The 57,671-nt window shown below is 42.5% G+C and carries 52 protein-coding genes, 1 tRNA gene and 1 riboswitch; of the genes, 44 read left to right on the forward strand and 9 right to left on the reverse strand.

What is annotated here, in order from left to right; translation table 11 throughout:
* The first annotated feature begins 210 nt into the window (after positions 1–210).
* The 13 genes from WKT17_RS12490 (at position 211) to WKT17_RS12550 (ending at position 16,136) form a co-directional block, all read left to right on the forward strand.
* On the forward strand, positions 211–450 hold the full coding sequence (locus WKT17_RS12490) for an excisionase (protein ID WP_156354583.1): 240 nt from the start codon (positions 211–213) through the stop codon (positions 448–450).
* A 179-nt stretch (positions 451–629) separates the two neighbouring features.
* Entirely contained in the window at positions 630–2,243 is a 1,614-nt protein-coding gene (locus WKT17_RS12495; protein ID WP_340273057.1) for a DNA primase family protein, read from the forward strand.
* A 766-nt stretch (positions 2,244–3,009) separates the two neighbouring features.
* Entirely contained in the window at positions 3,010–3,615 is a 606-nt protein-coding gene (locus WKT17_RS12500) for a ParA family protein (protein WP_317317095.1), read from the forward strand.
* 66 nt (positions 3,616–3,681) lie between these two features.
* Complete coding sequence (locus tag WKT17_RS12505; RefSeq protein WP_156354586.1) at positions 3,682–3,921, forward strand: plasmid mobilization protein; 240 nt, start codon at positions 3,682–3,684, stop codon at positions 3,919–3,921.
* 17 nt (positions 3,922–3,938) lie between these two features.
* Positions 3,939–6,851, forward strand: coding sequence for a type I restriction endonuclease subunit R (locus WKT17_RS12510; protein ID WP_340273063.1), 2,913 nt, complete (start codon positions 3,939–3,941; stop codon positions 6,849–6,851).
* A 2-nt stretch (positions 6,852–6,853) separates the two neighbouring features.
* The gene (locus WKT17_RS12515) at positions 6,854–8,428 is read left to right on the forward strand and encodes a type I restriction-modification system subunit M (RefSeq protein ID WP_340273066.1); all 1,575 of its coding nucleotides are present in this window, start codon (positions 6,854–6,856) and stop codon (positions 8,426–8,428) included.
* A gap of 11 nt (positions 8,429–8,439) precedes the next feature.
* Positions 8,440–9,096 carry an SEC-C metal-binding domain-containing protein gene (locus WKT17_RS12520; RefSeq protein ID WP_340273068.1) on the forward strand — a complete coding sequence of 219 codons (657 nt, stop codon included), beginning with the start codon at positions 8,440–8,442 and terminating at the stop codon, positions 9,094–9,096.
* Between the two features lie 2 nt (positions 9,097–9,098).
* Positions 9,099–10,337, forward strand: a complete 1,239-nt coding sequence (locus WKT17_RS12525; RefSeq protein WP_340273070.1) for a restriction endonuclease subunit S — start codon at positions 9,099–9,101, stop codon at positions 10,335–10,337.
* A gap of 290 nt (positions 10,338–10,627) precedes the next feature.
* Positions 10,628–11,110 (forward strand): hypothetical protein, encoded by a 483-nt coding sequence (locus tag WKT17_RS12530; RefSeq protein WP_340273072.1) that lies wholly within the window; start codon positions 10,628–10,630, stop codon positions 11,108–11,110.
* Positions 11,111–11,390: 280 nt separating this feature from the next.
* A complete protein-coding gene (mobC, locus tag WKT17_RS12535; RefSeq protein ID WP_340273074.1) occupies positions 11,391–11,930 on the forward strand; it encodes a plasmid mobilization relaxosome protein MobC in 540 nt (179 codons plus the stop codon).
* Entirely contained in the window at positions 11,912–13,192 is a 1,281-nt protein-coding gene (locus WKT17_RS12540) for a relaxase/mobilization nuclease domain-containing protein (protein ID WP_340273076.1), read from the forward strand. The genes mobC and WKT17_RS12540 overlap by 19 nt, the downstream gene beginning before the upstream one ends.
* A 261-nt stretch (positions 13,193–13,453) precedes the next feature.
* On the forward strand, positions 13,454–15,220 hold the full coding sequence (locus WKT17_RS12545) for a recombinase family protein (RefSeq protein ID WP_340273078.1): 1,767 nt from the start codon (positions 13,454–13,456) through the stop codon (positions 15,218–15,220).
* Positions 15,221–15,395: 175 nt separating this feature from the next.
* Positions 15,396–16,136, forward strand: coding sequence for a hypothetical protein (locus WKT17_RS12550; RefSeq protein ID WP_340273080.1), 741 nt, complete (start codon positions 15,396–15,398; stop codon positions 16,134–16,136).
* Positions 16,137–16,395: 259 nt separating this feature from the next.
* Here WKT17_RS12550 and pepT read toward each other — a convergent pair whose 3' ends face one another.
* The gene (gene pepT, locus WKT17_RS12555) at positions 16,396–17,616 is read right to left on the reverse strand and encodes a peptidase T (protein WP_173750059.1); all 1,221 of its coding nucleotides are present in this window, start codon (positions 17,614–17,616) and stop codon (positions 16,396–16,398) included.
* Positions 17,617–17,786: 170 nt separating this feature from the next.
* Between pepT and WKT17_RS12560 the strand changes: the two genes are divergently transcribed.
* Genes WKT17_RS12560 through WKT17_RS12580 form a run of 5 tightly spaced genes read left to right on the forward strand, consistent with a single transcriptional unit; the run spans position 17,787 to position 21,108 of the window.
* Positions 17,787–18,137 (forward strand): CidA/LrgA family protein, encoded by a 351-nt coding sequence (locus tag WKT17_RS12560; RefSeq protein WP_173750058.1) that lies wholly within the window; start codon positions 17,787–17,789, stop codon positions 18,135–18,137.
* Between the two features lies 1 nt (position 18,138).
* Complete coding sequence (locus WKT17_RS12565) at positions 18,139–18,831, forward strand: LrgB family protein (protein WP_291682669.1); 693 nt, start codon at positions 18,139–18,141, stop codon at positions 18,829–18,831.
* A 12-nt stretch (positions 18,832–18,843) separates the two neighbouring features.
* A complete protein-coding gene (locus tag WKT17_RS12570; RefSeq protein ID WP_173750056.1) occupies positions 18,844–19,434 on the forward strand; it encodes a cytidylate kinase-like family protein in 591 nt (196 codons plus the stop codon).
* The gene (locus tag WKT17_RS12575; protein ID WP_291682676.1) at positions 19,424–20,152 is read left to right on the forward strand and encodes a FadR/GntR family transcriptional regulator; all 729 of its coding nucleotides are present in this window, start codon (positions 19,424–19,426) and stop codon (positions 20,150–20,152) included. The genes WKT17_RS12570 and WKT17_RS12575 overlap by 11 nt, the downstream gene beginning before the upstream one ends.
* A complete protein-coding gene (locus WKT17_RS12580; protein ID WP_340273087.1) occupies positions 20,149–21,108 on the forward strand; it encodes a DMT family transporter in 960 nt (319 codons plus the stop codon). Before WKT17_RS12575 ends, WKT17_RS12580 begins: the two co-directional genes overlap by 4 nt.
* On the opposite strand, the gene feoB is transcribed toward WKT17_RS12580, so the two are convergent.
* From feoB to WKT17_RS12595, 3 genes are all read right to left on the reverse strand, one after another.
* Positions 21,072–22,955, reverse strand: a complete 1,884-nt coding sequence (gene feoB / locus WKT17_RS12585; protein WP_340273089.1) for a ferrous iron transporter B — start codon at positions 22,953–22,955, stop codon at positions 21,072–21,074. The genes WKT17_RS12580 and feoB overlap by 37 nt on opposite strands.
* A 15-nt stretch (positions 22,956–22,970) precedes the next feature.
* Positions 22,971–23,243: a FeoA family protein gene (locus WKT17_RS12590; RefSeq protein ID WP_173750052.1), complete on the reverse strand. Its 273-nt coding sequence runs from the start codon at positions 23,241–23,243 to the stop codon at positions 22,971–22,973.
* A gap of 126 nt (positions 23,244–23,369) precedes the next feature.
* A tRNA-Met gene (locus WKT17_RS12595) sits at positions 23,370–23,443 on the reverse strand.
* Positions 23,444–23,577: 134 nt separating this feature from the next.
* On the opposite strand from WKT17_RS12595, the gene WKT17_RS12600 reads away from it, so the two are divergent.
* The 15 genes from WKT17_RS12600 to dnaB all read left to right on the forward strand — a co-directional run bounded on the left by WKT17_RS12600 (position 23,578) and on the right by dnaB (position 38,669).
* The gene (locus tag WKT17_RS12600; protein WP_173750051.1) at positions 23,578–24,252 is read left to right on the forward strand and encodes a YoaK family protein; all 675 of its coding nucleotides are present in this window, start codon (positions 23,578–23,580) and stop codon (positions 24,250–24,252) included.
* Positions 24,249–25,169, forward strand: a complete 921-nt coding sequence (locus WKT17_RS12605; RefSeq protein WP_340273092.1) for an AraC family transcriptional regulator — start codon at positions 24,249–24,251, stop codon at positions 25,167–25,169. Before WKT17_RS12600 ends, WKT17_RS12605 begins: the two co-directional genes overlap by 4 nt.
* A 98-nt stretch (positions 25,170–25,267) precedes the next feature.
* Positions 25,268–26,944, forward strand: a complete 1,677-nt coding sequence (locus WKT17_RS12610; protein WP_298060455.1) for an alpha-glucosidase — start codon at positions 25,268–25,270, stop codon at positions 26,942–26,944.
* Positions 26,945–27,036: 92 nt separating this feature from the next.
* Positions 27,037–28,203, forward strand: a complete 1,167-nt coding sequence (locus WKT17_RS12615) for a helix-turn-helix transcriptional regulator (protein WP_291682716.1) — start codon at positions 27,037–27,039, stop codon at positions 28,201–28,203.
* Positions 28,204–28,309: 106 nt separating this feature from the next.
* Positions 28,310–30,376, forward strand: a complete 2,067-nt coding sequence (locus WKT17_RS12620) for a right-handed parallel beta-helix repeat-containing protein (RefSeq protein WP_298060456.1) — start codon at positions 28,310–28,312, stop codon at positions 30,374–30,376.
* 155 nt (positions 30,377–30,531) lie between these two features.
* Positions 30,532–31,704 (forward strand): hypothetical protein, encoded by a 1,173-nt coding sequence (locus WKT17_RS12625; protein WP_298060457.1) that lies wholly within the window; start codon positions 30,532–30,534, stop codon positions 31,702–31,704.
* A gap of 2 nt (positions 31,705–31,706) precedes the next feature.
* On the forward strand, positions 31,707–32,510 hold the full coding sequence (gene srtB, locus WKT17_RS12630; RefSeq protein ID WP_173750045.1) for a class B sortase: 804 nt from the start codon (positions 31,707–31,709) through the stop codon (positions 32,508–32,510).
* A 25-nt stretch (positions 32,511–32,535) separates the two neighbouring features.
* Positions 32,536–33,270, forward strand: a complete 735-nt coding sequence (locus WKT17_RS12635; protein WP_173750044.1) for an NAD-dependent protein deacylase — start codon at positions 32,536–32,538, stop codon at positions 33,268–33,270.
* 28 nt (positions 33,271–33,298) lie between these two features.
* A complete protein-coding gene (locus tag WKT17_RS12640) occupies positions 33,299–33,496 on the forward strand; it encodes a DUF951 domain-containing protein (RefSeq protein ID WP_173750043.1) in 198 nt (65 codons plus the stop codon).
* Between the two features lie 101 nt (positions 33,497–33,597).
* Complete coding sequence (gene rpsF, locus WKT17_RS12645; protein ID WP_173750042.1) at positions 33,598–33,885, forward strand: 30S ribosomal protein S6; 288 nt, start codon at positions 33,598–33,600, stop codon at positions 33,883–33,885.
* A gap of 68 nt (positions 33,886–33,953) precedes the next feature.
* Positions 33,954–34,406 (forward strand): single-stranded DNA-binding protein, encoded by a 453-nt coding sequence (locus tag WKT17_RS12650; RefSeq protein WP_291682746.1) that lies wholly within the window; start codon positions 33,954–33,956, stop codon positions 34,404–34,406.
* Between the two features lie 34 nt (positions 34,407–34,440).
* Entirely contained in the window at positions 34,441–34,704 is a 264-nt protein-coding gene (rpsR, locus tag WKT17_RS12655; RefSeq protein ID WP_022268174.1) for a 30S ribosomal protein S18, read from the forward strand.
* 128 nt (positions 34,705–34,832) lie between these two features.
* A complete protein-coding gene (locus tag WKT17_RS12660) occupies positions 34,833–36,878 on the forward strand; it encodes a DHH family phosphoesterase (RefSeq protein ID WP_173750040.1) in 2,046 nt (681 codons plus the stop codon).
* Positions 36,875–37,321, forward strand: coding sequence for a 50S ribosomal protein L9 (rplI, locus tag WKT17_RS12665; protein WP_173750039.1), 447 nt, complete (start codon positions 36,875–36,877; stop codon positions 37,319–37,321). Before WKT17_RS12660 ends, rplI begins: the two co-directional genes overlap by 4 nt.
* Before the next feature lie 19 nt (positions 37,322–37,340).
* On the forward strand, positions 37,341–38,669 hold the full coding sequence (dnaB, locus tag WKT17_RS12670) for a replicative DNA helicase (protein WP_173750038.1): 1,329 nt from the start codon (positions 37,341–37,343) through the stop codon (positions 38,667–38,669).
* Positions 38,670–38,712: 43 nt separating this feature from the next.
* On the opposite strand, the gene thiC is transcribed toward dnaB, so the two are convergent.
* Positions 38,713–40,020, reverse strand: a complete 1,308-nt coding sequence (gene thiC, locus WKT17_RS12675; RefSeq protein WP_173750037.1) for a phosphomethylpyrimidine synthase ThiC — start codon at positions 40,018–40,020, stop codon at positions 38,713–38,715.
* Between the two features lie 109 nt (positions 40,021–40,129).
* Positions 40,130–40,231: riboswitch (TPP riboswitch) on the reverse strand.
* A 114-nt stretch (positions 40,232–40,345) separates the two neighbouring features.
* Between thiC and WKT17_RS12680 the strand changes: the two genes are divergently transcribed.
* Entirely contained in the window at positions 40,346–40,810 is a 465-nt protein-coding gene (locus WKT17_RS12680) for a MerR family transcriptional regulator (protein WP_173750036.1), read from the forward strand.
* Positions 40,811–40,900: 90 nt separating this feature from the next.
* Here the strand turns inward: WKT17_RS12680 and WKT17_RS12685 are convergent, their stop codons facing one another.
* On the reverse strand, positions 40,901–41,071 hold the full coding sequence (locus tag WKT17_RS12685; protein ID WP_009247091.1) for a DUF362 domain-containing protein: 171 nt from the start codon (positions 41,069–41,071) through the stop codon (positions 40,901–40,903).
* A gap of 219 nt (positions 41,072–41,290) precedes the next feature.
* Here WKT17_RS12685 and WKT17_RS12690 point away from each other — a divergent pair, with 219 nt between their 5' ends.
* Positions 41,291–41,491, forward strand: coding sequence for a DUF1858 domain-containing protein (locus tag WKT17_RS12690; protein ID WP_173750035.1), 201 nt, complete (start codon positions 41,291–41,293; stop codon positions 41,489–41,491).
* A gap of 55 nt (positions 41,492–41,546) precedes the next feature.
* On the opposite strand, the gene WKT17_RS12695 is transcribed toward WKT17_RS12690, so the two are convergent.
* On the reverse strand, positions 41,547–42,323 hold the full coding sequence (locus tag WKT17_RS12695) for an adaptor protein MecA (RefSeq protein WP_291682801.1): 777 nt from the start codon (positions 42,321–42,323) through the stop codon (positions 41,547–41,549).
* Between the two features lie 397 nt (positions 42,324–42,720).
* On the opposite strand from WKT17_RS12695, the gene WKT17_RS12700 reads away from it, so the two are divergent.
* From WKT17_RS12700 to WKT17_RS12710, 3 genes are all read left to right on the forward strand, one after another.
* Positions 42,721–42,930: a hypothetical protein gene (locus tag WKT17_RS12700; RefSeq protein WP_173750033.1), complete on the forward strand. Its 210-nt coding sequence runs from the start codon at positions 42,721–42,723 to the stop codon at positions 42,928–42,930.
* 127 nt (positions 42,931–43,057) lie between these two features.
* The gene (locus WKT17_RS12705; RefSeq protein WP_340273107.1) at positions 43,058–44,770 is read left to right on the forward strand and encodes a glycosyl hydrolase family 18 protein; all 1,713 of its coding nucleotides are present in this window, start codon (positions 43,058–43,060) and stop codon (positions 44,768–44,770) included.
* A gap of 26 nt (positions 44,771–44,796) precedes the next feature.
* Positions 44,797–45,606 carry a DUF3135 domain-containing protein gene (locus WKT17_RS12710; RefSeq protein WP_173750031.1) on the forward strand — a complete coding sequence of 270 codons (810 nt, stop codon included), beginning with the start codon at positions 44,797–44,799 and terminating at the stop codon, positions 45,604–45,606.
* Positions 45,607–45,693: 87 nt separating this feature from the next.
* On the opposite strand, the gene WKT17_RS12715 is transcribed toward WKT17_RS12710, so the two are convergent.
* Positions 45,694–45,960: a hypothetical protein gene (locus WKT17_RS12715; protein ID WP_173750030.1), complete on the reverse strand. Its 267-nt coding sequence runs from the start codon at positions 45,958–45,960 to the stop codon at positions 45,694–45,696.
* 297 nt (positions 45,961–46,257) lie between these two features.
* On the opposite strand from WKT17_RS12715, the gene WKT17_RS12720 reads away from it, so the two are divergent.
* Positions 46,258–47,370, forward strand: a complete 1,113-nt coding sequence (locus WKT17_RS12720) for an ABC transporter ATP-binding protein (RefSeq protein ID WP_173750029.1) — start codon at positions 46,258–46,260, stop codon at positions 47,368–47,370.
* 71 nt (positions 47,371–47,441) lie between these two features.
* Here WKT17_RS12720 and WKT17_RS12725 read toward each other — a convergent pair whose 3' ends face one another.
* A complete protein-coding gene (locus WKT17_RS12725) occupies positions 47,442–48,326 on the reverse strand; it encodes a helix-turn-helix transcriptional regulator (protein WP_173750028.1) in 885 nt (294 codons plus the stop codon).
* Between the two features lie 176 nt (positions 48,327–48,502).
* On the opposite strand from WKT17_RS12725, the gene araA reads away from it, so the two are divergent.
* The 5 genes from araA (at position 48,503) to WKT17_RS12750 (ending at position 57,639) form a co-directional block, all read left to right on the forward strand.
* Positions 48,503–50,008: an L-arabinose isomerase gene (gene araA / locus WKT17_RS12730; protein ID WP_340273111.1), complete on the forward strand. Its 1,506-nt coding sequence runs from the start codon at positions 48,503–48,505 to the stop codon at positions 50,006–50,008.
* A gap of 161 nt (positions 50,009–50,169) precedes the next feature.
* Positions 50,170–51,255: a PucR family transcriptional regulator gene (locus tag WKT17_RS12735; protein ID WP_173750026.1), complete on the forward strand. Its 1,086-nt coding sequence runs from the start codon at positions 50,170–50,172 to the stop codon at positions 51,253–51,255.
* A 221-nt stretch (positions 51,256–51,476) separates the two neighbouring features.
* Positions 51,477–53,768 carry a hydratase gene (locus WKT17_RS12740; protein ID WP_173750068.1) on the forward strand — a complete coding sequence of 764 codons (2,292 nt, stop codon included), beginning with the start codon at positions 51,477–51,479 and terminating at the stop codon, positions 53,766–53,768.
* A 184-nt stretch (positions 53,769–53,952) separates the two neighbouring features.
* Positions 53,953–56,076 carry a glycoside hydrolase family 3 C-terminal domain-containing protein gene (locus WKT17_RS12745; protein WP_340273114.1) on the forward strand — a complete coding sequence of 708 codons (2,124 nt, stop codon included), beginning with the start codon at positions 53,953–53,955 and terminating at the stop codon, positions 56,074–56,076.
* 219 nt (positions 56,077–56,295) lie between these two features.
* Positions 56,296–57,639, forward strand: a complete 1,344-nt coding sequence (locus WKT17_RS12750) for an extracellular solute-binding protein (RefSeq protein WP_294461015.1) — start codon at positions 56,296–56,298, stop codon at positions 57,637–57,639.
* Positions 57,640–57,671: the final 32 nt, after the last annotated feature.

A 57,671-nucleotide genomic window follows, 5' to 3' on the forward strand; every position in this document is an offset into this window, starting at 1 on the left:
TGCTTGAAATAGATACAGAGTAGATATTTTTAGCTATAAAATTAGTGATTGGATTTACTATAAAATCAGAAATCCCGCACTGGCACTGGATAAACGCACGATTGAAAAATAATTAAAAAGTGGGTAGGAAAATATAACGAAATGTGATATAATATAGAAAAATAGAAAAAATATCAGAATAAATAGAAAACAAACAGGAGGTATAAAACTATGGCTGCCAATAAAACGATTGGAAATATTCCATTGGGTGAAAAAATGAATCTGTCTATAGCAGAAGCATCTGTTTATACAGGAATTGGACAGGTCACATTGAGAAAATGGTTAAGAGAGCCGGATTGTCCATTTTTGATTTGGGTGGGTCCGAAGAAAATGCTGGTTCGCCGACAGGAATTAGAGGATTATATTCATTCTAAGACTATGTTCTTTGACAAAGAAGAAAAGAAAAAGTAAAATACAAAGAAAAAACAGCTACGAATGGGCGTTCGTAACTGTTGGTTGGTTTATGGCAGAATGCATTTACAGCAAAATGCCTGCTTATCTTTAAACTTTAAGTTAATTATAGCAAAAAAATGTCCATAAATCAACCGATTTTCAAAATTTAATATAATTATGAAAAGGAGTTGAAAGCTATGGGAAATGATAGAATCTCAATTATGCATAGAGTAACAATGGAAACATTGGAAGATATTAAATCAAATATGCAAAGTGTGACACCGGAAGAAGTAAGAAATCAGATTATGGAAAATGTCCGTGGTGCTGTGAAATTGGAAAATGTGAATCGTGAAAAAGGAGAAAAAATAAGGCTTGCAGAAACCTTATTACCACAACAAGTCGCATGGGTATTAAACACATTACATCCAATTTGCTTAATCGAAACAATTGATGGTCGTAATGACGATACAGGTAACATTCTGGGATTGTATCAGGAAGATGGACTGGATGAAGGTATTTATATTACTTCCGAGGATGTATTTATTAAAATAGCGAGAGAATATCATCCATTTATTTCAACAGGTGACTTGAATGAAATGTTTGCTTGTTTGAAGGATTGTGCTCCACGAAAGCAAAAATGCAAAGCAAAAAACTTGATTGCCGTAAACAATGGAATCTTTGATTTTGACACGAAGCAATTACGTCCATTTACACCGGACTTGGTGTTTCTGTCAAAATCCAGAGTAAGTTATAAAGTAAATGTACAGAATCCAGTGATTCATAACAATGATGATGGAACAGACTGGGATGTAGAAAGTTGGATGGCAGATTTATCGGATGACCCAGAAGTTGTGCATCTGTTATGGCAAATCTTAGGGGCAATTATCCGACCGAATGTGGCATGGGATAAGACGGCTTGGCTGTATTCTGAATCTGGAAATAACGGAAAAGGAACCCTTTGTGAATTGATGAGAGAGTTATGTGGAAAAAAATCCTATGCAGCAATTCCACTTGCGGATTTCGGTAAAGATTTTTATCTTACACAACTCTTAAATGCCAGTGCTATTATCGTCGATGAAAATGACGTTGGAACGTATATTGATAAAGCTGCAAATTTAAAAGCAGTTGTTACGGGAGATGCTATTATGATTAACCGTAAATTCAAAGACCCGATTACTTATCAGTTCCGAGGATTTATGGTACAGTGCTTAAATGAAATGCCGAGAGTAAGAGATAAATCGGATTCTTTTTACAGAAGACAGATTTTCATTCCATTTACAAAATGTTTTACTGGAGTAGAACGAAAGTATATCAAACAGGATTACTTACATAGACAAGATGTATTGGAGTATGTGTTACATAAAGTATTACACATGGATTATTATGAATTGGATGTTCCAGCAAGTTGTCAACAGGCATTAAATGAATACAAGGAATTTAATGACCCGGTACGACAATTTGTTTCAGATATTTTTCCAGAATTACAATGGGATTTGGTTCCGTTTACATTCTTATATGATTTATACAAAGCATGGTACGTAAAGAATGTCGGAAGAAGTGACGTTGTTGGGAAACAGGTATTCATTAAAAATCTGATAGCTGTATTAGATGAAAATTCTGAATTTATCTGTGAGGATAAGTCAAAAAAATACAAACCGAGTACAAGAATGGACAAAGCAGAACCGCTGATTGCGGAATATAATTTACAGGATTGGATGAATCCCATGATGTCTGGTAGTCACGACATCGAGAAACGATGTCATCCTGTGTTACAAGCCAATTATAGAGGAATTATTAGAAACGATAATTAAAAGATGGAGACGGCACGATGTGCCGTCTCTAGTTAGGTGTCCAGCTACGCTGGACTTATAGGCTTTGCTTCGCAAAGCCGGACATAATACAGAAAAAGCTTAGAGGTAATGCTGTAAGAGCATTACTTTTTTGTGGAAACGAAGGGCGGTACCATTTTTGAAAACAAAAATGGTACCCGCAATCCCTGATGTACACTAGGATTTCTTAAAAAGTACCATTTTTCCATATATATTCTCTATAATATTACGCGGGTGTACTATTATCAATACTTTGTGTAATGTATTGATTTAGGTAACAAATATATATATTATAGGAGAGAAATGCTGGAAAAACGGTACCGAAGCACTTTTCCTAGTGTTGGTGCGGTTTTTCCGGTACCGTTTTTGTTTTCAAAAATGGTACCGAGAAATTTTACAGGCACTCCTCATTTCGAGATTTACTTTGTATTACTGCTTATTACCTGATGCTCTGCCCTCTGGGCAGAGCATCGTCTATCTTCCCCTTCCTTACAACTTTCCCTTTTAGAACATTAAGATTAAGCGAAGCAGAACAACGCTATGTTCTGCTTGATTACCCTTATTCACAGGCAAATACAATGTCAATGGGTCCGAGGACGGCGTAGCCCTTGCCATTTACATTGTATGTGGTCTGTGATATTGGATTTTTCTTTCTTGATAGGTTGACAAATAGTTATTCAGTATCTATTATATATCTATAAATAGATACTAAGTATATACAAAATAGATACTAAGAAAGGAGAATCTTATGAAAACAGTTGTCTTTGTATCAGAGAAAGGTGGAGTGGGAAAGACCCGTCTTTCGGATGAGCTGTATTTTTATTATACTCGTCAAGGTGTTCCGGCTTCTCTGTATTCCTTTGATGGACAGTATAAGAACCGTAATACAGATAAAAAAGTAGAACATCCAGATGTTGCGATTGTAGACACGCCGGGACGTATCATGGATACGAAAACGACACAGACCATTGAAGGTGCTGATATGGTGGTAGTTCCAGTACGTCCAACAGGTGGAAATATCGAAGCCTTTACTAGAACAATTGCTCTTGTAAAAGACCATGCGAATTGTCCTGTGATGATTGTAGTAAATGGAGCGAATCGGTTCAGTGCAACCACATCGTTTATGGAGTGGTTGGAAAAGTTTCGTACAAAAGAGAAGCTGGATGCCATTATGGTGATTCCTCAATCAGAAGTGTTGGTTCAGGCAGAAAATTATAGATGCTCTGTCAATGAAATCAACCGTACATCTCCAGCAACACAGGCAGTCAATGCATTGTGCGATAAAATCAGTGTTCTTACAGGTCTTCCAGTGGAAAAACGACAGACAAAGAGTAAGAAACTGGTTGCAAAATAGATATTTAATATCTATAATGTAGCTATATATAGATATTGAGTATTTACAATGAATGGAGAGGTACACATGGCAAAAAAAGATATGGCAAGTATGTTAGACAGCTTTGAAAGTGATACAACAAAGGAACATGATGATGCTGTGGCAGTAGCCACAGGACAAGCCGATAGTTCAAGGGCAACTGCTTTGGTTTCTATGACGAAAGCAGAGAAGGAAAGACTGACAAGTAAGGCAAAAGCACACGGTTTGAGCCTGTCAGCTTTTTTCCGTCTGGCTGCGGATGAATATATGGCAAATCATAATTGGTAAGAAAGTAGGATGAAAATATGGGACATACGTCTGAATATGCGGTTGAGAATATGTTTATTGACCGATTAGAGAGTCTTGGTTATAAATTCGTAAAAATGAACTCTTATGATGATGTACTGGCAAATTTCCGTACACAGCTTGCAAAATTCAATGAAAAAAAGTTGGCGGAAAAAGGTCATGCTGCATCATTTTCGGATGCTGAGTTCAATCGCATTATGATTCATGTGGATAATCATTCCGTATATGAATCAGCCAAAATATTACGAGATAAATTTGTACTAGAGTTGGACAATGGAGAAAGCGTATATATTGAGTTTTTCTCAGCAGATACAGACCGAAATCTTTATCAAGTGACACATCAGGTTACGATGGATAAAGCTCATAAAGATGATGTGGTGTATAAAAACAGATATGATGTAACGGTCTTGATAAATGGTTTACCTGTGGTACAGATTGAACTGAAACGTCCCGGTGTGGAAATCAACGAAGCAATCAATCAGATTAACCGTTATCGAAAATTCTCATTTAAGGGATTATTCCGATATTTACAGCTTTTTGTTGTGTCAAACTCTGTACAGACAAAATATTTCTGTAATGAGAATGAAATGGTAGATGGACAATACAATCCGATTTTGAAATCATTGGTTTTCTTCTGGACAGATGAAAAGAATGTACGTATCAATGATTTGAATACATTCACAGGAGAATTTTTCCGTAAGACAGCTTTGACCGAAATGCTGGATAAATATATGGTGATTAAGAGTACAGAGCCGATTCTTATGGTGATGAGACCTTATCAGATTTATGCAGTTAAGGCAGCAAAGAAGCGTGTATTAGAAGTCAATCAGAATGGCTATGTATTCGCTTGTACGGGTTCTGGAAAAACACTGACTTCTTTTAAACTGGCACAGCTTCTTCGAGATGAAGCAAGGATTGATTTGGTGGTATTCCTGATTGACCGAAAAGACTTGGATGACCAGACAGTAGATGAATACAATTCTTTTGAGAAGGATTGTGTTGATAATACGGACAGCACTTCGACGCTTATCCAAAGGTTAAAATCATCGAGCGAAAAGATGATTGTCACAACCATTCAGAAGATGGCAAATGCAGTCAAAAATCCGAAATATGCACCTGTGATGGATGCGTATAGAGATAAAAAGGTGGTATTTATTATTGATGAGTGTCATCGTTCTCAATTTGGAAAAATGCATGGACAGATTCAGAAACATTTTACAAAAGCAAATTATATTGGATTTACAGGAACACCAATTTTTGAAAAGAATAAAGGGGCAGATGGTCGTACAACAGCCGATATTTTTCATGCAGGAGATAAATTGGATTCCTGTTTGCATGAATACATGATTAAAGATGCGATTGCAGATGGAAACGTGCTTCGTTTCTCAGTGGAATATCAGCGTACTATTTTTGCGAGAAATCTTGCTGCAAAAGGGATTGACCCAGAACAGTTGGATGACCCAGAGTATTGCAAACGGCATAAGATTGACATGAGTCAACTGTATCATGATGATAAACGTATGGAAACCATTGCAAAGCACATCTTTGAGCATCATGAACAGCACGTACATCCACAGGGAAAGGATGTTTATACAGCTTTGTTTGCAGTAGATTCCATTCAGACCTTGGGGAAATATTATGATGAATTTAAGAAATTGAATGAGCAGGTTCCAGCAGATAAGAAGTTAAAAGTGGCTGCAATTTTCTCTTATCAGGCAAATGAGGATATGGATGATGGTTCTGACGAACATTCACAAGAACTTTTGGAACGCTGCATGGATGAGTACAATGGATTGTATGGAACAGCGTTTAAACTCGATACCTTCGATGCTTATAGGAAGGATATTGCAAAGCGATTAAAACAGAAAGACCTTCCACAAGTGGATATTTTGCTTGTGGTGAATATGTTTTTAACTGGATTTGATGCAAAACCATTGAATACGTTGTATCTGGATAAAAACTTGATTTGGCATTCTTTGGTACAGGCGTATAGCCGTACAAATCGTGTAGATAAGATGACAAAGCAGTTTGGGCAGATTGTGACCTATCGGAATATCAAACAGTGGCAGGATGATGCGTTGACCTTATTTTCTGGTGACGGAGACCCGAATGAATATCTGCTGGAAAATTATGATTATTATTTGAATCAGTGGATGAATCAGGAACCTGTATTGAGGAAAACTACGCCAGATGTGGACACAGCGGGGCAGTTAAAATCCGAAGATGAAATTCGTGATTTTATCATTGCGTTTCGTTCGATGGCAAAGACTTTGGCAACGTTAAAGACATTTTCAAAGTTTAACTGGGATGACCTTGCGGTTGTAATGGATGAGAATGAATACGAAGGATTCAAGAGTTGGTATTTGTATTACAAAGACCAAACGCAAAAACAGAATCCAGCAGTTCCAGTGCCAGTGGATGTGGATTTTGACATTGAGCTTGTCCGTACAGACCGTATCAATGTCGTGTATATTTTGAATCTGCTGAAAAATGCAAAATCTCATGCGAAAACAGAGGAAGAAAAACAGCAGGATGTAGATTTGATTTTACGTGAGATTGAACGTTCTGACAATGAATCTTTGCGACTGAAAAAAGATGTGATGCGAGAGTTTATTTTATCTCGATTCTATGAGTTGCCGGATGATGTAGATGTAATGGAAGCATTTGAACAGTTTGAGAAAGAGCAGATGCAGGCGGATATGGAAGCCTTTGCATTTGAAAATCAGATTGATTATAGCATTGTTTCGGAACTGTTTTCGGGTTATGTATTCAGTGGTACTGTTTCAGAAGATGAGATTCGTAAACGACTGACTGCATATAAATTGGGACTGCTGAAGATGACAAAGCTGACAAAGGCAGTAAAAGCTTTTGTGGAGGATACTTATAAGAAATACAGAGCTGAAGGAGAATAAACATGGGAGACAAAAATACATATCAGGCTCAGGCAAATGAGCTTTCTCAAACACTCTGGGCGATTGCAAATGAGCTGCGAGGACAGATGGATTCCAGTGAATTTAAGAATTATATTTTAGGTGTGATTTTCTATCGCTATCTGTCAGAGCGTACAGAGTTATATATGGCTGAGATTTTGGAAAATGATGGCATCACATACGGAGATGCCTTTGCAGATGAGGATTACAGACCTGTAGTAGAGGAATGGTCTTTATCGAAATTAGGCTATGTGATTAAGCCTGAAAACTTGTTCCGCAATCTGGTTCGCAAGATTACAAAGTTTCAGGATGATGCAGATAAATTTAGTGTAGAGGATTTTGAAAAGGCAATCAATGACCTTGTAGGTTCTACAATGGGGCATGAATCCAACAAAGCATTTGATGGATTATTCAGTGATATGCGTTTACAGGATACCCGTCTCGGTGAAACGGTTTCTGAAAGAACAGATATGATTAGCCGAGTCATGGTTCGGGTATCCGATATTGATTTTGATTTGCAGGATTCTCAGTTTGATGTGCTTGGTACGGCATATATGATTTTGATTGGATTATTTGCCAGCGATGCCGGAAAAAAGGGTGGAGAGTTCTTCACCCCTGCCGGACCATCAAAACTTTGTGCTACCCTTGCATCCTTGGGCTTGGATGAAGCGAAAACGGTTGGTGACTGTACCTGTGGTTCTGCATCCATGTTGTTAGAGGTACAGAAGCATTTGACGACACATAAGGTTGGTCACTTTTACGGTCAGGAGAAGAATGCAACCACATACAACTTATCACGTATGAATATGATTATGCATGGTGTGGACTGGCAGAATTTTGACATTTACAAAGGGGATACACTGGTAGATGACAAATATGGGGATGTAAAAATGACCGTACAGGTTTGCAATCCACCGTATTCTTTGAAATGGTCTTCGGATAAGAAATTTGAGGATGACCCTCGTTATTCTGGCGTTGGGAAACTGGCTCCGAAGTCAGCAGCAGATTTGGCATTTGTGGAACACATGATTTATCACATGGATGATGAAGATGGGCGTGTAGCAGTATTATTGCCACATGGTGTTCTGTTCCGTGGCGGAGCAGAAGAAGCCATTCGTAAATATATCATCAAAGACCTGAATCGTTTGGATGCCGTGATTGGTCTTCCAGCAAATTTATTCCACGGAACAGGGATTCCAGTTTGTGTATTGGTGTTAAAAAGCAAACGGAACGGCAATTCTGATAATGTGATGTTTATTGATGCGTCCAAAGAATTTAAGCCGGGAAAGAATCAGAATACATTAGAGCAGGAACATATTGATAAAATCGTAGATGCTTATGTGAAGCGTGAGGATATTGAAAAATTTGCTCATAAAGCAAAGATGAGTGAAATCATTGAAAATGATTACAACTTGAATATTCCGAGATATGTGGATACCTTTGAGGAAGAAGAACCTGTGGATTTGGTAGCTGTGAAAGCTGAAATTCAGAAATTGGATACAGAAACAAAGGATGCGATTGATAAAGCGGAAAGCATGATGCGGTTGCTGGGATTGTAAAGGAGATTGATATGAAAGTTGGACGTAATGACCTTTGTCCTTGCGGAAGCGGAAAGAAATACAAACACTGCTGTTTAAATAAGCAAGGTACATATATGAAAGATGGTGCGAGTGAAAAAGTAGCTATTCGTAACATTGTGAAGGAAAAAGGATATTCAGACAATATTGCAGATGTATTATGTAATTTAATGAGTTATATGAAAGCACAACAATGGATTGGTGCTTGCCATGCAACAACAGCAGTTATGTTTGTTGTGTTATCTGAGCTTGGATATAATCCAGTTTCATGTATTGGTGAAGTAAAAGATGATTATATGGGATATTTTGACCATTCGTGGATTGAATTAGATGGACAAATTATTGACTTAGCTTGTTCTATGACGTTATTAGATGGGCGTCCGGCTAATGCTCCTGTAATTTTGGGAATAGATAGCTATACGGGGGGAGCCTGTGATATGGAATACGGGATTTATTTTAGAGGATTGGATGCCAATGCAACATATATTACAAGTGTTTCATTTGGTGAATATATGGATGCATATCCTAATTTGAAAAATGGTCTTTGGGATATTGTGGGTATTATTCTTGATAAAAAGATTGATATCTCGGCTTTACGTTTGAAATATGGAAATACACAATGGAAATATGTATGCTCAAAGGAGGTGTAAATATGATTGCACCAAAATTGAGATTTAAGGCGGATGACGGAAGTGCCTTTCCAGATTGGGAAGAAAAGAAAATCAATGATATTGCAACATGTTTTGCGGGTGCAACACCGAGTACAAAAATTCCTGAATATTGGGAAGACGGTACAATTCAGTGGATGAGTTCAGGTGAAGTAAATAATGGACAAATTTTTGAAACTGAAAAAAGGATTTCAAAATTAGGGTTTGATAAGTGTAGTACAAAAATGGTGAAGCCGAATACAGTTGTGATAGCGTTGGCTGGACAAGGAAAAACAAGGGGAATGGTTGCAATTACAAGGACTTCGCTTTGTACTAATCAGTCGCTTTGTGCTATTGAAACAAATACTGATATTTGTGATGATTATTTATATCAATATTTGCAGTTACAGTATAATAATTTACGATTGATTTCCTCTGGTGATGGTACAAGGGGTGGATTAAATTTAAAATTGATTGGCAATTACAGTGTTTCAATTCCTTCTCTTTCTGAACAACAAAAAATCGCCGATTTCTTATCCACGATTGACACGATTATTGAAAAGCAACGGGCAACGGTATCGGCATGGGAAGAACGCAAAAAAGGCGTGATGCAGAAGTTGTTCAGTCAAGAAGTGCGATTCAAAGCGGATGACGGAAGTGACTTTCCGGATTGGGAAGAAAAGAAATTAGAAGAAGTTTCAAATAAAATTAAAGTTGGATTTGTAGGAACGTGTGATTGTTTTTACGTGGAGAAACACGGTGTTAAATTATATAGAACAGGAAATCTTATTGATGGAAAATTGGTTGACACTGATATGAAATATGTGACACGACAATTTCATGAAAAGAATAAAAAATCTCAATTAAAAAAATGGGACATTCTTATTGCACGACATGGAAATAGTGGACATGCTGTGCTGTATGATTCTGATGAGGATGCAAATTGTTTAAATATTGTTATTATTCAACCAAATTTAGATTTAGTAAATCCTCGATTTTTAACTAATAATATTAATTCGTCTGTTGTTGAGAAACAAGTATATCGTTTAAAAGGTGGAAGTACACAAGTGGTTTTGAATACAACAGCTATCGAAAAAATAAAAGTTTCAATTCCTTCTCTTCCTGAACAACAAAAAATTGCGGATTGTTTATCTGCATTAGATGCTGTTATTGAGAAACAGAAAGAGACACTGGAAAAGTGGCAGGAACTGAAAAAGGGATTGTTGCAGCAGATGTTTGTGTAACAAAACAAAATGTGGTAGAATGATATTCAGAACAACAACTACATAAAAAAGTTCATGAGCGAAAACTCAAAAGAAGGCACTTTGCATTGAGACTGGGTAAGACCTTCTGAGACAATCACAGGCGTGACAAACTGTGATTGAATGAGTACAGCTTGTCAAACATCAATACAATCTTGTGTTGTATTGGTGATGAAGAAAGCGGTGAACAGATGATGGAACATAAAGTTTCCTGACTCTGTTTGCCGCTTTTTATTTTTTGAAAAAAATTTAACTGATTGGAGGAATTTAATATGTCTACATTAAGAGATGTATCATTAGAACTGGCACGTATGGAACGTGAAATGAAGAAGAAAGAAGAAGAATATAACAAACAAAAAGCAAAACCTTTGGTTCAGAGTTTTTCAAATGTAATGGAGAACAATCCAGAATTTTGTGAGAAAATCATGCAATTCACGAAAGAAGATGTGCGTGCGATTGCAGGTTGGGTAATAAAGAACTTTGATACGATTGTACAAGGTGCAAAGCCTGAATTAGATGATGTTCGTGTTAAAAGAGAGAAGCGAACAGCGAAAAGAAAAGAAGCTCAAAGATTAAAAGAACAGAAAGAAGAAGCTGCAAGACAGGCTCAATTCAATGCGATTTTTAACGATACGTATGAAGACGATGATGAAGATGATTGGAGACGTGAACCGAGTTATGATACAGAAGAATATCCAGAAGAATTGAGACAGATGCATAATCAACAATACGGCTCTGGAAACTATCAGGGATAGCGTAACAGCGAAGCGTGCGTTAGCAAGGAAGGGGTCAAGGGGAAACTTTGTTTCCCTTGCAAGTAAGCAAGGCGAGTTCCGAAGGAACGAAGACTTGCGTTAGGGTTTGGGAGGCATCCGCCGACAAACCCTATACTTGCATATCTTACAAAGATACCGTTGGTGCCCAAAGTGCCCTACTTGAACTTAGGTATAACATTCACATGAACATGAAAATAGCATCCTTTAGGGATGCTGGCAGAATTATAACAGGAGATACGTGTGGAAGGAGCAAGGATATATGAGTGAAACAGCAACGAACAATAGCGTGCAGGGTGAAGAAACAGAGAAGGTAAATCTTGTGAAAATATCCGCACGCATCAATCAGAAGATTGACGATGTTATGCGTGAGATGGCGAAGGAATATGGCGTATCTTTTTCCGAAGTGGTACGACTTGCCATTGATGGACATTTGGAACAATATTTCGGAAATGTGCAATACATGGATGCAGAACAGGGAAAAGAAATCAGAATGAGATGTGCATTACTTGGAACAGAGATGCAACATATCCGAAATGAATTGAATAAGATTGGGGTAAACGTAAATCAGATTGCAAAGTGGAATAATATCGAAGCAGAAATTGTGCAATTAAAACAGAGTATGGCAGGTAAGACAGCAAAAGAGAGATACGAAATTGTAGAACGAGTTCAGTTCTTACAGAAGTGTCAAAATGAAATCTTATTGCGTGTGGTTCAGCCATCTGATATGGAAGAATATGTGCAACGATATGAGAGAGCCACCGAGGGGGTATCGAAAGCATTATGGCATATACAAGGGTAACCAGAACTGCAAATGGTAGAGGAGCACTTATGTATGCTGCTGGACATACAAAGGGACATAATGGACATGAACAACGAAATGCAATGGTTAGTTATGTGAACCTGTTACCCGGTGTTGACCCAGCAGACCAGATGCAGACGAGATGGAACAAAGCGAGAAAAAATCATACAACACAAGTGTTACGTATCGTACAATCGTTCAGTAGGAACGAGTTGAATCCAAATAACCCAGAAGATATTCTGACCGCTAACATGATTGGACAGGAGTTTGTTCAGAAGCATTATCCAAACAGACAGGCAATGGTATTTACACAGATAGATGGAAAGTCTGGGTTGGTACATAATCATGTAATTATCAGTGATACAGATTTGATTGCATCAAAGGGATGTACGAAAGACCAGTATTACTTTCCGAAGATTATGGAATGGACAAATGAGATTGCTGGACAATATATGGAATTGGATTTTGGAGACAAGACCGAAGATAAAACGACACAGACAGAACGTCATAAGCGTGAAGTTGGTGAGTATGTATGGAAGGATGATTTGAAATCCCGTATTACAGAATCCATGCAAGTATCCGAGACGGAAGAAGATTGGATTTCAAATCTTACAAAGTATGGTGTGAACGTGGAAGTCCATGATTCAAAGAAACGTGGAAAATATTATACGTATGAATTGATGGATACATCAAAGTTCCCAGAAGGGAAAAAGATTCCAGCAAATTTGAAATCAAGGTCTTATAAACTTGGTACAAGGTACGATGCAGAAGAAATTGAATCCTATTTTCTGAAAAAGGAACAGGAGTTACAGAAACAAAAAGAGGCACAAAGAGAAGTTCCAGAAGAAAAAGTGAGGAGACAGGAACCGAGAACGAAGTTACAAGAACAGGAACCTGTATCACCAGCACCAAAACCAGTACATCGGGTGAAACAGAAACCAGCTCAAAAGCCAGTAGCAAGACCAGCAATGCCGAAATCACAAACACAAACAAATAATATTGTTCGGCTCATGGGTGAAGACGATATTGATGATATGACGGATGTGGTAGATGAACCTGTATCTAGGGATAATAATGATTGGATGGCATTGGCTTTAGAACGGAAAATGCGTCAGGATGCAAAGAAGAATCGGGAAAAAACGCAAGAACGTTTAAATACAGTACGTCAAGATGCAAGTTATATGACACGTTTGCGGTCTTCGGATGTAGTTGCCCGGATTCGGAATGCTCAAAGAGAAGATGATAATTCACCAGATTTATAAGAAAACAAAACACAAGCATAATAATCCCTCTGAAGGCGTAAAAGGCTCTCAGAGGGATTTTCTTTGCTTTTGACGATAAAAATATCGTAAAAAAGGAAAAGTGGCTTAAAACGCATTTTAGAGCGTTTTACAGATATATGCGAAAAAGCTTGATTTCTATGGATTTTTCTTGATTATAAGGTGTGATAAAACTTGATATATTAGAAAATAACAAGTATAATAAAAGCACGATTGTAATGAGAAAAGAAAGTGGGTAGGAAAATGGCGAAAAAGTTAAGATGTTACCTGTACACAAGGGTATCCACAGGGATACAGGTGGACGGCTATTCTCTGGAAGCTCAAAAGGAGCGATTAGAGAAAGAAGCTATACACAGGGGCATGAAAGTGGTCGGAACATACAGTGATGAAGGTAAATCAGGAAAAAACGTGACAGGAAGACCAGAGTTTCAGCGGATGCTTGCAGATATTCAATCTGGAAAAGATGAAGTGGATTATGTGCTGGTCTTTAAACTTTCACGATTCGGGCGAAATGCAGCAGATACGTTAAATAGTTTGCAATTCATGGAAGATTATGGAGTGAATCTGTATTGTGTGGAAGATAACATTGATAGTGCCGGAGCTGCTGGAAAGTTGATGATTTCCGTAGTGGCTGCGGTAGCAGAGATTGAACGTGAAAATATCCATGAGCAGACGATGGCTGGTCGTAGGCAAAAAGCCCGTGATGGTAGATGGAACGGTGGTTTTGCTCCGTATGGCTATACATTAGTACCTCGTGAGGGGGAACGTGGGAAAGTGCTTGAGATAAACGAAAAAGAAGCGGAGCTGGTTCGGATTATCTTTGATAAATTTGCCAATACGGATATGGGATGTAATGCTGTGGCAAAATGGCTAAATGACCATGGCTATACAAAAGAAGTACGCCAGAATGGAACGCTATCCAATATTAGCTCTAATTTTGTGAAGCTGGTAATAGATAATCCTGTGTACATGGGAAAAATCGCATACGGAAGAAGAAAGACCGAAAAAATCGAAGGAAAACGCAATGAATATCATGTGGTAAAACAGGCAGAAGATGCCTATGAGCTGTATCAAGGGATACATGAAGCTATTGTATCTGAGGAATTATGGCAGAAAGCTCATGCAAAACGTCTGGTAACAGGCGTAAAGTATGATAAAGTCCATGATACAGGGCATTGCCATATCCTATCGGGCTTGTTGCGATGTCCAGAGTGCGGAGCGAAGATGTATGGTGTAGTCAATCGCAAAAAGAAGGCTGGTTCCGATGATTTTTACAAGGATATGTGGTATTATAAGTGTAAAAATCGCATCAAGGTGGAAGGACATTTTTGTACCTACAAAACACATATCCGACAGGATATTGTCAATGCAGAGGTTATCAGCATTGTAAAATATGCTTTGAATGACGAAGAATTTAAACGTAGGATTGCACAAAAAGCTGGTGGAAAGGAAGACGGTTCTCTGGATGAATTAGTAGCAGAGAAAATACGTCTGGAAGATACGAAGAAGAAACTGGAAATCCGAAAAAAGAAAATGTTAGATAAAATCGGAAACATGGATGTGGATGATGAATTATATGATACTCTTTTTGAGGATTATATGGGTGTTGTACGGGAATTGACGGAAAAGCTGGCAAAATTGGATGCAGATTTACTGCGAAATAACATTGCCATTGAGAATGTGCAAAAGCAGACCTTTACTGCTGAACAGTATTATGAATTGCTGGATGCAATCGTGCGGTATATGGAAGAAATTCCAGAGAATCGAATAAAACAGTTGATGGGACTTGTACTGGATAAAGTAGAGCTATTCCCAAAACGACAGGCAAACGGTCGATGGGTGCGAAATGTGAGATTTAAAGTGCCGTTAGACGTGGATGGAACCTTTTATGATAGTATTGGTTTCCGTGGAGATGGAGAAGAAAAGAATGAGGAAGACGATTCTGTCTATTTCCTACCCAATGAAATGCACGACGAAATAGTCGCTCTGCTTATGAGAAAAGCCCAATAAATCAAAGGTTTCTACAATTTTGGAGATAAAATAGATGTGTGTTTCTATTTACACAGAGTGGATATGAGGGAATTGATATACTCAGGGGGCAGGCAGTTAGCAGTGAAGAAGTATCTTTTTGCGTAAGTCTATTATTTGGCGAAAGAGCAACAAAATTTAGGAGACAGGAAATTGTATGGAAGATAAAACAAAAATCTTAATAAGAGTATATGACTTGATGAGTGCATATAATCAAGGATTGCTTGGGGGTGAGAAAATGCCTGAACATGAAAATCCGGCATTAGATAGAGGTTCTAAAGAAAATTATTTGTACTTTACGCTCCCTATGGCTCTGAATTATCAGCGAAATTCTTATATTTTGTGGGAATGTGCGAATAAAATGTATAAGGATGCTCCTGAGGTATATGATTGCCAAAAAGTTATGGAAATGTCGGATGTTACACTGAAAGAATTGCTTACTGCATATAAAGTTGCATCGCAGCCAAATAAACAGCCTGTCATATGGAGAACACTTTGCAAAACATTTTATGAAGAGTTTGAGGGGGATATCAGAAATTTTTTCAAGAGGATGGATGACAGCGTAGCTGAAATTAAAGCATATATTCAGCAGCATAAGAAAATGTTTCCATACCTTGGTGGAAATAAAATTAATAATTATTGGCTTTATGTTATGGAACAGTATACGGACACAAAATTCCATGACCGGGAAAATATTACCGTAGCTCCGGATACTCATGTAATACAGGCGAGTACAAAATTGGGTATCATTACATTGGAAGAGGCGGCACTGCCAAATGTACAGATGCTTGTTGCAGATAGATGGAAGGCAATACTTAAAGATACGGAATATGTACCAATCGATATACATACGCCTATGTGGTTGTGGAGCAGAGGAAAATTTAAGATTGAACTATAATTTAGAATAGAGTGTATTGGGGATTTCGTGAGCAAATTAATTGCAAAAGAATATAAGCGATTTGAAGATATTAAGAATATGCGTGAAAATGGATTGGAATTTTGGAGTGCAAGAGAATTAACACTGGCGCTTGATTAGACACGATGGAGACCCCGGTACCCCAGACAGGTTTGAAACTATGAATTTAGATGGAATCAGAGTAATTCAGGGCGATGCCATGAATTACTCTGGTGTAGGAAATTCACAAATCCGATACCTTTTACACACACATCTTCGCCAATTCCACAATCACATCCACGCACTTCTCCATGGCCTGCACACACACAAACTCAAAGTGCCCATGGCAGTTATGGTCGCCGGTGCCCAGGTTCGGGCAGGGAAGTCCCTTAAAGGAAAGCTGTGCGCCGTCTGTACCGCCCCGGATAGGAAGTACCTGGGGCCGGATATCCAGCTTCTCATAAACAGTCAGCACATTCTCAATGAGATTCATATGCGGCTCAATCTGCTGCTTCATATTAAAGTAAGAATCCTCAAGCTTCAGTTCCACAGTACCTTTTCCGTACTTCTCATTCATATAAGCTGCCGTCCGTTCCATAAATTGCTTTTTCTCCCGGAACAATTCCATATCGTGGTCACGGATAATGTATTCGGAAACAGTTTTTTCCACAGAACCTTCAATGCCGTCCAGGTGAATGAAACCTTCTCTGTCCTGGGTATACTCAGGCTTCTGGTTTTCAGGCATCATACTCTGAAATTCCATGGCCAGAAGAACGGCATTTATCATTTTGTTCTTGGCAGAGCCGGGATGAATACTGACGCCATGAAATGTAACAAAAGCGCTGGCTGCGTTGAAGTTTTCGTATTCCAGTTCGCCGCATTCGCCGCCGTCCATCGTATACGCAAAATCCGCACCGAATCTTTCTACATCAAAGTGGTCTGTTCCCTGGCCTATTTCCTCGTCCGGCGTGAAACCGATACGAATGGGACCGTGGGGAATTTCCGGGTGAGCCAGCAGGTATTCAGCGGCTGTGAGAATTTCGGCGATTCCCGCTTTATCGTCCCCGCCTAAGAGGGTCAGACCGTCCGTCACAATTAAATCCTGTCCCTGATACTGACTGAGATTGGAAAAATCCTTTGTACGCATAATAATATTTTTCTCAGTGTGAAGCACAATGTCCTTTCCGTCATAATTTTCAATAAGACGCGGAGAAATATTGGCGCCGGAGGCTGCGCTGGAGGTATCCATGTGGGCGATAAAGCCCAGAATTTTTCCCTGATAGTCGGGAATGGTGGAGGGAATGGTGCCGAAAACATAACCGTACTGGTCCAGGGACACCTCTGCAAGTCCCATTTCTTTCATTTCTGCTTCTAAATCTGCTGCAAAGGCCAGCTGGCTTTTGGTGCTTGGAAAAGTTTCTGAGGATGGGTCAGAAGTCGTGTCCACAGAAATGTATTTCAGAAAACGTTCTTTTACATTCATAGTGAAATCTCCTTAAAAAAATTCTTTCTGTAAATTATGCTAACACAAGGAAGGAAGGTTGTCCAGACGGAGAAATTCCGAAATAACAGTCTTTCTTATGCTATCTCTTGACTTTAGCAAAGGGCATGCCTATAATAGACTGGTACTACCAGTGAAAAGAGGAAAGAAAGATGAAGTTTTTGAAACAATTCAGTGTTATTTTGCTGCTCTCCTTTTTAGGAGAGCTTTTGCGCAGGCTGATTCCCCTGCCGATACCTGCCAGCGTATACGGACTTGTGCTTATGCTGACAGCCCTGGGAACCGGAATTTTGAAGATTCACCAGGTGAAGGAAGCAGCGGGTTTTCTTATAGAAATTATGCCTGTCATGTTTATTCCGGCTGGCGTAGGTCTGTTGGAGGCCCAAGACGCTCTTTTGCCGGTGTGGATTCCGGTAGTGGTGATTACGGTTGTGACTACCGTGTTTGTTATGGCGGTTACAGGACAGGTGACTCAGGTTATGATTCGGAAAGGGAAGAAGTAAGATGAAAGAATTTTTGAGTAATTCCGTTTTTTTCGGTGCTGTGTTAAGTCTGGTGGCCTACGAAGCAGGGCTGCTCTTAAGAAGAAAATTTAAACTGGCTATTTTAAATCCTCTGCTGATTGCAACCATCTGTGTCATGGCAGTTCTGGTACTTTTTAAAGTAGATTATGACCAGTATAATGAGAGCGCCAAATATATCAGTTATCTTCTGACTCCGGCTACGGTGTGTTTGGCCGTTCCCCTTTACGAACAGATGTCACTTTTAAAGAAAAATTTTAAAGCGGTGGCAGCAGGCATTGTTTCCGGTGTTCTTGCCAGTCTGGTAAGTGTGCTGGTGCTGGCGAAGCTTTTCGGACTGAGCCATGAGCAGTATGTAACCCTGCTTCCCAAATCCATTACAACAGCCATTGGGATGGGAATTTCAGAGGAACTGGGAGGCATTGTAACCATTACCGTGGCAGTTATTATTATCACCGGCATTCTGGGAAATGTGATAGCTGAACTTGTGTGTAAAGTGTTTCACATTCAGGAACCCATAGCCAAGGGACTGGCTCTTGGAACTGCATCCCATGCCATAGGCACTGCGAAAGCTATGGAAATGGGTCCTGTGGAGGGAGCTATGAGCAGTCTTGCTATTGCAGTAGCGGGACTTTTGACAGTAATTGGTGCATCTGTATTTGCAGGATTTATGTAAGGAGGCAGTTTCATGGAAAAATTAGTGATTACCATTGCCAGACAGTATGGCAGTGGAGGCAAGAAAATCGGACAGGAACTGGCAAAGCGGCTGGGCATTCCTTTTTATGGTAAGGATGAATTAATGGAAATTGCCAAAGGAAAAGAAGATTACGAGGAAGTGCGTTCTTTCTATGAGGAACAGCCGGTCAACAGCCTGCTGTATGCCATTGCCATGAACCAGGGAGAAAGCCGGGCGGGAAGAATCCCTTTTCGCAGGATTCGGGAACTTTGCGGTCAGGAATCCTGTGTGTTGATTGGAAGATGTGGAAATTATATTTTTCAGGAAGAAGAAAATTGTGTCAGGCTGTTTATTTATGCGGATATGGAAGCAAAGCTGGAATGGGTCACCAGCCATGAAGGGATTTCCGTTCACAAGGCAAAAGCTAAAATACAAAAGGCAGAAGAGGAAAGAGCAGAGTTTCACAAATATTATACAGGTCAGGTCTGGGGCTGCATGAATCATTATGATTTGTGCATCAATGCAGGCGTACTGGGAACAGAGAGAACGGTGGAGCTGATATACAGTTATTTGAAAAGCAGAGGTTTGACAGATGAAAAATAAAGGAGATGAGAAAAAAACAGAAAAGACACAGGACACAGAAAAGGTATACCATCTGGTTATTGAACATATTAAAAACCTGGCAGAAAGCGGAGAGGTAGAGTTTGGAAGCAAAATTCCGTCAGAAAGGGAACTGATGTCCACTCTCGGACTAAGCAGAAATTCCGTCAGAGAAGCGTTGCGTTGTCTGGAAAATATGGGAATTATCGAAAGCAGGCACGGACAGGGAAACTTCCTGGTAAATCATGTGGGAAACAGCCTTGGCAGTGTGTTCTCCATTCTGTTGGTAACGCAGCAGAGCAATTATATAGAAATCAGCCAGCTTCGCCGTTTCGTTGAAATTGGAGCATATCTGCTGGCGTCCAGGCAGGCGAAAGAGGAGGAATTGGAACGTTTGGCCTATTTTTTGGAGGAACTGGAGTGTTGTTCCCCTGAGGAACGGCCCAAAAAGGATAAGAATTTTCACGATGAACTGATAAAAATTTCCGGAAATAATCTGTTGGGCATTTTAAATGACGCGCTGTCCGATATGTTTGAGCGGGTTATCAGTGAAGCTTCTGCCCGGGCTGGACAGGCAGAGTGGGAAAAGCTGAGAGATTGCCACAGACGGGTTTATGAAAACCTGCGGAAAAAAGACGTGCAGGAAGGCATTAAGGCTATTCGGGAGCATTATAATGTGCTGGATGAGGAAATCAAAAAGATGGAAGAAAAGCTGCTATGAAAAAACAATCACAACCCCCACATCTTTTGCAGAAGCCTTTTATTGTGTGTTTTCTTGCCATTCTCTGCAACGCCCTCTGGGGCAGCGCTTTTCCGGCGGTAAAGTCAGGATACCGTCTTTTTGCCATTACGGGAGATGACCCGGCTTCACAGATTCTGTTTGCAGGAATCCGGTTTTTCCTGGCGGGATTTCTGGCCCTGCTTTTCGGCAGTTTATTACAGAAGAAAGTGCTGCTTCCAAAGAAGACCTCTGTTCCGCTGGTGTTAAAACTGTCTGTTTTCCAGACGGTTTTGCAGTATATCTTTTTCTATCTGGGCCTGGCTCATACTTCCGGAGTAAAAGGTTCGATTATCATTGCGTCAAACACCTTTGTCGCTATTTTAGTTGCCAGCCTGTTGTTTCATCAGGAGAAGCTGACCGGGAGAAAAATTACGGCCTGTATCATAGGATTTGCAGGTGTAGTGTTGGTGAATTTAAACGGAGAAGACATTGGCATGAGTTTCCGGCTGGACGGAGAAGGATTTCTGCTGATTTCTGTGGTGGCCTACGCTTTTTCCTCCAGCTTGCTGAAAATTTATTCCAAAGAGGAAGACCCTGTGACTTTAAGCGGCTGGCAGTTCATGGCAGGAGGTCTGGTGATGGTGACAGGCGGTTTTTTTCTGGGCGGCCAAATTGCAAACGTGACGTTGCCGGGAATTGCCGTGCTGGTTTATCTGGCTTTGGTTTCTTCGGTTGCGTTTTCCCTCTGGGGAATTCTTCTGAAGTATCATCCAGTGTCTAAAATTGCTATTTTTGGTTTCACCAATCCGGTGTTTGGCGTGCTTTTATCCACTCTGATTCTTCGGGAAGAAAGCCAGACCAAAGGGTGGCAGATTCTCACTGCCCTGGTACTGGTCTGTGCGGGAATCTATCTGGTGAATCAGCCACCGAAAGAGTACACGCAGGAGAATCCGTAGAACATACAAGTGACAAGAAAACACAACAGAAATCCCATGCAGGTGGGCAGCAAAAAGGCCAGCGCTGTCCATTTCCAGCTGTGGGTTTCTTTTTTTATGGTAAGAAGTGTGGTTGCACAGGGCCAGTGAAGAACCGAAAAAATCAGCATGGATACGGCTGTAGAAAGCGTCCATCCCTGTTCCAGAAGCAGAGTGTGCAAAGCGGAAAGATTTTTAAAATCCACCAGGGAGGACTGGGAGGTGTAGGCCATAATGATAATGGGAATCACGATTTCATTTGCAGGTATTCCCAGAATAAAAGCCAGTAAAATGGTGCCGTCCAGACCCAAAAGCCGGGCAAAAGGGTCTAAACATGCAGATATTCGGGTCAGAAGCGTTTGGCCTCCTGCCATGGTATTTGCCATAAGCCAGATAAGTAGTCCGGCAGGAATGGCAGCGGTAACTGCTCTTGTGAGTACCAGCAGTGTCCGATGGACAACGGAGTGCAGCAGCACGGAACAAATCTGCGGTTTGCGGTAGGGCGGCAGTTCCAAAACGAAAGAAGAAGGAACTCCCTTTAAAACGGTTTTGGAAAGAAGCCAGGAAGAGAAAAAAGTCATCAGTACACCAAAGAGAATGACACAGGTCAGCAGCAGGGCAAGCCAGAGGGTATGAAGCAGCGGACATGTCGCTTTTTTGGTGGTAAAGAAAAGAACCAGAACCACCAAAATGGTGGGAAAGCGTCCATTGCAGGGAACAAAGCTGTTTGTCAAAATGGCAATGAGACGTTCTCTGGGAGAATCCACGATTCTGCAGCCGGTTACGCCTACAGCGTTGCAGCCAAAGCCCATAAGCATGGTAAGAGCCTGTTTGCCGCAGGCCTTGCAGCGGGAAAAGCAGCAGTCCATATTAAAAGCAGCCCGGGGCAGGTAGCCGAAATCTTCCAAAAGCGTAAACAGAGGAAAAAACAAAGCCATTGGGGGCAGCATGACACTGACAACCCAGGCAGTTACCCGGTAACAGCCCTGAATGAGCAGTTGACATAATTTTTCCGGGAGAAGGAGAGAAAACTGCTCATACAGCCAAGGCTCCAGACGGAACAGCAGATTGTGAAGCCGGGAAGAAATGTAATTGGCGCCCAGAAGCGTTATCCAGAAAATACACAGAAGAAGCATCAGCATACAGAAAATGCCGGTGTATTTTCCCGTAAAGAGGTAATCTAAAGTACCATCAAAAGAGCGGGTATCCGGTTTTTCCAGTCGGACGGCTTTCTGGTACAGTTCTGAGGCCATCTCGGCCCGGGGTATGGGATCCTCGGAAAGCTTCTTAAGCACGGGAGGAACGATTGCTTTTTGAAACATACAGGCATCCAGAAATTGTTTTAAACGCCGAATCTCCCGTTTTCGGCGGGCCGTAATACCGATGACAGGAATGTGCAGTTCTTTTTCCAGTGTGCTGCAGGAAATATGTATGCCTTTTTTGGCTGCCTGATCCATGAGATTAATACATAAAATAACATTGGCAGTCACAGAAAGAATTTGCAGCACAAGGTTTAGATTGCGTTCCAGACATACGGCATCACAAATAACAAGCACCCCATCCGGTGTAGTTTCTCTGAGACAGGCACCAGCCAGGCGCTCTTCCTCAGAGCAGGCATGAAGAGAATAACAGCCGGGAAGGTCTGTGAAAGTATAGAGATGTTTTCCCACAGCACAGTGTCCGGTTGCCAGAGAAACGGTTTTTCCGGACCAGTTTCCAGTATGCTGGTGCATACCGGTAAGGCCATTGAAAATCGTACTTTTTCCCACATTGGGATTTCCTGCCAGAGCAATGGTACAAGAAGAGACTGGTTCTGAATGAAGATACAAAATAACCACCTCCATTTACATAGTTTGGGAAGGGTCAGCAGCATGAACCAAAATCATCTGGGCATCTTCGTTGCGTATGGCAATCACACTTCCCCGTATCTGATAAGCATGAGGATTTTTGAAAATACCTGTGTTGATACACTTTACAGGTGTACCCTGGCAGAAACCCAAATCCAGAAAGCGCCGGATGATTTCTGACTTTTCCATCTGATGTTCCGAAGGACAGGAAATTCCTTCTACTATGGCACACTGGTCTTTTTTTAGTTTACATAAAGGTATGGACAGCATGGAAAAACTCCTTTTCCGCAGAAGAATATAGTGTATTATATGAGAGAAAAAAGACAGCGTGACAAAAAATACGGAAACAAAAAAGAAAAAGCCCTTGACTTTCCTGGTCAATGGCTTTCTCTTCAATAGCGGGAACAGGATTTGAACCTGTGACCTTCGGGTTATGAGCCCGACGAGCTTCCAGACTGCTCCATCCCGCGTTAGTTGCTTTTGTATGAATCTAGTATAGACCCTATATTTCTCTTTGTCAAGCATTTGCCTTGTCCCTTTTTGTTTTCTGTGCTATCCTTTTAAAGACAAAACAGCAATTACAGAAACAAAGGAGGCTTTTTCCATGAAACAAACGAAACAAATGTCCGAAACGCACCTGCTGGGAATCTTGCTGGCTGTAGTAGGTGGATTTCTGGATGCCTATACCTATATCTGCCGCGGTCACGTCTTTGCCAATGCCCAGACGGGAAATATTGTGCTTCTGGGTGTTCATCTGACCAATCAGAACTGGGGCAAAGCTTTTTATTATGTGCTTCCCATACTGGCCTTTGTCCTGGGAATTTTCGTCTGTGAAATGATTCAATCCCTGTTTAAATGGAAAGAAAGCATACACTGGAGACAGCTGGTAGTCCTGGTAGAATTGTTCTGCCTGATTCTTGCAGGTTTTCTGCCGCTGGGGAAAACGGATACCCTGGTTAATGTTATGGTTTCCTTTGTCTGTGCTCTGCAGGTGGAAGCATTCCGCAAAATGAACGGCAATTCTTATGCCACCACCATGTGTACCGGAAATTTGCGAAGCGCTACGGAAAATCTCTACCGCTATTTAAAAAACAGAGACGCTCAATGTCTGAAAAACAGTCTGCAGTATTATAATGTAATTGTTTTCTTTATTATAGGCGCTGCCGTGGGAAGCTATCTCACACTGCATATGGGGGCAAATGCTGTATGGGTAAGCTGTATCGGACTTTTGGCAGTTTTTCTTGCCATGTTCCATCACAAGCAGGAGAAAACCATATGATGGCAGATACTTCCAGGTTGAAAGAGCAGAAAGACCATGGAACAGCCGTCTTTCCCTGCGGGCTTTACGAGGTGGAGGAAACCTGTTCCTGGAAGGGGGTAAAACACCATTGGCATGATGAAATCGAAATTCTTTATTTTGGAAAGGGAGAGTTTCTGCTTCGTATTAATATGGAGACTTTTCGGATTCAGGAAGAATGCTTTTACTTTATCAATCCCGGCGAACTGCATTCCATTGAGCCTTTGACACAGGGGCTGGAGTCTGCGGTCCTTTTTCATCCCAGGATTCTCAGCTTCGAACATTATGATATGGCACAGACCCGGCTGCTGCAGCCTTTGTCCAAAGGAGGTATCCGCCTTCCAAGATATCTGGCTGGGGCGTCGCCTGCTTTTGCCAGAGTGCGGCAGGAGTACATGGAGATTCTGCGCATTTTTCATGAGACTGGTTCTTTCCTTTCGGAAGAGGGACAGACCGTTACGGAGAATTTGTCCTCTCAGCTTTTTATTCGTGCCGGACTGCTGAATATGCTGGCTGTGTTTTCGTCGTATTCCCTGTTGACGGAACCGGAAAAGGAGGACGATTACCGGGTGGAAATTATTAAGTCTGCTTTGGATTTTATCCGTTCCCATTATCAGGAGAAAATCTATATCCGGGATTTGGCGCAGCAGGCCAACATGAACGAACAGTATTTTTGCCGCTTTTTCAAAAAAGCGCTGGGAAAGTCCCCGATATCTTATCTGAATGCATATCGGATTAAGCAGGCCATTATTCTTTTGCAGACCACGGACATGGCAGTTATGGAGATTTGTCTGGACTGCGGCTTTTACAATCTGGGGAATTTTCTTCGGGAATTCAAGAAGGACACCGGACTTACACCCCTTCAGTATCGAAAGCATTATGTGGATGGAAAGTCATAATATCGTAGTTTTAAATCAAATATTCGTAAGATTTTTGTGTCTCTGCACATTATAATAGAACTCATAAAGAACATACGCAAACGACGGAGGTATTGATTATGACAAAGAAATGGTGGCATGATAAAGTAGCGTATCAGATTTATCCAAAGAGCTTTTATGATTCCAATGGAGACGGAGTCGGAGACATTCCCGGAATCATCAGCAAGCTGGATTACTTAAAAGATTTAGGAGTGGATATTATATGGATTTCTCCCATGTATCCTTCTCCATTCGCAGACCAGGGCTATGATATTTCGGATTATTATAATATTGACCCGGCTTTTGGCACACTGGAAGATATGGAATGCCTGATTGCAGAAGCAAAAAAAAGAGATATGTATATTTTAATGGACCTTGTGGTAAATCACTGTTCCGATGAGCACGAGTGGTTTGAAAAAGCCTGCGAAGACCCGGAAGGCAAGTACGGAAACTTTTTCTACATAGAAGACCGCAAAGAGGGAGAACGTCCCTGCAACTGGAGAAGCTACTTCGGCGGTTCCGTGTGGGAACCCCTGCCGGGACATGAGGATAAGCAGTATCTGCATGCATTCCACAAAAAACAGCCGGATTTGAATTGGGAGAATCCGGAGGTTCGGGAAGAAGTCTACAAAAATATTAACTGGTGGCTGGATAAGGGACTGGGGGGATTCCGCATTGATGCCATTATCAATATTAAGAAAAAACTGCCCTATCAGGACTATCCTTCTGACCGTGCTGATGGTTTAAGCGATATGTCCCTCATGTTGGCAGATGCAAAAGGGGTGGGGGAATTTCTGGGAGAAATGAACAGACGTACCTTTCAACCCCACGATTCTTTTGCCGTAGGAGAGGTATTTAACGAAAAGGAAGAAGAACTTCCTGATTTTATCGGAGACAATGGATATTTTTCCTCTATTTTTGATTTTGCCACAACTTCCTGGGGCAAGAATGATAAAGGCTGGTATGCCAATGAGCGTATTACTCCGGACGCGTACAAACAGTGTTATTTTCATTCCCAGAAAAAAATAGGAGACGTGGGCTTTTATTCTAATATTATTGAGAATCATGATGAACCCCGTGGGGTAAGCTATTATATTCCGGAAGGCGATTTGTGCGACGAAAGCAAGAAGATGCTGGCTGCGCTGTATTTCTTTATGAGAGGACTGCCTTTTATTTATCAGGGACAGGAAATCGGTATGGAAAACCTGGGTGTGATTCCCATTGAAAAAATAGACGACATCAGTGCCCTTGATCAGTATCAGGTATGTCTGGATGCAGGCTATACCAAAGAGGAGGCCTTGAAAATCGTTTCCCTTTACAACCGGGACAATGCCAGAACTCCGGTGCAGTGGAACGATGAAAAAAATGCAGGATTTACCACAGGTATACCGTGGCTTATGGTCAATCCCAACTATACCAAAATTAACGTAGCTGCCCAGGAAACAGACGAAAACTCCGTGCTTGCCTTTTATAAAAAGATGACTGCTTTAAGAAAAACTCCGGAATATAAGGAAACTTTTGTGTACGGAGACGTGATTCCCTTTGAAGAGGAACGGCATAATCTTATGGCTTACCACAGAAAGGCAGACAAAGACGTGCTGGTTATTGGAAACTTTCAGAGAGAGAGACAGAGCGTGACCCTGCCTGCAGAAGTGGAGAACATACTGCTCAATAACTATCCGGACATAAAACTGGAGGGGAAAGAGCTGATTCTGGAAGGGTATCAGGCTGTCGTGTTGGAAATGAAACAGAATTAAGCGTGAAAATGTGGAAAAGTGTCCTGGAGAAATGATACTCCCGGGCACTTTTATGATATACTGATGGCAATGAACCCAAAAGGAGTCCTCTCATGTACGAAAAGAATACCATAAAACTCCTGTTCCGCCTCAGCAGAATCCCGGTGGCTGTGTACAACCAGACCTGGGATTTGCAGGAAAGTTTCCCTGCCGTTTTGGAGCAGCCGGAGTCTTTTGAACAGGAAAAATTTGATGAATTGAAAGAATGTCTGCACCAGGAATCCGTGTATTTTCTGCCCTATGATACCCATGTCCCCATTGCCCTGTGCGGCTGCAAAGGAGAGGAGGAATATTTTATCCTGGGGCCTTTTTCCTATGGGAAGACGGACAACTTTCAAGGCAGAAATTTTATCCGGAGCCGCGGGATACGGGAATGTCCTCCCTGCCAGTTAGAGGATTTGTGTGCAATACTGGGATTTTTCATGGGAAAGGCCTTATCGGAAGAGGAGAGTATGCAGCTTCTGGACGGGAAAATGTTTCAGACCAAAGACAAAGAAAACCGCAATCTGATTGTCAACGAAGAACTGCGCCAACTGGATGCCTTTCAGAAAAACCACACTTATATAGAAGAGCAGGTTTTATATGACCACATCAAAGCCGGGGATGTGGAGTATCTGAAAAACAGGGAATTGTATCATACTCCATCCCATCCCGTACTCATAGAGGATTTGAAGAAAAATGAGGAGTATATGGCTGTTATCAGTATTTCTCTGGCAGCCAGAGCCGCCATTGAAGGAGGACTAAGCTCTGCGGAAGGCTTTATCAACAATGACATTTATCTGAAAAAACTGTCTGAATGTAAAACCATATTTGAAATGAATCGTCTGCGCCGGGAAAGTCAGCTTTATTTTGCACGTCTGGTAGCTGCTCACAAGAAGGAGAGCGCTGTCAATTTTCATGTGGAGGAGGCGAAAAAGAATATTCTCACAAAGCGGTTTGGCAGAATTTCCATTCAGGAACTGGCAGAAGCGTCTGGAATTTCCAAAGAATATTTGCAAAAGCTGTTTAAAAAACACGAAGGGATTTCCATTACCGAATACATTGCCAATGTAAAGACAGAGGCTGCCTGCAACCTGTTAAAATATTCTGACCGTCAAATTCAGGAGATTGCCGAGTATCTCCACTATGGAAGCGTCAGTCATTTCAGTGGGGCTTTTCGTAAAAGAATGCACCAGTCTCCCAAAGAATACAGAGAAAAAAACAGGCAGACTGATTTTTAAAAATATATCCGGTTCTGTGAAAGAAATATCCTGGTTTTTATAAACTTTTTTCCGGAAAAAGCCATACAATGTTCCTATAAGAATTGCGAAAGCAGGAGGGAAAATCATGAAGATTTATGTAAATCAAAAAGCTTCCCGCCAGGGAAACGGAAGTAAGGAAATGCCTTTTAAACACATCAACGATGCTGCAAAGGTGGCAGAAGCAGGAGACGAAGTGCTGGTGGCTCCGGGCATTTACCGGGAATACGTTAATCCTGTAAATGCAGGGCGGGAGGACGCCAGAATCGTGTACCGTTCTACAGAACCGCTGGGCGCGGTTATCACCGGTGCAGAGGAGGCAAAGGGCTGGAAACACTATGGAGGAAACACTTGGGTGCTTCGTATAGATAACGGTGTGTTCGGAACTTATAATCCCTACACAGAAATTGTGGAGGGGGACTGGTATTTCTCACCCAAAGACCCGCAAACCGGAAAATTTACGGATATGCACAGAGGCGCAGTATATTTAGATGACCGTATGCTGTACGAGACCGCAACTTTGGAAGAATGTCTAAAAGGAGAAGCGTTTCCGGCTTCCTGGGAACCGGAATATTCCATATACAAATGGTACACAGAGCAGGACGGCAGGGAAACCGTGATTTATGCCAACTTCCAGGGTAAAAATCCCAATGAGGAAAATGTGGAAATTAATGTGCGCCGCAACTGTTTCATGCCGGACAAAAAGGGCGTGGGATACATTACTTTAAGCGGATTTCAGGTTAGCAAGGCAGCGACGAACTGGGCGCCTCCGGCTGCCTATCAGGACGGTATGATTGGCGCGCACTGGAGCAAGGGCTGGATTATTGAGGATTGTGACATTTCCAACAGCAAGTGCTGCGGGATTTCTCTGGGAAATTATCATCAGACAGAGAAGGAGAATGACAATTATTTTACCCGCAAACATGTGAAAAGCCCTACCCAGATGGAACGGGATGCGGTATGTATTGCCCAGTATGACGGCTGGACCAAAGAAACTGTGGGTTCTCATATTGTGCGCCGCTGCCATATCCACGACTGCGGACAGGCGGGAATTGTAGGGCGTATGGGCTGTGTCTTTTCTATTATTGAAGACAACCACATTCATCATATTAACAACATGCAGCAGCTGACCGGGGCTGAAGTGGCAGGAATTAAATTCCATGCGGCAATTGATGTGATTTTCAGAAGAAATCACATTCACCACTGCACCATGGGGATTTGGACAGACTGGCAGGCCCAGGGAACCAGAATCACCCAGAATCTGCTTCATGACAACTTCCTGCCGGAATTTCTTCCTATGAAAGACAATGGCATGGGATTTGGCATGGATTTGTTTATCGAAGTGGGACATGGACCTATTTTGGTGGACAATAATTTCCTTTTGTCCAGAACAGCGCTGCGCTGGGCTACCCAGGGTGTGGCTTTGGTACACAATCTGATTTGCGGCTCCTTTTCAGCAGTGGGCGTTGGCACAGATATGACAGCCAACGGTAAGAATCAGCCCCGTTACACCCCTTATCACATCAAACACCGCACAGAGGTGGCAGGCTTTATGACCATTCTTCATGGGGACAACCGGATTTACAACAACATTTTTATACAAAACTGGACGCCCCAAGAGAGAATTCCGGCAGACATGGTACTTCCGGATACGGAAAAGCTGGATGTGGGAAGCTTTGTTTTTAATGGGTATCCCACATATGAGGAATGGATTGCCAAATTTAAGCTGGGTGAAAGAGCGGATATGGATACCATGCATGAACTGATGCACGCCCATTTTGACCACCTGCCTGTCTGGATTGATGGTAATGCATATTTTAATGGCGCAAAACCGTGGAACCGGGAGGAAAACAAGCTGGTGGATACCGAGCATGAGGTCTTTGTGAAGCTGACGGAAGAAAAGGGAAACTGTAAAGTGAAAACCAATGTTTATGAATTTCTGGAGGGGATGCAAGACGGTATTATCAACAGCGATATTCTGGGTGAGGCGTTTGAGCCGGAAGAACGATATGAAAATCCGGACGGAACTGACCTTATTCTGAATGAGGACTATTTCGGAAATCACAGAGGCTTATCTGCGCTTCCGGGACCGGCAGTCAGTGGAGAAAATCTGGAAGCATTTGTCTGGGAAAACAATCGAAGCAAAATCAAATAAAGAGAGACAAGAAAGGGTTTCTTCTCCGCAAGGAGGGAAGCCCTTTAAAAATTTGCAGAAACAGAAAGAAAAAGAATGACGGAACTGCAATCGGAATGTTATAATAAGATAAAGTGTTACAAAAACTGAATTCTATATGGGGAAGGAGTTGGCCTATGGGGAATCGAAAAAATGAATGCAGCCTCTGCGGCGGAAAGTTAAGAAACGGAATCTGTATGGAATGTGGTATGGATAACCGTAAGTGTGATGATATGTATACCGGTGTTCTGAATCGAGGGCAATATCAGACACGGGAATCTGCGGCAAAGGAACCTCAGGCACAGGGGCAGAGGGAGGAAAGACAAGAAGTTTTGCAGCAGCCCGAAACCTCTCCAGGAGAGAAACAGCCGTTAAAGCAGCAGGTTTACCCGCCTTCCGGAACGCGTACAGCAGCCGGACCGTATGCTTCTGCCGGGTCTTATGCGTCACTAAGGAGTAATAGTGCAGCCCGGAGAGGGAACAAGGGAAGAAGTGGTCTCATGGTGTTCTTTTTGGGAATGTTTATTCTTATCGTGATACTGTGTATAGTGGGAGTTTCTCAATCCCATGAGTCGGATTCCTATTTGGAAACAGATACACAGGGGGAGAACTACGATGATTTTATGGAGGAGTATGACCCTTACCAGTATATAGAAGACCAGATTTCGCCTATAGGAGATACCTGGGAGCAGGCGCTCCCGGCAGGGCTGTATGTGGTTGGCACAGACATTCCGGAAGGAGAGTATGTGATTACAGGGGAAGAGGGCAGTTCCTGTGCAATTCGTGATGTAAATCATGCAGTATATGCTTCGTATTCTTTCGGAACGGAGGAATATGATACAGACTCTGCCCAAGGACAAAAGCTGTTTGCCGGTACGCTTGTCAGCGTTACGGGAATGAATCCGGTGGCTTTTTCTACACAGAATGCCCAGACAGAGGACATGACAGAAAAAATGGCGAACCCTCTTACAGAGAGTGTGGAAATTGAGACAGGGACGGAGGTTGTTGTGGGACAGGATTTTCCGGCCGGTGTATATGATATAGAAAGCACAGGGGCGGAATTTGGACTTTTAGAGATGAAGCTGGATGAAGAAAAAGAGGGACTGTTCCTGGACAGTGTCCTTTTACTGGAAACAAACCCTACACAGGAAAATCCCAATTATTTTTCCTCCTATAAAAGCATGATATTGCCTGAAGGAACGAAGATTACCACAGATATCAGTGTAAGACTGGTTCCCAGTCCGGAAATTTCGGGGGAAGATTATATGGGAATTTACGAAAATACTACAGGATATGAGGGACAGGAATAAACATGAGCAAAAAAGAAAAGAAAAAACGGACAGCAGGGGACATAATACGCAATCTCATCTTAGTGATTGCCATAGGTGTGTTTGCGTTTTCCGCTTTCCAGCTTGGAAAAATCTTCCTGGAATACAAGGCAGGAACAGATGAATATAATAGAGTGCGGGAATATGTTACCGTAACAGAGCCGGAACCGGAGCAAGAGCAGGAGGAAACCCAGACCGAGCCGGAAGCAGAGGAAGCGAAGCCTGTGCCGCCCCAGGTGGATTTTGACAGCCTAAAAGCCATTAACCCGGATGTTATCGGCTGGATTCAGATAGAAGGCACTTCTATCAGTTACCCTATTATGAAGGGGACGGACAATGAGTATTATCTGAAACATACCTTTGAAGGGAATTATAATGCCGCCGGTTCCATTTTCATTGACTATACCAATAATAGCAATTTTGAAGACTGCAATACCATTATTTACGGACATAATATGAAAAACGGTTCCATGTTCGGACTTTTAAGAAAACATTTTAAAGACCAGGAATCCGTTCCGGGACGTTACATATGGATTTGCACACCGGATAAAAATTACAGATACGAAATTTTCAGCAGCCATGTGGTAGACGCGGCAGGAGAAGTATACACCCTGTTTTCCGCTCCGGATGAGCAGTTTGCGTCCTATCTGGAAAAGATGAAAAGCCAGTCCCTGGTGGATTTCCAGACAGAGGTGACGGCTGAGGATAAGGTGATTACTCTTTCCACCTGTACGGGAAATGACGCTACCCGCTTTGTGGTGCAGGCCAAGAGAGAGGGAACGTATTAGGCAGGAATGGTAAGGAGGCAGGCATATGGAAACAGTAGAAAAACTGAGAGAAATCATTGCACATACAGAGAATCTGGTGTTTTTCGGAGGGGCAGGCGTGTCCACGGAAAGCGGGATTCCCGACTTCAGAAGTGTAGACGGTCTGTATCACCAGCAGTGGGATTACCCGCCGGAAACCATTTTAAGCCATACTTTTTTTCAAAGGAATCCCGAAGAATTTTACCGCTTTTATCGGGCTAAAATGTTGTGTGATACCGCAAAGCCAAACGCGGCCCACAAGTATTTGGCACATTTGGAGAAGGAAGGCAAATTGAAAGCTGTGATTACCCAGAATATCGACAATCTGCACCAGATGGCAGGAAGCCGTAAAGTTCTGGAACTGCACGGCAGTGTTTACCGGAATCACTGCACGAAATGCGGCGCTTTTTATGATTTTTCATATGTGAAGCAGAGCAGCGGCATGCCCAGATGTGAAACCTGCGGCGGCATGATTAAGCCGGATGTGGTTTTATACGAAGAGGCACTGGACCAAAAGGTGCTGTCAGAAGCGGTTCATGCTATTTCCGAAGCAGATGTACTGATTATCGGCGGCACGTCTCTGTCTGTGTATCCGGCAGCTTCGCTGATAGATGATTTCCGGGGACGTTATCTGGTGGTTATCAATAAGGACAGAACCCCCAGAGACCGTATTGCGGATTTGGTTATCAATGCCCCTATTGGTGAAGTTTGCAGGTATCTGGAAGAGAAGAGGACAGAATAGAAAGTGAAACCAAAGGAGAAACAAAATCTTGAAAGACAGAAATTTTGATTATGAAGTGGGAGACATTGTAAAACTGAAAAAGCAGCATCCCTGCGGCAGTCAGGAGTGGGAAATTCTGAGAGTAGGAGCAGATTTCCGTCTGAAATGCATGGGCTGCGAACATCAGGTCATGCTGTCCCGCAGACTGGTGGAAAAAAACACCAGAGAATTGAAAAAAAAGGCTTGAAATCCCAGTCCTCTTATGGTAAAATCGGGAATTGTGATATATTATTATCCTTGTTCCCTGCTCATCAGGGAGCCAAAAGACCAAAAGGAGGTACAACAAGCATGAACAAATACGAATTAGCATTAGTCGTAAATGCAAAGATTGAAGATGACGCTCGTGCAGCAGTAGTGGAAAAAGCAAAAGGCTACATTGCCCGTTACAACGGAAACGTAACAGAAGTTGAAGAATGGGGCAAGAAAAGATTAGCTTACGAAATCCAGAAAATGCGCGAAGGATACTACTACTTCATCCAGTTCGAAGCTGATGCAGCATGCCCTGCAGAAATAGAACGTCATATCCGCATTATGGACAATGTGTTAAGATATTTAGTTGTTAAGAAAGAGGCTTAATTCTTTTGACGGCACGAATCGGCTCATTGAAAAACAGCCTTTTCTTTCCAGATTTATGAGGTGATAAGATGAATAAAGTAATTTTAATGGGTCGTTTGACAAGAGACCCTGAGGTAAGATATTCCGCAGGGGAAAATTCTATGGCGATTGCCAGATATACACTGGCTGTTGACCGCCGTTTCAGGAGAGACGGAGAGGCAACCGCTGATTTTATCGGCTGTGTGGCTTTCGGAAGACAGGCAGAATTTGCAGAGAGATATTTCCGTCAGGGAATCCGTATTGTAGTGACTGGACGTATTCAGACCGGCAGCTACACAAACAGAGACGGCAACAAGGTTTATACCACAGATGTAGTTGTGGAAGAGCAGGAGTTTGCTGAGAGCAAATCTGTAAGCGACAGTCATGTAGGACAGGCTTCTATGGGAGCACCTGCACAGGCTGCACCGTCTCCAAGCGCTGCATCAGCAGACGGATTTATGAACATTCCCGATGGAATTGACGAGGAACTGCCATTTAGCTAAGGCTGGCAGTAATATGGATAGGAGGTAAACAATCATGGCTTACGAAAAAGGTAATAGACCGGATTCTCCAATGAAGAGAAGAGGCGGACGCAGAAGAAAAAAAGTTTGCGTATTCTGCGGACAGGAAAATAACGAAATCAGCTACAAGGATGCAAACAAGCTGAAAAGATACGTATCTGAAAGAGGTAAAATTCTTCCTAGAAGAATCACAGGAAACTGTGCTAAACATCAGAGAGCGTTAACAGTAGAAATCAAGAGAGCAAGACATCTGGCAATTATGCCTTATGTTCAGGACTAATTGAGATGACAGGCGCACTGCTTCGGCGGTGCGCTTTTTTCTTGTGTAAAATCTTAAAAGATGATATAATACTGTTACCTATTAATCAAAAGATGGAATTCTTTTGGGATTTATCGGCAGGTGAAGAGATGAATGGAAAATTAAAAATTAAAGGCCAGCTGAAATTTTATATGCAGTGGCCCTTCATTCTGACCATAGTGCTGCTGGTCATGGATATACTGGTATTTACCGTGAATGTAAAAGCCGGGGCACTGGTGACAGGATTCCTTGCAGTCTATATGCTCATTGCGGTTTTCATGTATTTCCACAGCAGAGCTACGATTATGAGTGAGTTGATTTCCTTTGCGACTCAGTACGGGCAGGTACAGAAAACTTTGTTGAATGAATTTATTGTACCCTATGCCCTTTTGGATTATAAGGGAAAAATTTTATGGCTGAATGAAGAATTTGCAAAACTGACAGGGAAGAACAGGAGATACCGTAAGGCTATCAGCAGTCTGTTTCCGGAAATCACGCAGGAAAAACTTCCGAAAGAAGAGGATGCAGAAATTGCTTTTCAGTTTGAGAAAAGAGATTATAAGGCGGTTATGCGCCGGATTTCCATGAAAAAGCTGCTGGAGGAGTCTGGTCTGCTGGAAATTGAGGAAGGCAGTGATTTGATTGCCTGCTATTTCTTTGATGAGACAGAACTGAATCAGTACATTCGCCAGAAGGAAGACGAAAAGCTGGTAACAGGGCTTTTGTATCTGGATAATTATGAAGAAGCGCTGAACAGTGTAGAGGAAGTCAGACGTTCTCTTCTGGTAGCGCTTATTGAGCGAAAGCTGAACAAATATTTCAGCGATGTGGATGGACTCATTAAGAAGCTGGAGAAGGATAAATTCATTCTGGTTATGCGTCAGCGTTCTCTGGAAGAGTTAAAGCAAAAACGTTTTAACATTCTGGAAGAGGTGAAAACGGTTAATATCGGAAATGATATGGCCGTTACTATTAGTATCGGAATCGGTATCAATGCACCTACTTATGCCCAGAATTATGAATATTCCCGTATCGCTATTGATTTGGCATTGGGCCGCGGCGGTGACCAGGTGGTTATCAAAGATAGGGACCAGATGACATATTACGGCGGCAAATCCCAGCAAATGGGTAAAAATACCAGGGTAAAAGCCCGGGTGAAAGCCCATGCTCTCCGGGAATTTATGGTCAGCAAGGATAAGGTTGTAGTCATGGGACACAAGATTTCCGATGTGGACTCTATCGGTGCAGGTATCGGTATCTACAGGGCGGCAAAATCTCTGAACAAAAAAGCTCACATTGTGGTAAATCATCCCACCATGTCAGTGCGTCCGATTATGGAAAATTTCCTGAAAAATCCGGATTATGATGAGCATATGTTTATAGACAGCGATGAAGCAAAAGAAATTGTGGATAACAATACAGTCGTTGTGGTGGTAGATACCAATAAGCCGAGTTATACAGAATGCGAAGAACTTCTGCATAAGACCAAGACCATTGTGGTGCTTGACCACCACCGTCAGGGCAGCGAAGTGATTCAGAATGCAGTGCTGTCCTATATTGAGCCTTACGCGTCTTCGGCCTGTGAAATGGTAGCAGAGATTCTGCAGTATTTTTCTGATGATATCAGGATTTACAATATTGAAGCAGACGCGTTGTATTCAGGCATTATTATTGACACCAATAACTTTACGGCAAAGACCGGTGTGCGTACCTTTGAGGCTGCAGCGTTCCTGCGAAGATGCGGGGCTGATGTAACCAGAGTGCGCAAAATGTTCCGCGATGATGTGAAATCTTACAGGGCTAAGGCAGAAGCCATTCGCCATGTAGAGACGTATAAAACCTGTTTTGCCATTGCCGTATGCCCCAGTGAGGGTATTGATAGTCCCACCGTAGTGGCTTCCCAGGCGGCCAATGAACTGCTGAATGTGGACAGCATTAAGGCAACCTTCGTGCTGACGGATTATCAGGGCAAAATTTTTATCAGTGCCAGGGCTATTGATGAAGTCAATGTGCAGCTGATTATGGAGAAAATGGGTGGCGGCGGCCATATTAATATGGCAGGTGCCCAGCTTCCGGGTGTAACTGTGGAAGAAGCAATCCGGCAGTTAAAAGCAACACTTGACCAGATGATGAAAGAAGGAGACATAGAAGTATGAAAGTAATACTGATTGAAGACGTAAAATCTTTGGGCAAAAAAGGACAGATGGTAAATGTAAGCGACGGATACGCAAGAAACATGCTGTTTCCCAAAAAGTTAGGCGTAGAGGCAACCCCGAAGAATATCAATGATTTGAAGCTTCAGAAAGCACACGAAGACAAAGTGGCAAAAGAAAATCTGGAAGCGGCAAAACAGTTTAAGACAGAACTGGAAACCAAACAGGTGATGGTAAGCATTAAGGTGGGAGAAAACGGCAGAACCTTCGGTTCTGTTTCTACAAAGGAAATTTCCGAAGCAGCCAAAGCGCAGCTTGGTTATGACATTGACAAGAAGAAAATGCAGCTTGCAAATCCAATCCGGGAATTAGGCACCACACTGGTTCCGGTAAAACTGCATCCACAGGTGACTGCAGACTTGAAAGTTGTAGTAAAAGAAGCGTAAGAAGGGAGTTCCCGCCGAAATGGAAGAAGCACTGATTAAGAGAATCCTGCCCCACAGTATGGAGGCAGAACAGTCGGTCATCGGCTCTATGATTATGAGCAGAGACGCTATTGTAGAGGCGTCGGAGATGATTACAGGGGCGGATTTTTACCAGCAGCAGTATGGTATCGTGTTTGAGGCCATGGTGGAGCTTCATGACGAGGGAAAAGCAGTTGACCTTGTAACATTGCAGGAGAGACTGAAAGAAAAGGATTTGCCGCCGGAAATTTCCAGCATGGAATTTGTCCGGGATTTGCTGGCAGCAGTTCCCACCTCAGCCAATGTAAAATACTATGCCGAAATCGTAGCAGAGAAATCCATGCTACGGAAACTGATTAAGACCACAGAGGAAATCAGCAATGCCTGCTATCTGGGCAAAGAGAAGACTCAGGACATTCTGGAAGTGACGGAGAAAAAAATCTTTGACTTGGTGCAGAATAGGGGAAGTGAAGAGTTTGTGCCTATCCGCCAGGTGGTGTTAAACGCCATTGAAAAAATCGAGAAGGCTTCCAGAACCCAGGGCAGCGTTACCGGTATTCCCACAGGTTTTATCGATTTGGATTATAAGATGTCGGGATTTCAGCCTTCGGATTTGATTCTGGTGGCGGCCAGACCTTCTATGGGAAAAACGGCTTTTGTATTGAATATTGCCCAGTATATGGCCTTTCACAGCGATGTGACAACGGCTATATTCAGTCTGGAAATGTCAAAGGAGCAGTTGGTAAACCGTCTCCTGGCTCTGGAATCCAAGGTGGATTCCCAGAATATTCGAACCGGTAATCTGGAAGACGAGGAATGGGCGAAGCTGATTGAAGGCGCCAATATTATCGGAAAATCAAACCTGATTATTGATGATAAACCTGGTATTTCTATCTCGGAACTGCGTTCCAAGTGCAGAAAATATAAGATGGAACACAATCTGGGCATTATCTTTATCGACTACCTGCAGCTGATGACGGGGAGCGGAAGAAGCGAGTCCAGACAGCAGGAAATTTCAGAGATTTCCCGTTCTCTAAAGGCACTGGCAAGAGAACTGCATGTACCGGTGGTGGCTCTTTCCCAGTTGAGCCGTGCAGTAGAGCAGCGTCCCGACCACAGACCCATGCTTTCAGACTTGCGAGAGTCAGGGGCCATTGAGCAGGATGCGGACGTGGTTATGTTTATTTATCGTGATGATTATTATAATAAAGATTCCGAGAACAAAAACATTGCGGAAATCATCATTGCAAAACAGAGAAATGGTCCTATTGGTACCGTAAATCTGGTTTGGATGCCGAATTATACGAAATTTGTGAATATGAAAAAATAAGAGGCAGCCGCTTTCATGCGGCTGCCTCTTGGAATATCCGGTATCACTCGTCATAGATGCTGACAATTTCCCCTTCCAGAATCCGGTTCATATTTTTTACAGCGCAGAAGTTTCCGCACATACTGCAGGTATCTTCTTTTTCCGGTTTGGCCTCTGCCCGGTAGCGTCTGGCTTTTTCCGGGTCCATACTGAGCCGGAACATTTCTTCCCAGTCCAGCCTTTTTCGAGCCGTGCTCATGGCATAATCCCAGTCAGAAGCCCCATGGATTCCTTTGGCAATGTCCGCAGCATGGGCCGCTATTTTAGAAGCGATAATCCCTTCTTTTACGTCCTGTTCGTCCGGCAGACGCAGATGTTCTGCGGGAGTGACATAGCACAGGAAAGATGCACCGTGGGAAGCTGCTACAGCGCCGCCTATGGCAGCTGTAATGTGGTCATATCCCGGTGCAATGTCTGTCACCAGAGGACCCAGTACATAAAAAGGTGCACCCTGACATACGGTCTGCTGGATTTTCATATTGGCTTCAATCTGATTTAAAGGCATGTGCCCCGGCCCCTCGATAATGACCTGTACATTCTTTTCCCAGGCCCGTCGGGTTAACTCGCCCAGTGTCACCAGTTCTTCTATCTGGGAAATGTCCCCGGCATCTGCGATACAGCCGGGACGGCAGGCATCTCCCAAGCTTAAAGTCACATCGTATTTTTGACAGATATCCAGAATCCAGTCATAGTGTTCATAAAACGGATTTTCCAGTCCGGTCATTTCCATCCAGGCAAAGATAATAGAGCCCCCTCTGGAAACAATGTTGGTAAGCCGCTTGTTTTCTTTGAAACGGCAGGCAGTGCTTTTATTGATACCCACATGAATAGTCATAAAGTCCACGCCGTCTTTGGCATGCATTTCTACAATATCCAGCCATTCCTGTGTGGTGATGTCTTTTAATGGTTTATGGTAGTAAACCACAGCGTCATAAATCGGTACAGTTCCAATAATGGCAGGGCACTCCTGAGTCAGCTTCCGGCGGAACTTTCTGGTATCCCCGTAAGAACTTAAATCCATAATGGATTCTGCACCCATTTCCACGGCGCTTTGTACCTTCTGCAATTCCATATCAACGTCTTTCCAGTCCCTTGAAGTTCCCAGATTCACATTGATTTTCGTTTTCAGCATAGAGCCCACGCCGTTGGGATTTAGACATTTGTGCAGTTTGTTGGCCGGAATGACGGCTTTTCCCTCTGCCATGTACTGACGCAGTTCTTCGGGAGAGATACCTTCCTTTTCGGCAACAAGTTCCATTTCCTTTGTGATGATACCCTGCCTTGCGGCATGCATTTGTGTAGTGTAAGTCATAGGTTTTCTCCAATCTTTTATTTTTTAAACCAGAGAATCCGAACCTGCGGCACAGCCATTTTCCACAAAAAAGAAAAAGTCTGTGCCGAAAGGATGCACAGACATATAAAATCAGTATGTGTAAACTCCCTACGTTGGCATAATCCAAATCAGGTAATACAGGTCGAAGCCAAACTTCCTCTCAGCCCATGGGGCTCCCTGGTTATTTTTTATCAGTTTAGCACCGCTTTAAGTAGTTGTCAACAGTTTTTGTCGAACGTATTTTCTTGCAATTTAACAGGGGTTTGTTATAATAATTAGGAGAAACAAAGAAAGGGGTCAGTATATGCAGAAGGCCATTTATTCGGTTTCGGAGGCAGTTCACTTTCTGGGAATTCAATCCCATGTGCTCAGGTACTGGGAAGAAGAACTGTGCCTTCCGATTGGAAGAAACGAAATGGGACACAGATACTACACCCGATGGGATATTCAGGTTTTTCTGAGTATTAGAGAACTAAAGAAAAAAGGGTATGCACTGAAAGAAATAGGAGAACTGACAACCCTTTTTTATAAAAATCAGGCAGAGAAAAAACAACCTGAACATAGAACAGCGACCCTTTCCGTATCAAGGGAATTTATGGAAATTATCAGTAAACTTGTAACGGACAGGCTTCAGGAAAAAAATTCCGGGGAAGAGAGGTATAAAAGACTGGATGAGCGAATCCGCAGCTGCCAGCAGTACAGGCGGGAAGCGGCAGCGGCTGTGGAGAAGGAAGGGCAGAAAAAGAAACGGTTTTTTCAGAAAAAATAAAACGAAGAGGCAGGAATCACGAAAATTCCTGCCTCTTCGTATACGCTTCATGATACAAAACATCATAGATGTTTCTGTATTATGTAAATCTTAGCCTTCTACGATAGCTTCTGTAGGACAAACACCAGCGCATGTTCCGCAGTCAACGCATGTATCAGCGTCGATAACGTATTTGTCATCACCTTCGGAAATAGCTTCCACTGGACATTCACCAGCGCATGTTCCGCAGCTTACACATTCATCTGTAATAACGTATGCCATGATTGTACCCTCCTTATATATTCTGAACCTTGCGATTCAGTTCTTAGGGTTATTCTAATATATTTATTTCTATAATACAAGTCTTAATTTAGAAACATAGCAGGATTTTTTTGTGCATACAGGGGAAAAAAGGGAAGCGTAAAATGGAGAAAAACAGTTGAATATAATGAGAAAAGAGATTATAATAAGATAATAGAAAATTTTAAGGAGGAATTACCCATGAAAGTAACACCAGATATGACAATTGGTGAACTGCTTCGTTTAGATGAAAATATTGTGCCGATTCTTATGAGAGCAGGCATGCACTGCATCGGCTGTCCTTCCGCACAGGGAGAATCACTGGCAGAAGCAGCTATGGTTCACGGAATTGACGGAAATATGTTAGTTGCTCAGATTAACGATTTTCTGGAAAATAAATAAAAATGTGAAAAACCTCCGGGCAGAGATTCTGCTGCGGAGGTTTTTTGCTTGCATCTTAGATTTTTGTCAGCTGTGTCAGTGCATTTTGCGGAATCATGCAACCGCCGTGCTCCTCCAGATAAGCCTGCTTGGCCGGGGAGAAAGAGGTACCGCTTCCATATTCGGAAAGTATGTTGCATACTTTGTTGAAATCTTCCGGCAGGGTTTTCTCCTGACGCAGTATCAGTGAATAGGTACCGTCCTTTTCGTTTTTATACAAAGCGCTGAAACCTTGGAAAAAATTATTCAGTCCGTGAGCGGCTTCAATGACAGTATCCAGATTCCGGAATGTGTACTCGCGCATTAAATTTACGGAAACCGGAGTTTCCTCAGAAATCTCAGTCTTTTTTGTCTCTTTTGTAGTTTCTTCAGAATTTCTTTCTTTCTTTTTGCGTTCCATGGCTCTGGATTTTGCCTCATAAATTTTCTGGAAAATACCCAGAATATCGTCTGCACCTTCTACTTCCACCGGAGGGGCTTCCTCAGACGATGTTCCGGAATTGCCCAGAGGAGTAAATTTGGAAAAACGTGTATCCAGTTCTTCTGGGTCGTCTACCTTGGAAATAATTAAAATAATGCTGTCTGCAGATACGGGAATGGCCTCAATCATCAGAGGGGTATTGTCTGCTTCAAAGCCAAATTCCAGGTTAGCCTGCTGCATCATATCGCGAAAGAGACTTTTGGCATTTTCACTTCCGTAAGCCAGTTCGCTTAAACGAATATGCCGCTCTTCCAAATCAGCTCTGGTAAGTGTGCAGCGTATTTGATTTTCATTTATTTTTTCTATTTTCATAACATCACATCCTGTCTGGTTATTTATCTAAAGATGCTATTTTTCCTTTTATATTATATACTATGCACCGTCGGATTGTAAAGAAGAAATACTTGCTAATTTACCGTACAGATGCTATAATAGGGAACAGATAGAGAAGACTGCCCTGTAAATTTTACAGGAAGGAGTGAAACTCAGGTAGTCTTTTCATGTTCGGCAGATTTTATGATTCAAGAAATGCAGCATTCTGCTGCAGCAGGCGGATACATTCTGTATCACTGCAAATTTCCACTTATACCAGAACATACGGGGAGTCTTTCTTTATCTGTTTGTAACTGAATGAGGCGTTTTGTGCGGAAAAAAAGAAGAAGCAGGATAATAATATATCACAAACATTTGCATTCTGCGGGAGGAAAGTATGGATAAAAACGAAAGGAAGATTCTGCACCGGGAACTGGAGACTTATGAGGATATGGGGGTGACGTTGTATCTGAACGGAAGGTCTACCACACCGAAACGTATTGAGAAAGCATATAAGATGGCAGAAGAAGGCGGTTATATGCGGGATTACATTCAAGATGAAGATGGAAAGCTTCAGGCCGTTTCCTTTGATTTGGTAAAGGGCTGAATCACCATAATTGTGTATAAAAAAGAAAAAAATCTGAAAAAAACATGAAATCCTGGAAGAAATAGATGACGAAAGAAAAAAATATGCTATAATACACATAAAAAGAGAGTTTAAAAGGAGCTGGAAAATGGCAAAACGAAGGAAAAGAAGAAGACGCAGGAGAGGGATTCCTCCCGTGTTTATAGCATTATTTCTTATCGTAATTGTTGGTGCAGCAGGTATTATTACAAGTTATGTAAAGAAATATACACCGTCAGATACCAGAATGGATTTGGAACAGTACTATAAGCTGGAAGGTCAGGAGGAAGCTGCTTTGATTCTGCAGGATACGGTCAGTGACAGCAAAGGCCGGGTGGCAGACGGAAAAATCTATATCCCCTACAGCGTGGTAACGGATACGCTGGACGGAAGATTTTACTGGGATGAAGAGACACAGAAAATGCTGTATACCACACCCGATGCGGTGATGGAGATTCAGCCGGAAACTACGTTCAGTACAACCGCCGGGACAGAGCAGGAGGAAGGTTATGTTCTTGTAAAGGAATTTGACGGCAGTTATTACATTGCTCTGAACTTTCTGGAGAAATACATGCAGATAACAAGTCAGGTATATGAAAGTCCGGCAAGGGCTGTGATTTCTTATAAATGGCAGAGCATGCAGACTGTGGAAGCAAAAAAGGATACCGTGGTGCGTTATCAGGGGGGGATTAAAAGTCCGATTCTTTCAGAAGTGAAAGAGGGTGATTCCCTGCAGCTTCTGGAGGAAATGGAAAACTGGTCCAGAGTTATGACTGCGGACGGTTTGGATGGCTATGTGCAGAAAGAAGATTTAAAAGCAGCAGAAGAAACGGAACTGGTATATGAGGGCAGCTATGAAGAGAATTATACCAGTCTTACCAGAGATTATAAGATTAACCTGGCCTGGCATCAGGTAACATCCGAGGCAGCCAATTCTGCATTTGACCAGACGATGGAGGAGGTAAAGGGGGTGAATGTCGTTTCTCCCACCTGGTTTTCCGTTACGGGAGGCGAGGGTACCATTTCTTCCCTGGCCAGCGCTGAGTATGTGGACAAGGCTCATGCAAAAGGCATGGAGGTATGGGGACTGATTGATAATTTTGATGAAAATGTAAGCACACTGGAAACTCTGTCAAAGAGAAGCGCTCGGACTCATATTATCGAAATGCTTCTAAGTGAGGCAAAAAGAGTGGGAATGGATGGCATTAATGTGGATTTTGAAGCCCTGACAGAGGAAGAGGCACCGCATTTTATCCAGTTTATCCGGGAGCTGTCTGTCACCTGCAGGGCAAACAATCTGGTTTTGTCTATTGATGACCCGGTGCCGCAGTATACGGCTTTCTATAACCGGAAGGAACAGGGAATTATGGCGGATTATGTGATTATCATGGGATATGACGAGCATACCACAGGTTCCGAAAGTGCCGGCTCAGTGGCTTCTCTGCCGTTTGTGGAGGAAGGAATTGTGCAGACGCTCAAAGAAGTTCCCAGGGAAAAGGTGATTAACGCTGTACCATTCTATACCAGATTATGGACAGAGAATAACAACGGTATGGTATCCAGTGAGGTCTTTGGCATGGACCAGGCGGACAAGTATGTCCAGGAAAAGGGGATGGAGGTCTACTGGAACAAAGACGTCTCCCAGAATTACGGAGAACTTGTTACAGCTGAGGGAACACAGAAAATCTGGCTGGAAGATGAAAAATCCCTGGAGGAGAAAATGAAGCTGGTTCAGCAGTATGAGCTGGCTGGTGTAGCTGCATGGAAACTGGGATTTGAACGGGCAGATGTCTGGGAAATCATCGGTAAATATTTACAGTAAGAAAAGAAAATACGAGGTGGAGTATCATGGCAGAATACGAAATGTTTAAGACAACCCTTATGGGCGGATATGACAAGGAAGAAGTGCAGGAACTGATTCAGAAGCTGAAAGACGAAATGGCAGAGATTCAGGTCAACTATAAGAAGCAGATTGCAGACCGGGATACAAAGATTGCAGAGCTTCAGAAACGAATTGAATTAAAAGAAGCTTATCAGGCCCGCATGGAGGAAGATATCAAGGAAAAATACCAGAAGTATATTGACAATTACGAAAGTATCGGAAAGCTGGTATTTGAAGCCCAGATAAAGGCGGAGGGCATGGAAAATGAAGCACGGGAAAAGTGTGAAAAAATGATAGCGGAAGCAGAAGAAGAAGCCAAACGCCGGGTGGAAGCTGTACAGTCAGAGATTGATGATAAACTTCTGGAAGGTAAGAAGAAATATGTGGCTGTACAGGAAGAAATGAACGGTATCGTAGAGCTGATTAATCAGGCTCAGAGAAGATTTATGTCTTCTTATAAGGAGGTACATCAGATTATCAGCAGTATGCCTACATCTCTGAGCGATATCGGGGAGGATACGGAACTGGAAATCCATAAAATCGAAATCCCGGAGGAAGAACATCCGGAAGCAGAAGTGGACGACGAACTGCATCTGGGAGATACCCAGGAACTGGACATCATGGATGCCATGGAGGATATTGCGGAACTGGAAGAGTTTGACGAAGAGGACGAGGAAGACGAAGACAGTAAGCTGGCGCTCCAGATTTCAAAACTGCTCAGCGAAGAGGATGAGGCCATGCTGGAAGAAGAACTGGATGGTCTTCTCAAAGAATAAAAGGTGGATAAAAGCGAGAATAGCAGAAAGGCTGCAGGATGCTCTTTTTAATAAAAAATGGAGCAGGCTGCAGCCTTTTGTTGTCTGTCAGTCTTCTTCAATAATCTGTAGTTCCAGATAGTCAAAGTCCAGGATTTCAATAAAATTATCCTGCGAAAACCGTACTTTTGAAAATTTCTGAAAGTCTTTGATGTTGGCATCCAGCCATATGGGGGATGGAAGATCAAACTCATGGCAGATGCAGTCCAGACAGTGAAATACCTTTTTTGTCCGGCTGTTTTTGGTATCATCACAGATCACCGTGCTTTTCTGAATGCGTGTGTCTTTATAAATATTTCCCATTAATCGGAACATGAAAAACGTCCTTTCTGTATTGTAATCGCTTCTATTTCGCATTGTGATATTTATTATAAGGAAGATGAGAAGGGCTGTAAAGCCTGTTTTCAAATCTTTTATGGACAGGTTGTATAGATTGTATATGGAATTTCTGAAAATCAGTCAAAATGACGGGATTGGTTAGGGGATTGTCCATGCTTACAAAGACTTAAAGTAATATTTGGGCATTTGACCTATGGAAAAAAAGCAGGGATAGAGGTATACTAAACACAGTTCAAACGAGAGCAATCGCATATGTTTAGGAGGATAATTAAAATGGCAAGTTTATCATTACAGCATATTAACAAGACTTACCCAAATGGCTTTGAAGCAGTAAAAGATTTCAATCTTGAAATTGCAGATAAAGAATTCATCATCTTCGTAGGACCTTCAGGTTGTGGTAAATCTACAACACTTCGTATGATTGCAGGTCTGGAAGAAATCACAGGCGGTACATTAAAGATTGGCGACAAAGTAGTAAACGATGTAGAACCAAAAGACAGAGATATTGCAATGGTATTCCAGAACTATGCTCTGTATCCACATATGACAGTTTATGACAACATGGCATTTGGTCTGAAACTGAGAAAAGTTCCAAAAGACCAGATTGACAAAATGGTAAAAGAAGCAGCTAAGATTCTTGACCTGGAAAAATTATTAGACCGTAAACCGAAAGCTCTTTCCGGTGGTCAGAGACAGCGTGTTGCTATGGGACGTGCTATCGTGCGTGAGCCTAAAGTATTCTTAATGGACGAACCTCTGTCAAACCTGGATGCAAAACTTCGTGTTCAGATGCGTACTGAGATTTCCAAATTACATGAAAGATTAGGTGCTACCATCATCTACGTTACACATGACCAGACAGAGGCTATGACACTGGGTACAAGAATCGTTGTTATGAAAGACGGTGTTGTACAGCAGGTAGATACACCGCAGACATTATACAATGCTCCATGTAACTTATTCGTTGCTGGATTCATCGGTTCTCCTCAGATGAACTTCTTAGATGCAGTTGTACACGTAAAAGGAAACGATGTTGAATTACAGATTGGCAGCACTACACTTCAGGTACCTGCTTCCAAGAAAAAAGCCCTTATCGAAGGCGGATATGATGGAAAAACTGTTGTTATGGGTATTCGTCCAGAGCATGTATATGACGATGAAGCTCGTATCCAGGCATTCCCGAACAGCACAATCGAAGGAAAAATTACTGTTTACGAATTACTTGGTGCTGAAGTTTATCTGTACTTTGATACAGAAGGATTCTCTATGACAGCAAGGGTAAATCCTCGTACAACAGCAAGAACAGGCGATACTGTTAAATTTGCATTAGACATGGAAAAAGTTCATGTATTTGACAAAGAAACAGAGCAGGTTATTACAAACTAAAAAATGTGAATGAGAATAGAATCCCGTCTGGAGTTTCCAGGCGGGATTTTTGAAAATCGGTGATATTTATTTTAGTCCAGCAGCCGTGACCCGGAAAGCGTGGGATTAAAGTTTCCTTTCATACTCTTGATAGAGCGTGAAGTCAGCACATAATCTTCAGGAAGTTCACGAGGAGAAAATCCGGTCATTTCTTTGAAAGTTCTGTTAAAGTGTCGTATGGTATCAAACCCGCACAGAGTAGCGATTTCCGTAATGGACAGGTGTTTTGTGTTGTGCCGAAGCATGTCAATAGCTTTTTCAAGCCGTATGATATTCAGATATCTGGAAAAAGTCATTCCGGAAATGTTTTTAAAAAATTTAGAAAAATAAGGTTGAGACAGTCCCATAAAGCTGCTGGCGTCCGCAAAGGTGAGATAGCTGTATTTTTCTTCAATTTCACTGAGCAGGTTTTTATAATTTTCCATGGAAGTATGGAAGCGGTTTGCTTTTGGTTCCACAAGATTATGTGTCGACAGCGCTTCACAGCGGTAAATGTCCACTAAAAGACTGCGGATAAGGCTGGTGATTTTCAGTTCATAAAAGGGCTGTTTTTCCTTTAATTCATTTTTTACAGTCTGACAGAGCCCCGGAATCAAGGCAGCCATCCAGGAGTCCAGAAGAGGAGAGGCGAGTTGTGCCCGTCGGGTAATCTCCTGAATGATAGAGCCGTCAAACATGAGAATGGACGTAATGCTTCCCGGTTCCCCTTTAATATAGTGGATTTCCCCGCTTTCAATGAGAGCCGCTTCTCTGCTGTGAAGGTCATAGGCAGTATGGTTGAGGGAAACCGTTACGCTTCCTTTTTCAATATAAATCAGTTCAAATTCCAGGTGCCAGTGAGGCAAATTGTGCAGGTTTTCATAGCGTCCTGTCCAGGCTCGTTCTTTTCCTTCCCGTTTTTCAAAATTAGCCAGCATATGCAGCCCTCCTTTTGGTATACTGAAACTTTTCTTATACTGTAACAAAAAAGATAATAAATGTCCATATTGCGGCAACAAAGTTCTTTCTTTTTTTGCGCTGGAGAGTATACTGAAACGTAGAAAAAGGAACGAAAAATTGCCGGATGGCAGAGTATAATAGGAGGAAAATTAATATGTTGGAAATGAAAAATTATCAGTTCTGGTTTTGTACAGGTTCACAGGATTTATATGGACAGGAATGTCTGGAGCACGTGGCAGAGCACTCCAAAATTATGGTAGACAGATTAAATGAATCAGGGGTACTTCCCTATGAAGTGGTATGGAAACCAACTCTTTTGACAAATGCTATGATTCGTCAGACCTTTAATGAGGCCAATGCAGAGGAGACCTGTGCAGGTGTGATTACCTGGATGCACACCTTTTCGCCTGCAAAATCCTGGATTTTGGGACTGCAGGAATACAGAAAACCGCTGCTGCATTTGCACACACAGTTTAACAGAGAAATTCCATATGATTCCATTGATATGGATTTCATGAACGAAAACCAGTCTGCTCACGGAGACAGAGAATACGGTCACATTGTTAGCCGCATGAGAATGGAGCGCAAGGTGATTGTAGGCTTCTGGGACGACAAAGAAGTGCAAAAGAGAATAGCTTCCTGGATGCGTACCGCAGTAGGGGTGATTGAAAGCAGCCATATCCGTGTTATGAGAATTGCGGATAACATGAGAAATGTAGCGGTTACAGAAGGTGATAAGGTAGAAGCGCAGATTAAGTTCGGCTGGGAAGTAGACGCTTATCCGGTCAATGAGATTGCAGACGCAGTAAATCAGGTTTCTAAGGGAGATACCGATGCCCTGGTGGAAGAATATTATGATAAATATGACATTCTTCTGGAAGGCAGAGATGCGGATGAATTCCGAAGACATGTGGCTGTACAGGCACAGATTGAAATTGGTTTTGAACGTTTCCTGGAAGAGAAAAACTATCAGGCTATTGTGACACATTTCGGTGATTTGGGCTGTCTGCAGCAGCTTCCGGGTCTGGCTATTCAGAGGCTTATGGAAAAAGGCTATGGCTTCGGCGGAGAAGGTGACTGGAAAACAGCGGCCATGGTTCGTCTGATGAAAATTATGACACAGGGCAAAAAAGACGCAAAAGGAACTTCCTTTATGGAAGATTACACATACAATCTGGTTCCGGGAAAAGAAGGAATTCTGGAGGCTCACATGCTGGAAGTGTGCCCGACGATTGCAGAAGGGCCAATCAGCATCAAATGCCAGCCGCTGTCCATGGGAGACCGGGAAGCCCCGGCAAGACTGGTGTTTACATCCAAGACAGGAAAGGGTATTGCAACTTCTCTTATTGATTTAGGAGACAGATTCCGTCTGATTATCAATGAGGTAAACTGCAAAAAGGTGGAACAGCCAATGCCGAAGCTTCCGGTAGCTACGGCTTTCTGGACACCGGAACCAAGTCTGCAGACAGGTGCTGAGGCGTGGATTCTGGCAGGCGGTGCGCACCACACAGCATTCTCCTACGATTTAACCTCAGAGCAGATGGGAGACTGGGCAGCAGCCATGGGCATTGAGGCGGTTTACATTGACAAAGATACCACCATTTGCAATCTGAAAAATGAACTTCGCTGGAATGAGGCAGCCTATAGACTAAACCTTTAAAATTCCAATATACCTGAAGAATCAAGATAAGAGTCCTCCGGGGAAGCGGTATCTGACCGTTTACCCGGGGGACTTTTGCCATATACGGCTTGCCAATTAAAAAAAAATAATGTATTATTATTTTAGAAAATCCCGGGACGGACCCAAAGGAGAGAGGAATTATGATTTCAAGCCAGGTAATACAAAAAACATTAGATGAACTGAGAATGATTACAAGAATTGATTTGTGTGTCATGGATATAGATGGGAAAGTCAACTCTACCACGTTTGCTACAGAGGAAGAAGATTTCGGTGATGTGAGAGCTTTTGCAGAATCTATGGCAGACAGCCAGGTGATGAAGGGCTGCCATTTCTTTAAGATTTATGATAATCAGACAGTAGAATATATACTGGTTGCCAAAGGAGGCAATGAAGATGCCTACATGATTGGCCGTGTGGCAGTAGCGGAGATTCAGAACCTGATTGTGGCTTACAAAGAGCGTTTTGACAAATCCAACTTTATTCAGAACCTGATTCTGGACAACCTGCTTTTGGTAGATGTTTACAACAGAGCAAAAAAACTGCACATTCCTGTGGAATCTAAGAGAGTAGTCCTGCTGGTGGAAACCAGAAATGAAAAGGACCAGGATTCCATGGAAATTTTGAAAAATCTGTTCATTGCCAGAAACAATGACTTTATTACTGCTATTGATGAGAAGAACATTATCATTGTCCGCACTTTGGAAGAGAGCGACGGATACGAAGAAATCGAAAATATTGCAAGTATGATTGTGGATATGTTAAATGCAGAGGCCATGTCTCAGGTTCGTGTTTCTTATGGTAACATTATTCACGAAATCAAGGATGTATCACGCTCCTATAAAGAAGCGAAGATGGCTCTGGACGTAGGAAAAATCTTCTATGTGGAGAAAAATATTGTAGGCTATAACAATCTGGGAATCGGACGTTTGATTTATCAGCTTCCTATGCCTCTTTGTGAAATGTTCATGAAAGAAGTATTTGGGGGCAAACTTCCGGAATCTCTGGATGATGAGACGCTCAATACCATTAACAAATTCTTTGACAACAACCTGAATATTTCTGAGACTTCCAGACAGCTGTTTCTGCACAGAAATACACTGGTGTACAGACTGGAAAAAATTCAGAAGAGTACAGGACTGGATATCCGCGTTTTTGATGACGCGCTGACCTTTAAGATTGCGCTGATGGTATCCAGCTACATGGATTTCATGAAAAATCAGGATTAATTGATAAGTATAACATAAAACTGCTGCAGAAAACAGGGAACAGAAAGTGTTCAAAACCGGTTTTCTGCAGCAGTTTCTTATTTTTCAGGCAGAAATAGAAATCGGGTGCATCCTCGTGTATTATTGTATACAATTATTTTATTGCGATAAATTACTTGCTTTTTAAAGCGATAAAATTTATAATGGTAGAAAATACGTTAAGAACAGACGGAGGGAAAGCCATGATTCAATTATATAAAAACGGTGCCTGGCTGATAAACGGAACAGAGCTGGTGGAGGATTCCCCGGAAGCGAAAGCACAGATTCAGCAGAAGTATGACAAAGTTGTTCCCGGTAAGGAAGAGGCGGGAAAGAATACCATTGCCTATTCTATTTTACAGGCGCACAATACATCAGACAATATGGAAGACCTGAAAATCAAGTTTGACAAACTGACTTCTCATGATATTACCTTTGTGGGAATTATTCAGACGGCCAGAGCCTCAGGACTGGAAAGATTTCCAATTCCCTATGTGCTGACAAACTGCCACAATTCCCTGTGCGCAGTAGGCGGAACCATTAATGAAGATGATCATATGTTTGGCCTGACCTGTGCCAAACGTTATGGCGGTGTGTACGTACCTCCACATCAGGCTGTGATTCATCAGTTTGCCAGAGAAATGCTGGCAGAGGGAGGGAAGATGATTCTGGGCTCTGACAGCCATACCCGCTATGGGGCGCTGGGCACTATGGCAATGGGGGAAGGCGGACCGGAACTGGTAAAACAGCTTCTGGGAAGAACTTACGATATTAAACGTCCCGAAGTTGTGGGCGTGTATCTCACCGGGAAACCAGTGCCGGGGGTAGGACCTCAGGATGTTGCCCTGGCCATTATCGGCGCAGTGTTTGAGAGCGGTTATGTGAAAAATAAAGTGATGGAATTTGTAGGGCCCGGCGTGGAAAATTTAAGTGCAGATTACCGTATCGGTATTGATGTTATGACTACAGAAACCACTTGTTTGTCATCTATCTGGAAGACCGATGACAAGATAAAGGAATTTTACGAAATCCACGGCAGAGGCGGGGACTTTAGAGAACTGAACCCGAAAGAGGTGGCCTATTATGACGGACTGGTTTATGTGGATTTGAGCCAGATAAGACCTATGATTGCCATGCCGTTCCACCCAAGCAATACATATACCATTGAAGAATTGAATGCAAATCTTATGGATATTTTGGAGGATGTGGAGAAGAAGGCGCAAATCAGTCTGGACGGAAAGATACCATATACGCTGAAAGATAAAGTGAAAAACGGCAGACTGTGTGTAGAACAGGGAATTATTGCAGGCTGTGCAGGCGGAGGTTTTGAAAATATCTGTGACGCAGCGGATATTTTAAGAGGGGCCAGCATTGGTGCAGACGCTTTTACTTTAAGTGTTTACCCGGCAAGTACGCCGATTTATATGGAGCTTGCTAAAAATGGTGTGCTGGCCGACTTGCTGCAGACCGGAGCAGTAGTGAAGACAGCCTTCTGCGGTCCATGCTTCGGCGCAGGGGACACACCGGCAAATAATGCGCTGAGTATTCGACACTCTACCAGAAACTTCCCTAACCGGGAAGGCTCTAAGATTCAGAATGGACAGATTTCTTCTGTGGCTCTTATGGATGCCCGATCCATTGCAGCAACCGCAGCCAATAAGGGACGGCTTACCCCTGCAACAGAATATGCAGGAGAATACAGAAGACCGGTTTATCACTTTGACGGACAGATTTACGAAAATCGCGTTTTTGACAGTAAGGGAAAGGCAGATTCCAGTGTGGAAATCCAGTTTGGACCGAATATTAAGGACTGGCCGTCTATGCCGAAACTGACAGATAATCTGCTCTTAAAGACCGTAGCAGAGATTCATGACCCGGTAACCACTACGGATGAACTGATTCCTTCCGGGGAAACTTCTTCTTACCGCTCCAATCCGCTGAAACTGGCAGAATTTGCTCTGTCCAGAAAAGCGCCGGATTATGTGGGGCTGGCAAAAGAGATTCAGAAGGCGGAACTGGCCAGAGAGCAGGGCGAAAATCCAGTAAAGGCTGTGCCGGAACTGGAAGGCGTCTGGAGCAAAATCAAAGAAGCCTGCCCGGAGGCAGATGTGGAAAATACCGGAATCGGAAGCACGATTTTCGCTGTGAAACCGGGAGACGGTTCTGCCAGAGAACAGGCGGCTTCCTGCCAGAAAGTGCTGGGAGGATGGGCAAACATTGCCAATGAATACGCAACCAAGAGATACCGTTCCAATCTGATGAACTGGGGTATGCTGCCGTTCCTGATTCCGGAAGGCAAGCTGCCGTTCCGGAAAGGAGATTTCATTTTTGTTCCCGAAATCCGAAAAGCGGTGGAAGAGGGCAGCAGGGAAGTCCGTGCCCTGGCTGTAGGAGAAACAGTCACAGAGTTCACTCTAGGCCTGGGAGAAATGACGGAGGATGAGCGAGAGATTATTCTCCAGGGATGTTTGATTAATTATTATCGGGCGAAGTAAGGATAGTGTATTGTGTCACGCATACAGTACCCTGGTTGCGCAGTCTGGCATAAATTTTTCTGAAATCCGAAGGTGATATTTAAAAAAGCAATATTTGGGCAATAATGCGCATTTATAGTAATGACGAATTTGGAAAAACCAGTAAAATAAAGGTTAAGAAATACAAGAGACCGGAGGATGCAGTATGAAAAATCATAGAAAAGAAAGAGCCCAGGCGCGGGAAAAGGCAAAAAAACTGGTGGCTCAGATGACACTTATGGAAAAGGCAGCGCAGCTTCGTTATGATGCGGCACCAGTGGAAAGACTGGGAGTTCCCACCTACAATTACTGGAATGAGGCTTTGCACGGTGTGGCAAGAGCGGGAGTAGCAACCATGTTTCCCCAGGCCATTGGAATGGCAGCAGCCTTTGATGAGGAAGCTATGGAAAGAGTAGGGGATATCATTGCTACAGAAGGAAGAGCAAAATACAATGAATATTCCAAACACGATGACAGAGATATTTACAAAGGACTGACTTTCTGGTCACCTAACGTAAATATTTTCCGTGACCCAAGATGGGGCAGAGGACATGAGACATACGGAGAGGACCCGTATCTGACTTCACGTCTGGGCGTGCGGTTCGTGGAAGGTCTGCAGGGAGACGGGCCGGTGATGAAAGCCGCGGCTTGTGCGAAACATTACGCAGTGCACAGCGGACCAGAGGCCATCCGCCATGAATTTAATGCAGAGTGCAGCATGAAGGATATGTGGGAAACGTACCTTCCGGCTTTTGAGGCATTGGTAACCGAGGCGGATGTGGAGGCTGTTATGGGCGCTTATAACCGTACTAATGGAGAGCCATGCTGCGGACATCAATATCTCATGGAAGAGGTTTTGAGAGGAAAATGGAAATTTGATGGACATTTTACTTCCGACTGCTGGGCAATCAAAGATTTCCATGAATTTCATAAAGTGACGAAAAATGCCAGAGAATCTGCAGCGCTTGCTCTTAAACGGGGCTGTGATGTGAACTGTGGAAATACATATCTGCATCTTTTGGGGGCTGTGGAAGAAGGACTCATTACAGAAGAAGAAATTACCACATCGGCAGAACGTCTGATGACTACCAGATACCTGCTTGGCTTATTTGAAGGAAGCGAATATGATAAGATTCCTTATGAAGTGGTGGAATGTAAAGAGCATATAGAAGCGGCTCTGGATATGGCGAGAAAAGGCAGTGTACTTTTGAAAAATGACGGTGTGCTGCCTCTGGACAAGACCAAACTGCAGACCATTGGTGTTATCGGTCCAAATGCCAACAGCCGTGCGGCATTGATTGGAAATTACCATGGTACTTCTTCCAGATACATTACAGTTTTGGAAGGGATTCAGGATGAAGTGGGAGACGACGTGCGGATGCTGTATTCCGAAGGGTGTCAGCTTGCAAAGGACAGAGCGGAAAATCTGGCATGGACACAGGACAGGATTTCGGAGGCAGTGATTACTGCAGAACACAGTGATGTGGTGATTCTCTGTGTAGGACTTGATGAAACTCTGGAAGGGGAAGAAGGAGATACTGGAAACAGCGATGCTTCCGGTGATAAGAAAGACCTTCATCTTCCGAAAGTGCAGGAAGAGCTCATTGAAAGAGTGACAGCTGTAGGAAAACCTACTATCCTAGTGCTTATGGCAGGGAGCGCTATTGATTTGAACTATGCAGAAGAAAACTGCAGCGGTATTCTTCTGGCCTGGTATCCGGGTGCCAGAGGCGGAAAAGCTGTGGCAGACCTGTTGTTTGGCAAGGTATCTCCGTCGGGAAAACTACCTGTTACTTTCTACAAGGATTTGGAAGGTATGCCGGAATTTACGGATTACTCTATGAAAAACCGTACTTACCGCTACATGGAAGGAGAGGCTTTATATCCCTTTGGATATGGGCTGACCTATGGAGCTGTACGGGTGAAGGAAGTGCAGGTTTTAAATGCTGTGACCGGAGAAAGCGATATAGAAGTGCAGGTAGCAGTGGAAAACAGGGGAGGCACAGACACAGAAGACGTGGTACAGATTTACATAAAAGATATGGAATCGCCACTGGCTGTGAGAAATTACAATCTGTGTGCTTTTCACAGGGTATTTTTGAAGGCTGGCGAAAGTCAGACTCTGACCTTGACCGTTCCGAACCGTGCTATGGAAGTGGTTGATGAACAGGGAAACCGCCGTATTGACAGCAAGAATTTCAAGCTGTTTGTGGGAGTTTCACAGCCGGATAAGAGAAGTGAAGAACTTACCGGAGAAAAAACAGTGGAAGTGACTGTGACACTAAAATAGGTCATAATATAAAAATATAAGAGAAAAAAGCTGAAGTAAATGTTTTATAGAGACATTTTATTTCAGCTTTTTTTGTGAGGTATTTATAAAATATATTTGAAAACTGCAAAGACAATGGTAAGAATTTTATAGAATCAGGATAGATTATTAAATGGTTTAAAAGAAAAGAGTTTGCTATCATGTAACTACAAAATAAATGAACGAAAAGGAGAAACGGTTATGAAAAGAAAATTAGCAGTGGCAACAGCGCTTACAATGTCAGCACTTATGGGACTGTCTCTGGGCGGTTGTGGCTCTACAGGTGGCGGTCAGACAGGCAATTCATCCTCCGATAAAAAAACAGATGATGACAAGACAATTACTTTTTGGAACGTAGGCACGGAAGGTGCAGATAAAGAAACTTATGAGATGGCAATTGAAATGTTCAACAAAAATAATAAAGATGGCTGGACAATCGAAAATGTTCCAACCCAGAATGATAAGTACAAAGAGAAGCTGGTAATTGCCATGAGTTCAGGAGAGTGTCCAGATATGTATACAAGTTGGTCTGGAGGTCCAATGAACGAATACATTAAATCCGGTTATGCACAACCATTGGATGATTTGTATGAAAAATATGGATTGAAGGATCGTTTTATGGAAGGCGCGTTGGAACAGGCCAGTTATGATGGAAAATTATATGCGATTCCAGTGAAAAACATTTCTGTGGCGGGTATTTATTATAATAAAGATTTATTTGAGAAATATAATATTGAAGTTCCAAAGACATTAGAAGACCTGGAGAAAGCATGCGATACTTTTTTGGAAAATGGAATTACTCCGTTTACACTGGCTAATTCTACAAAATGGACAGGTTCTATGTATTTTCAATGTCTAGCCGCAAGGAAAGGTGGATTGGAACCATTCCAGAAAGCGGCAGACGGTACTGGCTCTTTTGAAGATGAGTCCTTTGAATGGGCAGGAGAAAAAATACAGGAATGGGTTAATAAAGGTTATTTCCCAGATGGTTTTAATTCTATGAGTGAAGATGATGGGCAGTCAAGGCAATTATTTTATCAGGAAACGGCAGCTATGTATCTGATAGGTTCCTGGGCTACAGCAAATTTAAAGACGGATAGTGAAGATGGCGGCAGCGATTTTTATGATAAAGTTGGATGGTTTTCGTTCCCGGCTATCAGTGATTCCAATGCTGATTCTTCTATTTTGTGCGGGACTATGGGAGACCAGTTTATTTCCTTTAACTGTGAAGGTGAAAAATTGGATGCTGCATTTGAATTGGCGAGCTATCTTTCCAGTGAGGAAGTTGTAGATTTTATGGTAGACTCAAGTCTGATTCCTCCGGTTAAGGGAATTGAAGATAAAATCACAGATCCGGTTTCGAAATCTATTGTAGAAGCGGCAAATAATGCTTCAGCAGTACAGTTATGGTATGACCAGTATCTTGACCCAAGTGTGGCAAATGCACACTTAGATGGAAATCAGGAAGTATTCGGATTGACAATGACTCCGGCAGAGGCAAATAAAAAAATGCAGGATGCACAACAGGAATATCTGAACAAATAGTAGAAAAGGGGGATGATTCCCTCTTTTCTAAC

The sequence above is a fragment of the Blautia sp. HCN-20427 genome, from assembly GCF_037890365.1.
GTDB lineage: Bacteria > Bacillota > Clostridia > Lachnospirales > Lachnospiraceae > Blautia.

Bases quoted from the DNA above. Each gene is read 5' to 3' on its own strand.
- WKT17_RS12620 (WP_298060456.1), top strand. From the start codon at position 28,310: ATGAAGATTTATGTAAATCAAAAAGCTTCCCGCCAGGGAAACGGAAGT.
- dnaB (WP_173750038.1), top strand. From the start codon at position 37,341: ATGGAAGAAGCACTGATTAAGAGAATCCTGCCCCACAGTATGGAGGCA.
- WKT17_RS12750 (WP_294461015.1), top strand. From the start codon at position 56,296: ATGAAAAGAAAATTAGCAGTGGCAACAGCGCTTACAATGTCAGCACTT.
- WKT17_RS12575 (WP_291682676.1), top strand. From the start codon at position 19,424: ATGAAAAATAAAGGAGATGAGAAAAAAACAGAAAAGACACAGGACACA.
- WKT17_RS12720 (WP_173750029.1), top strand. From the start codon at position 46,258: ATGGCAAGTTTATCATTACAGCATATTAACAAGACTTACCCAAATGGC.
- WKT17_RS12735 (WP_173750026.1), top strand. From the start codon at position 50,170: ATGATTTCAAGCCAGGTAATACAAAAAACATTAGATGAACTGAGAATG.
- WKT17_RS12520 (WP_340273068.1), top strand. From the start codon at position 8,440: ATGAAAGTTGGACGTAATGACCTTTGTCCTTGCGGAAGCGGAAAGAAA.
- WKT17_RS12545 (WP_340273078.1), top strand. From the start codon at position 13,454: ATGGCGAAAAAGTTAAGATGTTACCTGTACACAAGGGTATCCACAGGG.
- WKT17_RS12505 (WP_156354586.1), top strand. From the start codon at position 3,682: ATGGCAAAAAAAGATATGGCAAGTATGTTAGACAGCTTTGAAAGTGAT.
- WKT17_RS12590 (WP_173750052.1), bottom strand. From the start codon at position 23,243: ATGCTGTCCATACCTTTATGTAAACTAAAAAAAGACCAGTGTGCCATA.
- WKT17_RS12610 (WP_298060455.1), top strand. From the start codon at position 25,268: ATGACAAAGAAATGGTGGCATGATAAAGTAGCGTATCAGATTTATCCA.
- WKT17_RS12510 (WP_340273063.1), top strand. From the start codon at position 3,939: ATGGGACATACGTCTGAATATGCGGTTGAGAATATGTTTATTGACCGA.
- WKT17_RS12725 (WP_173750028.1), bottom strand. From the start codon at position 48,326: ATGCTGGCTAATTTTGAAAAACGGGAAGGAAAAGAACGAGCCTGGACA.
- WKT17_RS12710 (WP_173750031.1), top strand. From the start codon at position 44,797: ATGGCAGAATACGAAATGTTTAAGACAACCCTTATGGGCGGATATGAC.
- WKT17_RS12550 (WP_340273080.1), top strand. From the start codon at position 15,396: ATGGAAGATAAAACAAAAATCTTAATAAGAGTATATGACTTGATGAGT.
- WKT17_RS12685 (WP_009247091.1), bottom strand. From the start codon at position 41,071: ATGGCATACGTTATTACAGATGAATGTGTAAGCTGCGGAACATGCGCT.
- rpsR (WP_022268174.1), top strand. From the start codon at position 34,441: ATGGCTTACGAAAAAGGTAATAGACCGGATTCTCCAATGAAGAGAAGA.
- WKT17_RS12525 (WP_340273070.1), top strand. From the start codon at position 9,099: ATGATTGCACCAAAATTGAGATTTAAGGCGGATGACGGAAGTGCCTTT.
- pepT (WP_173750059.1), bottom strand. From the start codon at position 17,616: ATGAATGTAAAAGAACGTTTTCTGAAATACATTTCTGTGGACACGACT.
- WKT17_RS12700 (WP_173750033.1), top strand. From the start codon at position 42,721: ATGGATAAAAACGAAAGGAAGATTCTGCACCGGGAACTGGAGACTTAT.
- WKT17_RS12565 (WP_291682669.1), top strand. From the start codon at position 18,139: ATGAAAGAATTTTTGAGTAATTCCGTTTTTTTCGGTGCTGTGTTAAGT.
- WKT17_RS12660 (WP_173750040.1), top strand. From the start codon at position 34,833: ATGAATGGAAAATTAAAAATTAAAGGCCAGCTGAAATTTTATATGCAG.
- mobC (WP_340273074.1), top strand. From the start codon at position 11,391: ATGAGTGAAACAGCAACGAACAATAGCGTGCAGGGTGAAGAAACAGAG.
- WKT17_RS12650 (WP_291682746.1), top strand. From the start codon at position 33,954: ATGAATAAAGTAATTTTAATGGGTCGTTTGACAAGAGACCCTGAGGTA.
- rpsF (WP_173750042.1), top strand. From the start codon at position 33,598: ATGAACAAATACGAATTAGCATTAGTCGTAAATGCAAAGATTGAAGAT.
- WKT17_RS12560 (WP_173750058.1), top strand. From the start codon at position 17,787: ATGAAGTTTTTGAAACAATTCAGTGTTATTTTGCTGCTCTCCTTTTTA.
- WKT17_RS12635 (WP_173750044.1), top strand. From the start codon at position 32,536: ATGGAAACAGTAGAAAAACTGAGAGAAATCATTGCACATACAGAGAAT.
- WKT17_RS12695 (WP_291682801.1), bottom strand. From the start codon at position 42,323: ATGAAAATAGAAAAAATAAATGAAAATCAAATACGCTGCACACTTACC.
- WKT17_RS12495 (WP_340273057.1), top strand. From the start codon at position 630: ATGGGAAATGATAGAATCTCAATTATGCATAGAGTAACAATGGAAACA.
- WKT17_RS12600 (WP_173750051.1), top strand. From the start codon at position 23,578: ATGAAACAAACGAAACAAATGTCCGAAACGCACCTGCTGGGAATCTTG.
- WKT17_RS12740 (WP_173750068.1), top strand. From the start codon at position 51,477: ATGATTCAATTATATAAAAACGGTGCCTGGCTGATAAACGGAACAGAG.
- thiC (WP_173750037.1), bottom strand. From the start codon at position 40,020: ATGACTTACACTACACAAATGCATGCCGCAAGGCAGGGTATCATCACA.
- WKT17_RS12605 (WP_340273092.1), top strand. From the start codon at position 24,249: ATGATGGCAGATACTTCCAGGTTGAAAGAGCAGAAAGACCATGGAACA.
- WKT17_RS12490 (WP_156354583.1), top strand. From the start codon at position 211: ATGGCTGCCAATAAAACGATTGGAAATATTCCATTGGGTGAAAAAATG.
- rplI (WP_173750039.1), top strand. From the start codon at position 36,875: ATGAAAGTAATACTGATTGAAGACGTAAAATCTTTGGGCAAAAAAGGA.
- srtB (WP_173750045.1), top strand. From the start codon at position 31,707: ATGAGCAAAAAAGAAAAGAAAAAACGGACAGCAGGGGACATAATACGC.
- WKT17_RS12680 (WP_173750036.1), top strand. From the start codon at position 40,346: ATGCAGAAGGCCATTTATTCGGTTTCGGAGGCAGTTCACTTTCTGGGA.
- WKT17_RS12705 (WP_340273107.1), top strand. From the start codon at position 43,058: ATGGCAAAACGAAGGAAAAGAAGAAGACGCAGGAGAGGGATTCCTCCC.
- WKT17_RS12580 (WP_340273087.1), top strand. From the start codon at position 20,149: ATGAAAAAACAATCACAACCCCCACATCTTTTGCAGAAGCCTTTTATT.
- araA (WP_340273111.1), top strand. From the start codon at position 48,503: ATGTTGGAAATGAAAAATTATCAGTTCTGGTTTTGTACAGGTTCACAG.
- WKT17_RS12515 (WP_340273066.1), top strand. From the start codon at position 6,854: ATGGGAGACAAAAATACATATCAGGCTCAGGCAAATGAGCTTTCTCAA.
- WKT17_RS12615 (WP_291682716.1), top strand. From the start codon at position 27,037: ATGTACGAAAAGAATACCATAAAACTCCTGTTCCGCCTCAGCAGAATC.
- WKT17_RS12530 (WP_340273072.1), top strand. From the start codon at position 10,628: ATGTCTACATTAAGAGATGTATCATTAGAACTGGCACGTATGGAACGT.
- WKT17_RS12625 (WP_298060457.1), top strand. From the start codon at position 30,532: ATGGGGAATCGAAAAAATGAATGCAGCCTCTGCGGCGGAAAGTTAAGA.
- WKT17_RS12540 (WP_340273076.1), top strand. From the start codon at position 11,912: ATGGCATATACAAGGGTAACCAGAACTGCAAATGGTAGAGGAGCACTT.
- WKT17_RS12690 (WP_173750035.1), top strand. From the start codon at position 41,291: ATGAAAGTAACACCAGATATGACAATTGGTGAACTGCTTCGTTTAGAT.
- WKT17_RS12715 (WP_173750030.1), bottom strand. From the start codon at position 45,960: ATGTTCCGATTAATGGGAAATATTTATAAAGACACACGCATTCAGAAA.
- WKT17_RS12570 (WP_173750056.1), top strand. From the start codon at position 18,844: ATGGAAAAATTAGTGATTACCATTGCCAGACAGTATGGCAGTGGAGGC.
- WKT17_RS12500 (WP_317317095.1), top strand. From the start codon at position 3,010: ATGAAAACAGTTGTCTTTGTATCAGAGAAAGGTGGAGTGGGAAAGACC.
- WKT17_RS12745 (WP_340273114.1), top strand. From the start codon at position 53,953: ATGAAAAATCATAGAAAAGAAAGAGCCCAGGCGCGGGAAAAGGCAAAA.